We start from the raw sequence: 52,738 nt of genomic DNA on the forward strand, positions 1-52,738 counted from the left end.
CGGCGTCATCGAGCAGACCCGCCGGCACGCGGCCGTCGCCGCACTGCTGCGCGTCCCGCACGTGGTCCTCGCCGTCAACAAGATGGACCTCGTCGAGTACAAGGAGTCCGTCTTCGCCGCGATCGCCGAGGAGTTCACGGCGTACGCCTCCGAGCTGGGCGTTCCCGAGATCACCGCGATCCCGATCTCGGCGCTCGCCGGTGACAACGTGGTGGACGCCTCCGCGAACATGGACTGGTACGGCGGCCCGACGGTTCTGGAGCACCTGGAGACGGTCCCGGTCAGCCACGACCTGGGGCACTGCCACGCCCGTCTGCCCGTGCAGTACGTGATCCGCCCGCAGACCGCCGAACACCCCGACTACCGGGGGTACGCCGGTCAGATCGCCGCCGGTAGCTTCCGGGTCGGCGAGAGCGTGACCGTGCTGCCCTCCGGGCGCACCACGAAGGTCGCCGGGATCGATCTGCTGGGCAAGCCCGTCGACGTGGCGTGGACCCCGCAGTCGGTGACCCTCCTGCTGGAGGACGACATCGACGTCTCACGCGGCGACCTGGTCGTGCCGAGCAAGGACGCGCCCCCGACCACGCAGGACGTCGAGGCGACCGTCTGCCACGTGGCCGACCAGCCGCTCACCGTCGGCCACCGGGTGCTGCTCAAGCACGGCACCCGCACGGTGAAGGCGATCGTCAAGGACATCCCGTCCCGGCTGACGCTCGACGACCTGTCGCTGCACCCGCACCCGAGTCAGCTGGTCGCCAACGACATCGGCCGCGTCAAGATCCGTGCCGCCGAGCCGCTTCCGCTCGACTCGTACGCCGATTCCCGGCGCACCGGCGCGTTCATCCTGATCGACCCGGCGGACGGCACCACGCTGACCGCGGGCATGGTCGGCGAGTCGTTCGCCGCGCCGCAGCCGGTCAAGGACGAGGGCGACGACGACGGGTGGGACTTCTGACATGACGTCCACCGACTTCTACTCCACGTTCGCCAAGGAGGGCGGCCGCGTCGGCAGCGGCGCCCTCGGCAGCGGGCAGGGCGGAGTGGCGCGATGTGCGTAATGACGTACGCGCACTGCCTGCGCGCCCCGTCCCCCCACCCGACGTCCCGGATGCGACGACGAAGACCTGCCGACCTCCCGGCCACGACCTGAGATCGTGACCGCCGGGCCAACGAGAGGAACCCCTCCCGTGCCTGCCATCCGCTCGACCTTTGTACGCCGCGGCATAGCCGCCGCCGTCGCACTGCCCCTGCTCGCGCTCGCCGCCTGCAGCTACGGCTCCGAGAAGAAGACCGACTCCTCCTCGAAGGAGAACGTCGCCGCCGGGTCCTCGAAGATCGAGGGTCTGGACACCGTGAAGATCGGCTACTTCGGCAACCTCACGCATGCGACCGCGCTGGTCGGCCGCCAGGAAGGCCTCTTCCAGAAGGCGCTGGGCGGCACGAAGGCGGAGTACTCCATCTTCAACGCGGGCCCCTCCGAGATCGAGGCGCTGAACTCGGGCTCGATCGACATCGGCTGGATCGGCCCCTCGCCCGCGATCAACGGCTTCACCAAGTCCCAGGGCAAGAGCCTGCGCATCATCGGCGGTTCGGCGTCCGGTGGCGTGAAGCTCGTGGTGAACCCGAAGAAGATCACGTCCCTGAAGGACGTCAAGGGCAAGAAGATCGCGACCCCGCAGCTCGGCAACACGCAGGACGTGGCGTTCCTCAACTGGATCGCGGAGCAGGGCTGGAAGGTCGACGCACAGAGCGGCAAGGGCGACGTCTCGGTCGTCCGTACGGACAACAAGATCACCCCGGACGCCTACAAGTCCGGCTCCATCGACGGCGCCTGGGTGCCGGAGCCGACCGCGTCCAAGCTGGTCGCCGAGGGCGGCAAGGTACTGCTCGACGAGGCCTCCCTGTGGCCCGACAAGAAGTTCGTGATCACGAACATCATCGTGTCGCAGAAGTTCCTCAAGGAGCATCCGAAGGTCGTCGAGGCCGTACTGAAGGGCTCGGTCGACACCAACAAGTGGATCAACGCCAACTCCGACCAGGCGAAGGCCGCGGCCAACGCCCAGCTGAAGGTCGACTCCGGCAAGGAGCTCCCGGCGAACGTGCTCGACCCGGCCTGGAAGTCCATCCAGATCACCAATGACCCGCTGGCCTCCACCCTCAACACCGAGGCGGAGCACGCGGTCAAGGCGGGCCTGCTGGAGAAGCCCGACCTGAACGGGATCTACGACCTCACGCTCCTGAACAAGGTCCTGGGGGCCGCGGGCGAGAGCACGGTCGACGACGCCGGTCTCGGCGTCAAGTAAGGACCCACACCGATGAGTTCCCAGGAGGTGACGACCATGGCCACAACCCTCGCCAAGGCCGCCGACGGCGCCGAAGTGACGGAGCACGCCGCCCGGATCGAGCATGTCTCGAAGTCCTTCGCCGGACCGGCGGGGCCCCAGCTCGTCCTCGACGACATCACCCTCGATGTCGCGCCGGGCGAGTTCGTCACCCTCCTGGGGGCCTCGGGGTGTGGAAAGTCGACGCTGCTCAACCTGGTCGCGGGCCTCGACGCCCCGACCGCGGGCAACATCACGACCAACGGGCGTCCGGCCCTGATGTTCCAGGAGCACGCCCTCTTCCCGTGGCTGACCGCGGGCAAGAACATCGAGCTCGCGCTGCGGCTGCGCGGTGTCGCGAAGTCCGACCGCCGCGACCGGGCGGAGGAGCTGCTCGAACTCGTCCGGCTGAAGGGCGCGTACGGGAAGCGGGTGCACGAGCTGTCCGGCGGTATGCGCCAGCGCGTCGCGATGGCCCGCGCGCTCGCCCAGGACAGCCAGATCCTGCTGATGGACGAGCCGTTCGCGGCGCTGGACGCCATCACGCGGGACGTCCTGCACGACGAACTGACCCGGATCTGGCGCGAGACCCAGCTGTCCGTCCTCTTCGTCACCCACAACGTGCGTGAGGCGGTGCGGCTGGCCGAGCGGGTCGTCCTGCTGTCCTCGCGCCCCGGCCGGGTGGCCCACGAGTGGCGGGTCGACATCCCGCAGCCGCGTCGTATCGAGGACGCGGCCGTGGCGGAGCTGTCCGTCGAGATCACCGAACAACTGCGTGGGGAGATCCGCCGCCATGGCCAGCACTGAGACGAAGGCCGACGCGGCCGGCCGGCCCGTCAAGGACAACCCCGGCAACGACATGGCGGGCCTGGAAGCGGGCCTCGACGCCCTGGAGACGACCGCGCATTCGGGCCGGCCCACCTTCCGCCAGACCTTCGTCGAGAAGATCCTGCCGCCACTCGTCGCCATCGCCCTGGTGCTGGTGGTGTGGCAGGCGCTGATCTCGTTCAAGGTCGTCACCGACCCGAGCAAGCTGCCCTCCCCGTCCGACGTCTGGGGCGAGGTCAAGGACGCCTGGCTGCAGGGCACGCTGCTCGACTACATCTGGACGAGTGTCTCGCGCGGTCTGCTCGGGTTCCTCTTCGCCCTGGCGATCGGTACCCCGCTGGGTCTGCTGGTGGCCCGGGTGAAGTTCGTCCGCGCCGCGATCGGCCCCATCCTCTCCGGGCTCCAGTCGCTGCCCTCCGTGGCCTGGGTGCCGCCGGCCGTCATCTGGCTGGGCCTGAACAACTCGATGATGTTCGCGGTGATCCTGCTCGGCGCCGTCCCCTCCATCGCCAACGGCCTGGTGTCGGGCGTGGACCAGGTGCCGCCGCTGTTCCTGCGGGCGGGCCGCACGATGGGCGCGACGGGCCTGCGCGGGACCTGGCACATCGTGATGCCGGCCGCGCTGCCCGGCTATCTGGCCGGTCTGAAGCAGGGCTGGGCGTTCTCCTGGCGCTCCCTGATGGCGGCGGAGATCATCGCCTCCTCCCCCGACCTGGGCATCGGCCTCGGTCAGCTGCTGGAGAACGGCCGCACCGCCAGTTCCATGTCGATGGTCTTCCTCGCCATCTTCCTCATCCTGTTCGTCGGTATCGCCATCGACCTGCTGATCTTCAGCCCGCTGGAGCGATGGGTGCTGCGCAGCCGCGGTCTCCTGGTGAAGAGCTGAGCCCGTCATGACGAGTCGTCCGGTCCTCCTGGTCATCGCCCACGGCAGCCGCGATCCGCGGCATGCCGCGACGGTGCACGCCCTCGTACGGCGTGTGCGGGCCCGGCGTCCGGGCCTGCGCGTGGAGACCGGCTTCCTCGACTTCAACATCCCCTCGGTGCCGGCGGTGCTGGAGTCCCTGGCGGCGGAGGGCGTACGCGATGTGGTCGCCCTCCCTCTCCTGCTCACCCGCGCCTTCCACGCGAAGGCGGACATCCCGGCGGTCCTGCGGGAGGCCCCGGCGCGGCTGCGCATCCGCCAGGCGGAGGTGCTCGGTCCCTCCCCCCTGCTGACGGCGGCGCTCGAACGCCGGCTGTACGAGGCGGGGCTGACTCCCGCCGACAAGTCCTCGACGGGGGTCGTGCTGGCCTCCGCGGGGTCCACCGACCCGGAGGCGATCGCGGTGATCGCAGAAATCGCGCGGGAGTGGCGGCACACCGGTTGGTGCGCCGTGCGGCCCGCGTTCGCCTCCGCATCCCTTCCGCGTACCGAGGACGCGGTGCGTGAACTGCGCGCCCTCGGCTGCGCCCGTGTCGCCGTCGCCCCCTACGTCCTGGCCCCCGGCTTCCTCCCGGACCGCATCGCCCGCGGCGCCGCCGAGGCGGACGTACTGGCCGACGTACTGGGCCCGGCGCCGGAGGTGGCACGGGTCCTGCTGGAGCGGTACGACGAGGCACGCGTCCCGGTGCCGGTGGCGCTCGGCGCCTGAACGGTCATGCCTTGGTGGTGGCCGTCACGGTGACCGCCGGTCCCGTGCCCGCCGCCGTCACCGTCGCGATCGTGACGGTGTACGAGGTGCCCGGCCTGAGGCCGCCGATCACCCGGAACATGCCCTTCGCCGAGGGCTGGCCGACCAGCGCGTCCCGGCCCGTGACGTCGATCGGTGCGCGGCCGTCGGAGACGGTGACGCGGTAGCCGACGACCTTGGCGTCGCCGGTCGCCGTCGGCGGGGTCCAGGCCACGGTGGCCGCGGTGGACGCCGTACGCAGCTTGGGGCCGGTCGGTGCGCCCGGCAGCGCGGTCACGGCGGTCGGGGTCAGCGGGAGCGAGGCGAGCGACGGGGCACTGGCGCCGTGGGCGTTGCTCGCGGTGACGGTGACCGTGAGCGGGCCGGCTGACGCGGGCAGTCCACCGATCCGTACGACCGCCGTGCGCTTGAACTCGGCCGCGCCGACGGCCTGTTCGAGCACCTGGCGCCCGGACGCGTCGTACGCCCGCGCCGTGTAACCGGTCACCGGTGAACCGCCGTCCACGAAGCTCGGGTTGAAGGTGACGTACAGGGCGTCGACGCCCGCCGTGCTCGTACCGACGCGGGAGGGTGCCTCCGGGGTGGAGACGGCGCCGACGCGGCGGTTCAGCAGTCCGCGGTGGGCGGGTTCGAGTCCCGCGTTGCCGATGATCTCCGACGGTACGTCGGACGGGGCCGCCATGATCTTGTTGCCGGTCGTCACCAGGCCCTTGTTGTCGCCGTCGGCGGTTCCCTCCTCCCACCAGTTGTCCTTGACGAGGGTCGGGTCGTTGTTGCCGAGGGTGTCGCGGTAGTCGGTGTGACGGGAGGCGACGTTGGCGTACGAGGCGTTGTAGAGGACGTTGCCCTCGACCGTCTCGTAGGTGCAGCCGTTGTCGGTGTAGACGTTCTTGCCCAGGCCCCACTGGTCGTGGATGACGTTGCCGGTGACCTTCTCGCCGTCGGCCAGGGAGGTGCCCGTCAGCCCCTGGGTGTAGATGCCGCCGCCGTCGTCGAGCATCTGCATGTAGTCGAAGATCAGGTTGTCGCGGACCGTGTTGTCGTGGCTGGGGTTGGGGGTCGCCGGGTCGCCGATCTTGTCGGGCCAGCCGCCCCAGCCGAGCGAGACGGCGCTGTAGCCGACGTGGTCGATCTGGTTGTGGGCGATCGTGGTGCTCTGGGTCCAGCCGTTGAGGATCGCCACGCCGCCGTGGAACTCGCGTGGCAGTCCGTAGAGGTGATTGTCCGTCACCTGGACGCCGGAGGCGGGGTTTTGCCCGTCCACTCCACCGATCTCCAGTCCGTTGCCGGAGATGTCGGTGAAGACGCTGCCGCTGACCGTGGAGTCCTTCGAGCCGGTGCCCAGGTCGAGGCCGGACGCGCCGAGATGGGCGAAGACGTCGTCGCTGAACGCGATGCGCTGCCCGTGGGCGAAGGAGACGTTGCCCGGCATCTTGGTCCAGGACGCGAAGGGGCAGGTGCCGCCCTCGACGTACTGGCACAGGCCCTGGGTCGCCCAGCCCTTCTCGCCGGTGATGGTGTAGCCCGCCTGGATCTCGGAGAAGCCCTCGGGCCCCGAGGGGGTGAGCCAGGTGGCGTAGCTGAACTGCAGGCCGCGGAAGGCGAGGTCGTGGACGGGCGCGGCGGCCGTGCCCCGTCCGTCGATCAGTTTCTCGGCCTGTGCCGCCTCGACGTCGGCGCGCGCGAGGTTCTCGCCCTTGCGGGGCAGGTAGTAGACCCGGTGCGCGCCGCGGTCGAGGTACCACTCGCCGGGCTGGTCCAGGAGTTCGTAGGCGTTCTCGATGTACGTCGCCTTGCCGCTGTTGGTGAGGTGGCCGGGCCCGACCATGCTGACCGTGCGGCCGGGGATGTCCGGGAACTCGACGCGCTTGTTGGAGTTGTCCCAGCACGGCTGGACCATCGTGATCGTGGTGCCCTCGGCGGCGGCGATGCGGCAGCGCGGCTCGGTCCACTGGCCCAGGCCGTTGCGCTCGACGTTCCACAGGGACTCGCCGCTGGTGTAGACGAACTCGGCGTCGGAGGGGTGCTTCCAGTGCGCGAGGGCGTCGGAGGACGCCGTGTACCCGGTGGCGGTCTGGGTGAGGGTCACCGGCACGGCCCCGCGGGCGCGCTGGGCGCGCACCCCGTCGACGTACAACTGCCGGGTGTCGGTGAGGCCTTGGGGAGCGGGCGCGGACCACAGCCCCGCCCTCCCGGCGACCGGGCGCCAGCCCTGGACCTGCCGGCCACCGCTGATGACGGTGTTCCCGGTGCCCTGCCAGATCACCTGGTGACCGCCGGTGCCCGAGTCCCGGGCGTCGAGGGTGAGGGGTGCGGTCTGCCGGTACGTACCCGACGCGAGGTGGACCGTCAGGTCGCCCTTCATCCCCGTGACGCGTTGGCGGACGAGGTCGCGGGCGCGTTCCAGGGTGCGTACGGGGTGGCGGGCGGTGCCGTTCGCGTGGTCGCTCCCGCTCGGGGAGACGTAGAGGTCGAAGGACGCGGGCTGGGCGGAGGACACGGCACCCGGAATTCCGAGGGCCAGGACCGTGGAGATCAGGGTGACTAGGGCGGCTCTTCGGCGCATGGGCATGTTCCCCTCCCGTGGGATCAGCCGGTACCCAACGCCGAGAAAGGTAGGATCTATGATGCGTCACCGTCAATGAATGCGACAGAGAACGGCCCAGCTCCCTTCCCACGGACACCCATTCATCCGAGCAGTGTTCATATTCCAGACCACTGTTCAGTCGAAGGACAGTCCTCCCGTCCTCGTCCGCTTGAGCTCGAAGAAGTCCGGGTGGGCGGCGAGGACACGGAAGCTGTCGAAGAGCTCTGCCGCGCGCTCGCCCCGCGGAACGGCCCGCAGGACGGGGCCGAACCACACCGTTCCGTCGACATGGAGGGTGGGGGTGCCCACATAGCCGTCCGAGCCGGGCTCCCGGCCCGCCTCGTGACTGCGGCGTACCGCCTCGTCGTACGCGGAGTCGTGGGCCGCGGCGGCCAACGCGGCCGGGAGCCCCAGTTCGGCGAGGGAGTCGGCGACCACGGCGTCGAAGTCCTCGGCCCCCCGGTCGTGGATGCGGGTGCCGAAGGCGGTGTAGAGGTCGCGCAGCACCTTCTCGCCGTGCTGTTCGGCGGCGGCCACCGCGACCCGCACGGGACCGACGGACTTGTCGACCAACTCCCGGTACCAGTCGGGGAGTTCATTGCCCAGGTTGTGCAGGTGAAGGCTCATCACACGGAAGCGGAGGTCGAGCGGGCGGGCACGCTCGACCTCCAGCATCCAGCGTGAGGTGATCCAGGCGAAGGGGCAGGCCGGGTCGAAGTAGAAGTCGACGCGGGTGGGCGAGTCGTCCGTCCTCGGGTTCGTCATACCGTCGAGGCTAGCCAGTCAATGGCACAGAATCTCGATCCAATCCGAGGGTGATTCACTGGCCCAATCTCCCGACTCCTTGTGCGACGGGCCCTACCGCCGGGCCAGGCGTGGATCCCGGCCGCTGTGGGCGAGGGCGCGCTCGAAAGCGGGCGCGTCGTCGGGCACGGGTACCGGTTCGGCGAAGCCGTCGTACTGGCGGTACAGGTCGGCGTGCGTGTCGACGACGTCCAGGACGAACCGGGCCGCGCCGTCCGAGATCCGGAACTCCTGGCCGGTGGCCGTCGCGACGTCCCAGCCGTGCACCGCCATCTCCTTGACGATCATCGAGGCGATGTCGGCGGCGGGCATCTTCGCCATCCCGAGGTCGACCACGCCCTCCCACACCGCGGGGTCGTCCCAGGCGGTCACGGCACGGTCGAGCTGTTCGGCGTATGCCCGCGCCCAGCCGGGATCCGCCGTGAAGTCGCGGCCGGTCAGCTCCTCGGGGAGCTGCCTCCGCAGCGCACGGTGCTCCAGGCCGTGCGAGGTGTAGAGGACCCAGTGGTTCACCAGGGCGCGCAGGTCCCAGTCCGGGCAGTGCGTGGGACCGGGCTCCGCCAGCTGCGCCGCCGTGACACCGCCGGCCACCCGGGCGGCCTCGGCGGCGCATTCCACCATGTACGGGTGCACGTTCTTGTACGGATTGCTCATGCGCTCCACGCTAGGGACGCGGCGCGCCCTCCTCTTGAACAAACGCGACAGCCTCGTCCGCCATGCGTACGAGCTCCGCGACCGGCAGCGACCCCGCCGCCCTGCGCTCGCGCGCGAAGGTGTTCGCGAGCCGCTGGAGCAGCTCGTTGAGCGGGGTCGGCACACCGTGCAGCCGGCCGAGGAGGACGATCTCGCCGTTGAGGTAGTCGGCCTCGATGGTGCCGGTGCCACGGTCGAGGGACTGCCAGGAGGAGCCGCCGCCGCGTTCGGAGCCGTCGAAGGGCTCGAACCGGATCTTGTTGTCGCGGACCTTCTTCTGCTCCTCCTCGCCGGTGTACACGAGGTCGGCGGCGGCCAGCACCGCCTCGCCCTCCGCGCGCACCCGCGCGTAGAGCGCCAGGCCCTCCTCGCTGGTCAGGACGCCGCTGACCGCCTCGATCGCGTTGGCGAGATTGCCGAGCAGCTTGGCGTACTGCCAGCGCGCCACGTCCGGCACGACCGGTGCCTCGAAGTGGGCCTTCTCCAGGTCGGCCGCGATGCGGCGGGCCGTGTCGTCCGTGCCGTGCGGATGGCGGCCCAGGTGCAGGATTCCGGTGAGCGGGGTGCCCGCCGCCGACACCGCACCCGGCTCGACGAGGGTCGCGGGCAGCCAGACGCAGACCCCGTACACCCGACGAAAGCGGCGCAGCGCGATCCGGGGGCTCTCCACCCCGTTCTGCGCGCAGACCAGCGGCAGCCGTTCGGCGGCCGTGCCACCGCCCGCCACGGGGGCCGGGCCCCACGCCTCCAGGGCCGCCTCGCTGTCCTGCGTCTTCACCGCCAGGACCAGTACGTCGTCGGCGCGCAGCTCTCCGAGCGCCGCGGGTCCGTCGACCGTGAGCAGCCGGTACGTACGTGTCCCCTCCGAGGTCATGAGCCGCAGCCCGCGTGTGCGCAGCGCCTCGTAGTGCGCTCCCCGCGCGACCAGTGCCACCTCGTGGCCCGCCTCCGCCAGCCGACCGCCGATGGCCCCGCCGACCGCTCCCGCTCCGATGATGATGTAGCGCATGGGGACGAGCCTCGCACAGTCGTGTGTACCCTCCATGAAATGGTTTCGGAAAGCTTCGCCCTCGGCGGTCTGCCGCCGGTGCGGCGGCTCGGCTACGGCACCGCCCAGTTGACCGGTCCCGGCTACTGGGGGCCGCGCGGGGACGCCCGGGACGCGGTGGCCGTGCTGCGGCGGGCCGTGGGGCGCGGGGTCACCCTCGTCGACACCGCCGACAACTACGGTCCCTCGATCGCCGAGGAGCTGGTCGCCGAGGCCCTGTACCCGTACGCCGAGGGCCTGTTGATCGCGACCAAGGGCGGCGTCGTGCGCACCAGCGACCGTGCCTGGCACGTCGACGGGCGGCCCGAGCGGTTGCGGGCGATGTGCGAGGCGAGTCTGCGGCGGCTGCGGCTCGAGGCGATCGGCCTGTACCAGTTGCACCGGCTCGATCCGGCCGTGCCGATGGCCGAACAGCTGGGTGCGCTCGACGAGTTGCGCGCGGAGGGCAAGATCCGGCACATCGGGCTCGACTCCGTCACCGCCGAACAGCTGGCAGAGGCACTGCAGTTGACCGACATCGCCTCGGTCCAGAACCGCTTCAACCTGCTCGACCGCGACTCGGAACCGCTGCTGAAGCTGTGCGAGGCGCGCGGCATCGCCTTTCTGCCCTGGTTCCCGCTGGGCAACGGCTCCCTCACCGCCGACCAGGGGTGCGCCCGGATCGCCGCCGCGCACGGGGCGGCACCGGGGCAGATCGCCCTGGCCTGGCTGCTGCACCGCTCCCCGGTGCTGTGCCCGACCCCGGGCACGGGATCCCTCGCTCATCTGGAGGAGAACCTCGACGCGGGCGTGGTGCGGCTCACCGCCGAGGACATGGCGGCGCTGGGTTGACCCTGCCCCTGGGGCAAGGACCAGTACCTGAAGCAGACGCCGTACAGCGATCCGGGCGACGCCCTGGACCTCGGCGGACTGCCCCGTGATCCGGGACAACTCGCCCGTGTCGTCAGAGATCTGATCATCCATCGGGGCGAGGGCTCGCGCTTCGGCTACGTCATCCCCGAGGAACGGGTGCACGAGGACGCGGAGTCGCGTCACGCGACGGAGGTGCTGCGGATCCTCGCGGAGCGCCGGGACGCGCCGCTCACCGAACGGCGGGCGCCCGCGGAGCGGTTCGTGGGAACGTGCCGGGACTTCGCGCTGGTGCACTGCTCCCTCCTGCGGGCCACGGGGACGGCCGCCCGGCTCCGTTGTGGATTCGCCCGGTACTTCGACGCGTACTACGCCGACCACTGGGTCACCGAGTTCCGTCTGCCGGACGGCGGTTGGCGGCTGGCCGACCCTCAGGTCCACCACGAGTACGACATCGGCTTCGACCCGATGGATGTGCCCCGCGACCAGTTCCTGGTGGCCGGGGACGCCTGGCGGGCGTGCCGCGAGGGAGGGGCCGACCCCCGGAGGTTCGGCGTGTTCGACCTCAACGGGATCGAGGGTCTGTCGTATCACGGCCTGTGGTTCGTCCGCGCCGACGTCCTGCGCGACCTGGCCGCCCTCAACGGCGTCGAGCTACTGCCCTGGGACGCCTGGGGCCCGGAGATCCTCGACGACGACGCGCTCGACGCGGACGACCTCGCCCTGATCGACTCCGTCGCCGCGGCCGGCAGCGAGGACGAGCTGCGGCGCCTGTACCGGGACCCGAGGCTGACGGTCCCGGACGAGATCGTCTCGTACACCACCTATGGCGGCGTACGAAAGGTCACTCTGGGGCGGACCTGAACGGTGTGCCCTGGTGGAAGTACAGGCGCCAGCCGTCCTCCGTCCGCCGCCACAGCGAACTGCGGTGCACCCGGCGGCCGTTGTCCTCCTCCGTGTCGAAGGTGAGGTGGACCAGGTCCGGTGCGAGCTGGACGCCCTTCATCCGTGAGGCGGTGAGGGGCCGCGACCCGGGCGCGGCGTTGCCGGTCAGTTCGGCGAGGACGGAGGCGCGGTCCCACAGCCGCCCTGAACTGCCGAACTCGTAGAAGTCGGGGTGGAGCAGCACTCCCATCCGCTCCGGCGAGCGGCGCACCTCCGCGTCGAGCAGGCTCAGTTCGCCCACGATGGCGGCCTCCACGGCGGGGTTGTGCTCAGGCACCGGTCAGCTCCTCGAGTTTGACGACCGTGTTCCAGTTGCGGGTGGTGGCGGTGACGCCCTTGAGGAGCCGCGGCTTCGACAGGGCCTCGGCGAGCTTGGAGCGCCCCAGTCCGTCGGGGGCGTACAGGTAGAGCGCCCGGTCGCCGATGCGGAACTCCTCCGGCAGGAACACCGCCGGGTCGACCGAGGCGAAGCGTTCGGGGTCGACGGGGCCCGAGACGTAGGTGACGTGCAGCTGCTTGCCCTCCAGTTCGGCGGCCGGGAACGGGCACGCCTCCCGGACGGCCCTCAGATAGGCGTGGTCGCGGACCAGTACGCCGACGCCGAAACCGAAGTGCTTCTCTATGGCCTCGGCCAACTCGGCCGCCAGGGAGTCCTCGTCCCCGCGGTCGGTGGAGAAGACGGCGTTGCCGCTCTGGAGATACGTCTGTACGTCGCCGTGCCCGAGTTCCTCGATCAGGGTGCGGAGCTCGGCCATCGGCACCTTCTTGTTGCCGCCCACGTTGATCCCGCGCAGCAGTGCCGCGTACGTCGTCGTCATCCGCACACCATAGGACGGCCGTCGGGCCCAGGTGGATCAACACCCGCACCCCGGTCCCGATCGGCGACCGCACCCTGATCCGGATCCCCGAGAGGCCCGGATACGTGTAAGGGGCCCCTGTCCTCCCCAGTGCGGAGACGACGGGGTCCGCGGGGAGGAGCCGGGGGTCCCGGGGTTCACCGGGCAGCACGAGGAGACGTTCTTATCCGACCCCTACCTTCATAAGCAGAGGTGACGGCAGGGGGCTGTCACCGTGCACAAGGGGGCTGGCCCGTCATGGGGAACGGAGACATACGGGTGCGGGGCATCGCCGCGCGGGCAGGCGGCTGGAGCGCCCGGCACCGATGGGCCGCCGTGGGCATCTGGGTGCTGTTCGTCGTCCTGGCGATGGGGCTCGGCTCCGCGGCGGGCCGCGTCGACGTCAAGGAGAGCGATCAGCTCAAGGGCGAGACACACACCGCCGCGAAGATCATCGAGGACTCGGGGATCAAGGCCCCGGCCGGTGAGAGCGTCCTGATCCAGGGGAAGGACGCGAGCGTCAAGGCGACGGACGCCGACTTCCGCGCCGCCGTCACGGCCCTCGTCAAGGCCGTCGAGGGGACCGGCAAGGTCACGGACGTGACCTCCCCGTACGACACGAAGACGATCTCCAGGGACGGGCGCAGCGCGCTCGTGCAGTTCGACATGCGGGGCGACGCGGACACCGCGGGCGACCGCGTCGAGCCGGTGCTGAACGCCGTCAAGGGCGTCCAGAAGGACCACGCGGGGCTGCGGATCGAGGAGATCGGCGGCGCCAGCATGCAGAAGACCTTCTCCGACGCGTTCGGCGACGACTTCAAGAAGGCCGAGTACTCCGCGGTGCCGGTGGCCCTCGGTATTCTGCTGATCGCCTTCGGCGCCCTGGTGGCGGCGCTGCTCCCGGTGGCGCTCGCGCTCACCGCGATCATGGCGACGATGGGCCTGATGGGCATCGTCAGCCACCTCCAGCCGATGAGCGACACCGCCAACTCCGTGATGCTCCTGGTGGGTCTGGCCGTCGGCGTCGACTACTGCCTGTTCTATCTGCGCCGTGAGCGCGAGGAGCGCGAGGCCGGCCGGGACGCCGGTGCCGCGCTGCGGATCGCCGCCGCCACCAGTGGCCGCGCCATCGTCGTCTCCGGTGTCACGGTGTGCGTGGCGATGGCCGGCATGCTCTTCACCGGGCTCGCCGAGTTCGAGGCGATGGGACTGGCCTCGCTTATGGTCGTCGCGGTCGCCATGGTCGGCTCGGTCACCGTGCTGCCCGCGCTGCTCTCGCTGCTCGGCGAGCGGGTCGAGAAGGGCCGCCTGCCGTTCCTGCACCCGGACAAGCGGCGCGCCAGGGGCAAGCGCGTCCGGTCCGCCGAGGAGGGCAGCCGGTTCTGGAGCGCGGTACTGCGGGTCGTACTCGCCAAGCCCGCCGTCTCGCTGGTCGTCGCGGCCGGTGCGCTGCTGGCCATCGCCGCTCCCGCCCTCGGCATGAAGACGCAACAGCTGACGCTGGACAAGGAGTTCGGCAACTCACTGCCGATCGTGGGGACGTACAACCGGGTCAACGACGCCTTCCCGGGCGGCTCCGAACCGGCCGAGGTGGTCGTCAAGGCGCACGACATCAACGCCGCCGACGTGAAGTCCGCGCTCGCCGACTTCCGTACGCAGGCCATCAGTTCGGGTGCCTCGCGCGGCCCTGTCGACATCAAGGTGCACGCGGCGCAGAACGTCGCCTTCGTGTACGTGCCCCTCGTGGGCGGCTCCGACCAGGACAAGGCGGAGAAGAGCCTTCAGCTGCTGCGCGACAAGGTGCGGCCCGACACGCTCGGCAAGGTCGACGGCGTCCAGGCGCCGATCACCGGACAGGTCGCCGGATCGCACGACTTCAGCGACCAGTTGCTGGGCTCGGTGGCCCCGGTCTTCGCGTTCGTGGTCGTCTTCGCCTTCCTGCTGATGCTGCTCTCGTTCCGCTCGCTGACGATCGCGATCACCTCGATCGTGCTCAACCTCCTGTCGGTCGCGGCGGCCTACGGCATCCTGGTCGCCGTCTTCCAGCACGGCTGGGGCGCCTCGCTGGTCGGCGCGGAGGGCGTGGGCGCCATCATCACCTGGCTGCCGCTGTTCCTCTTCGTGATCCTCTTCGGGCTCTCGATGGACTACCACGTGTTCGTGGTCTCGCGGATCCGTGAGGCGCGGCTGCGGGGCCGGGACACCAAGGACGCGATCCGGCACGGGGTGGTCACGACGGCCGGTGTCGTCACCAGCGCCGCCGTCATCATGGTCGCCGTCTTCGCGATCTTCGGGACGCTCTCCATGCAGTCCATGAAGCAGATGGGTGTGGGCCTGGCGGCCGCGGTGCTCATCGACGCGACGATCATCCGCGGGGTGCTGCTGCCGGCCGTGATGGCGCTGCTCGGCGAGCGCAACTGGTATCTGCCGAAGTGGCTGAACCGGCTGCCGGACTTCACCCACGACGAGTCGCCGGAGGCCGCGTCCGGACCGCCGGCGGTCGAGGGCGAGAAGGTGGGCGTCTGATCTCCGCACGGTGAGGGCGTACGTGGCCGGGGCGCGCATGCCTCGGCCACGTCGCCGTACGTCGGGTCTACGCCTGACGCAGGCGCAGTTCCGCCTCGATGAGGTCGGCCGCGCGTCCGGTACCGCCCTCTCCCGCCGAGCGCTCCTGGATTTCCCGCAGGCGACGCGCCACCTCTGGATCCTCGACCACGGCGAGGACCGCCTCCCGCAGGGTGTCGGCCGTGGCCTCCGTCATCGGCAGGTGGCGGGCCACGCCCAGCGCCTGGAGCAGGTCGGCGTTGCCGAACTGGTCGACGGCCTGCGGTACGGCGACCATCGGGGTACCGGTGGCCAGCCCCTCCTGGCTGCCGCCCGCTCCGGCGTGTGTGATGAACGCGTCGGCCTGGCGGAGGATGGCCAGTTGGGGCACCCACGGGTGGACCTCCACGTTGCCGGGCACCTCCCCCAGCTCCGCGGGGTCGACGAAGCGGCCGATCTGCAGCACGACGTGCCAGCCTGGCAGCCCGCCGAAGGCCTCGACGCACATGCGGTAGAAGGCGGGCTGCTTGGTGAAGGTGGAGCCCAGCGACACGAGCAGCACCTTCTCGGCGTCCGCGGGCCGCCGCCAGTCCCCCTGCGCGGCGCGGTCGCCCTGGCAGGCGCCGACGAAGGTGTACCGCTTCTCGTCGACGCGCTCGGCGTTCGGCTGGAGTGCCTTGGGGATGAGGACCAGGCACCGGTCGGGGCGGCCCATGAAGTCCTCGACGCTCAGGTCCATGCCGTTCTCCGCGATCCAGCGCGCGAAGGTGTCGTAGAACGCCTTGCCGCGCGGGGTCCGCTTGAGCGGCTCGAACAGCGGCTTGCCGACCTCCTCGTCGTACCCCTCCCAGGCGACGAGGTTCGGGGAGAGCTGCACGATCGGGACGCCCCAGCGGTGGGCGAGCACCCGGGCCGGGTACGCGGTGATGTCGTAGAGCACCAGGTCCGGTTCGTCACCCTCGTAGGCCGCCGCGAGTTGCGGCTCGGCCTGCAGGGCGTCCGTCAGGAACGGCTCGATGTTGTCGATCAGCTCGGTCCCCCATGCCTCCGGGTCGTCGTCCGTGGGCAGGGTCGAGTGCCACAGCTTCGGCTCGGCCCCCGTCTCGGCGACCTTCTCGGCGAAGGCGGGCGGAATCGCGTACGTCACACGGTGACCGCGCGCCACGAGCTCGCGGATCACCTCGATGCTCGGGTTCACGTGCCCGTGGGCGGCGATGGAGAACATGGCGATGTGGGCGGGGCGGGTGGTCATGCGACGACCTTAGGCAAGACGAGACGTCTCGTCCGACTTGTTTTCGCTCGTGTTGACGGCCACCGCCGCCCCTCGGGGCCGGCCCTGCCCCCTCATCTCTGATAGCGGGCCAGTACCAGGTTCCCGTCCCCCACCAGCCGCTTTCTCAGTTCGGCGAGCCCGATCGCCCCGCTGTAGTACTCCTGGAACGCGGGGGTCGCCACCTTGTCCTTCCACTCCGGATAGCCGCGCACGGACTGGGCGGGGGCCGAGCGGAGGTGCGAGGCGAGGGCGGCGCCGGTCGCCCAGCCGTCCTTGGCGGTGTGCAGGGCGGGGTCCTTGAGCGCCTCGGTCCCCGTGGGCAGCATCCAGTCGCCGAGGGCGAGGCGGACCATGTTCTCCGGCCGGAGCAGGAAGTCGATGAACGCGGCGGCCTCCTTCTTGTGCGGGCTGTCGGCGGCGATGGACAGGGTCTGCGGGCTGACGCCCTGAGTGAGCCCGTCCGCGCCGGCCGGGGCGGGCAGCACCTCCCAGTCGAAGTCCTTCGGCGCCTGCTGCACGATCTGCTGGCGGTAGGAGAACCCGAGCGGCACCATCGCGTACTTCCCGCCGAAGAAGCCGGGCAGTGTGTCGGAGCCGCCCATGCCGAGCGTGGCGCTGGAGGCGCTGCGGTCCGTGTTCACCTCGTCGTGCACGGTCCTCGGCACCACCGCGTCGGCCGCGTCGAAGCGGACGGTCACCTTGCCGTCGGCGCCCCGGTGGAACAGCTGTCCGCCGGTGGAGAGGGAGAGGTTGAGCGTCGCCGAGACGGGTTCCCTGAGCGGCCAGGCGACGCCGTACCTGCCTCTGCCGCTCAGCCGCTTCGCGATCGCACGGAACTCGCCCCAGGTCCAGGGCCGTTCGGGCGTCGGAATGCGGACGCCGGACGCCTTCAGCCATCCGGTGTTGGCGATCAGGACGCGTGGCTCCTGGAGGAAGGGCACGCCGTAGACCCCGTCCCCGAAGGTCGCGGTGTCCCAACTGTGCTGCGGTATGTCGGACTTGAGCCGCGCGGGCAGCAGCGTGCGCAGATCGGCGAGATAGCCGCCGTAGGCGAAGTCCGCGAGGTCGTCCGAGGCGTCGTGGATGATGTCCGGCGCCTCGCCGCCCTCGAAGGAGGTGAGCAGCTGGTCGTGGACGCTGTCCCAACTGCCCTGGACGTACTCGACCTTGACGTCCGGATGGGTGGCGTTCCACTCCTTCACCAACGCCTTGTTCGCGGCGACGGACTCCTGCTGCCAGGCCAGGGACTGGAAGCGCAGGGTGATCCGGCCGCCCTGCGATCCACTGCCGCCACCGGAGCAGCCCGTGCCCAGCAGGAGCAGCAGCCCCATGACCAGTGCGACACATCCCCTCGCGCGCACCGGTTTCCCACGCATCGGCTTCGTGCGGATCAGCTTCCTGCGGATCGGTTTCCTGCGCATCAGCTCTTCACCGCCCCGGCGAGCATGCCGCCCGTGATCCGCTTCTGGATGATCGCGAAGACGACCAGGGACGGCAGGGTCGCGAGGGTCGCCGCTGCGGCGAGCGGGCCGAGGTCCGCGACCCCCTCCGCCCCGATGAAGTGGGTGAGGACGACCGGGAGGGTCTGTTTCTCCGGGGTCTTGAGCAGCACGAGCGCGAAGAAGAACTCGTTCCACGCACTGATGAACGCGAACAGCGCCGTCGCCACGATGCCGGGCGCGAGCAGCGGAGCGGTGACGGATAGGAGTGTCCGCGTCCTTCCCGCGCCGTCGACCGCCGCGGCCTCCTCCAGCTCGGCGGGCACGGCCCGTACGTACCCCACCAGCATCCACAGCGCGAACGGCAGCGCCCACACCACGTACACCATGATCAGCCCGGGCAGGGAGTCGATCAGCCGCAGGTTCTTCAGGACCAGGAACAGCGGGATGATCACGAGCACGAACGGGAACGCCTGGCTGACCACGACCCACCCCGTGGCGGCCTTCGCGAGCGGGGTGCGGTGGCGCGCCATGACGTAGGCCATGGGGGTCGCGATCAGTACGGCGACGACCGCCGCTCCGAGGGCCGCGAGCAGCGAGTTGAGCGCGGCGTGGAGCAGCGGCTGCTCGTCGAAGGCCTGGCGGAAGTTGGCGAGGGTGGGGCTCCGGGGGATCCAGGTGGGGTGCAGACTGGCCAGCTCGCGGGCCGGTTTGAACGCGGTGGAGATCAGCCAGAGGAAGGGGAAGGCCAGGAAGACGAGATAGGCGAGCAGGGCGAGGTACTGGCCCGCGCGGGCCGCTTTGCGGGTCTTCACGCGTCCTCGTCTCCCTTCAGCCGGCCTGCCAGCCGGATCGCGAGCAGCACCGAGATCACCGCGACCATCACGCAGCCCATGGCCGCCGCGTAGCCGAACTGCCCGTAGCGGAAGGCCTCTTCGTAGGCGAAGAGCATGGGGAGCCGGGTCCGGCCGCCGGGTCCGCCGTTGGTCAGCACATAGACCAGGGCGAAGGAATTGAAGTTCCAGATGAAGATGAACCCCTAGGATTTCCCATCGCCTCAGCCAGCGACAACATCAGCCACTAGGCTCTCTACCTGGCATTTTGCGCGGGAAGTTGGGCTCTGGTTCGTTCTAGTCGGGTGCTAGTCAGGACGTTCCTATCCCACTCGTTTCCCAGTTTCCCAACTAGGGCTGCACGTGGACTCGACCAGGTCAGCCTTAAGGGCGATGCCGGCAACCAGTGGCGTGCGGTAGACAGCAGACCGGAGCCGGTCCCCATGCACCCTTGAAGGCGAGGGACCGGCTCCGGCTTCTCTCTTCAACGAGTGCTCCATACACCGATTACGGCCCATGGAGTCCTCGTTCGGACGGGTACCCCGCCCTGGCCCACCGTGCGACCGGGGGGTACTTCGCGGCCGTGCGATGGACCAATCGATGCTGCGGCGTTCAGGTGTCCGCAGCACCGAATCTTTCATGGAACATTCGTTCGAGTGACACTACCGTCCCCCGTCCGGCATATGCCATAGCGCCACAGGGCGGGGGCGGCTGACTGCGGGGCCCCTCCTGCTCTACGGCGAGAGGCGGTCCGTCCGTCGCACAGAAACCAATCTTTCTCAGGTGGCGACCATTTGGGTACTGACACAAGATCACTAACGCCGAAACGTGTCACGGGTGCCAGCCCGCCGCAATCCCCGACCCGACTGGGTCATGCAACGACGTATCGCCCTCGGCCACCGCATAGCAGACCTGCGGCGACAGGCCGAGCTATCGCAGGAGCAGCTCGCAGAGCTCGCCGGCATGGAGCGCCGGAGCATCCAGCGGTACGAGAACGCGCGGAGAGATCCGCAGTATTCGGACCTGCTGCTCATCGCTCACGCTCTGAGGGTGCATGTGGTCGACCTCCTGCACGGCTGAACGGACGCGTCCTGGATCTTGACCCGCGTCGTTGAATTCGAGTCAACAGGTAAACCACCGGTAAGGGAACCCGTGTTGGATGCATATATGCGCACGGTTTGATCACACCCCGAGTGATCCCGTAACCGCTTGCCAATCCTCTGGCCAGGGCTTTCCTGACAGGTAACGATTAACGGGCGTTTACTGCCCGCGAGGCAAGGCCACCGCTCAGCCGCGCGTGCCCTTGTGCGCCTCGACGAGCCACTGCCCGGTGCCGCACGGCCCGCTCGTCCGGCATATCTCGCACGCCTGCAGATGCTTGACGAGCGCGGTCCACTCGGGGGTGGGCGGGGCGGCCTGGATCGCCCGCGGCTTCACAGGGCGCCGTCCAGGCCGGTGGCGGATACGGCGGGGCACACGTAGACGGTGCGGACGGCCGAGCCGGTGGGCGACAGCTGGTCGCCGATACGGATCGCCTCGTGATCCCGGCTGCCGCAGCGGCACGGGCTGGGCCCGGCGGGTTCTATGGCGTCCGTCGTGTCGGCGGTCTGGACCGCGGGCTGCGGCTCCGTAGGGTGGGTCATGGCGGCGCTCCAGCGGGTGTCGTCCACGCCCCCGGGCCGGTCAGACGGTCGCGGGGGTCCTGCAATTGCACGGTATACCGCAGTAAACCGCACTGTACTGCGGTCGCGCGGTGTACCGCGTCTATCTACGGTCGACCGTGTGAGTGTGGATCTTGACCGGACGCGGCCGGTATGGCGACAGGTAGCGGCGATCGTCGCCGAACGCATCGCCGACGGCACCTATCCGGCTGGGGCGAAGGTTCCCTCGGTCGTGGAACTCTCGACAGAGTTCTCGATTGCCGCGTCGACGGTGCAGAAGGTGTTCGCCCACCTCAAAACTGAGGGGCTCATCCGGACGGAGGTCGGCCTCGGGTCCTTCGTCGCCGACCAGCCTCCCGCCGAAGGCTGACATGCCGAAGCCCCGCGCGGTGGCGGGGCTTCTCTTTAGGCGGTGAGGTCGGTACGGGCCCCGCGCCCGGGGCGGGCGGCGTGCGCGGTGCGCACCTGCTCGGCGTCATACAGGGACTCTCCACTGCGACCGGCTTCCCTGCTGACCGCCTTGACTCCCCAGCGGGACAGAGTCTTGCGGGCGCTGCCGGTGGTGGAGGCTCCGATGTGCTCGGCGACGGCGGCGATTGTCCACAGGTCCGGCTCTTTCAGCGCCTGCATGACGTCGACGATGTGCTCGGCGAGGCTGCTGGCGACCTCGTAGCTGTCCTGCAGGAGCTCGGGGTCGGCAGTGGGGAACCGTTGGGCTTCGGCGGCGATGTAGTCCTGAAGGGCCGCGTACAGCAGGTCGCCGTGCTCGTAGATGATGCGGGCGGCGGCGCGGGTCGGGTCGGCTTCGGTGGCCTGCTCGACGGCGGGAGTCTCCGTCGGCTCGGGCTCGGGCTCGGTGGCGGGGGTCTCGTAGCCGTTGGTGTCGGTGGGGACGCCCCAGTATTCGACGGCGAGGGCGAGAACGGCGTCGGCCTGCTCGATGGGGAGGACGTAGTAGTCGACGCGGATCCGAGCACCGAGGGCCTCGATGGCGGCGCACTGCTCGACGTTGAGGACCGGAACGTAGCGGCACTTGTCGGTGGGGTCGGCGAGGCGGTGGGCGATCTCGATGACGCCGCGGCCGGTGCGGACGATGACGCGGCCGTGGGTGCCGTACTGGATGCGGTAGTGCTGGCGGGTGCTGTCCATGGTGTCCCCCTGAGTCGGTACTGCCCTGACATCCACAACTATGCCTCACGGTGCGGCATAGTGTAAGGGGGTTGGCCAGACCTACATATGCCGCTCCCGCCCTGCCGGTGCCGCCTGTCAGACCCCCGCCCTAGACTGATCACCATGCCTCCCACTCCCCCGCCTTCGGGCCGCGCACGGCCGTCTGCCGTGGTGAATGAGGAGATCCGCGCTCTGGTCGTGCAGGCGGGCGGCTGGCTGTACGGGGAGGCGCGGCAGCGGTACGAGGTGCTGCGGGATGAGTGGACGGTGGCGACGGCGGCGGAACGCGGGGAGATCGTTGAGGCGGCGTAGGATCCTGCGGTGACTATCGAACTACCCGACGATCTGATCGCACTGGAACGCACCGCCTGGGCCGAGATCCAGTGCGGCGAGCTGACCGTGGAAACGGCGCGCGCCGTACACGAGGGCATCGCCGCCTACGTCGCCGAACGGCAAGCGGCAGGCGATGCGGTGCGGCGGATGGACGTTGAGCTCGGGCTGAAGACGCTCGTCAGGTACACAGCGGCGGCCTGAGCGCGCGGCAGACCCCCTCCGCCGCGGCCTGACAGCAGCGAGCCCCGCACCGGGCGCTGTTCCGGGCGGGGCATCAGCAACAACCCGACTGGATCGTTGGGATGTTGACGACCATGCTACGGGTGGCCGCTGACAACGAGGCCTCTCACCGGCGGGGGATTTGCGGTGAGAGGCCGCATCAGTCTGGCAGGCCCGACGGCGCGGCGGGCGGGATCAGCGGGTCGACAGGCGGTACTCGTCGACGGGGTATGGGATTGCGTGCGTCGCGGCAGCCAGGTTCATCCGCCACTCCAACTCGGCGATGCGCCCGGTGAGACCGTCGTCCGCAGCCATTACCCACCGCTGCGGGACGCGGCCGTACAGGTAGACGGCCTGCTGGTGGCGAAGGTTGCGCAGGGCGCGGTCGGCGTTCGGGTACGGGTGGTGGGCCATCAACCCGCCTCGCCTTGGGCGCGGATCTCCTCGATCTGCGCCTCGCGAAGTCGCCGGAGCTGATCCAGCATGCTGCCCGCGTGATGGGCTGCCGTATGCGCGATGTCGGTGAGTCCGAGCCGTTCGCCTTCCCCGAACTCCCAAGCATCCCGGAGCCCGCGCATTCCGCGCGCCACGCCTTCGAGAGGTGCTGGCTGGGCTGTCACAGCTGCCCCCTATAGAGGATGTCCAGCTCGTCATCGAGGGCGACGGCGTCGGGGTTGCCCGCGAACATCATCACGTCCTGGATCTGGTGGACGGTTTCCGTGATCTGCTCCTGAATGGCGCGCAGACCCTTCAGGTGCTCGGTCAACTCGGCCATCTGTTGGCTCAGCTCGGAACGCTCCATGCGGCCAGGATCCCAGACCATCACGTCTCATCGGGCCAGCTGTGGATAACCCGCCCGTCGGCGGTGTCGGTGAGGGTGATGCGGGCGCCGGGCATGCTGCCGCGCTCGCCGATCCACCGCGTGAACTGGCGGCGGGCGGTCGCCTCCGAGTCCCACCAGCCCTGCATCGCCGGGCGGCCGTCGAGGGCTAGCAGTAGGTGATAGCGGCCGGGGTTCACGTCAGCCTGATCCCGCGGCGCCGGCCCGGCTCCCGCACGATCGCGCCCTTCGCCTGGAGTTCGCCGAGCTGGTAGTGCACGGAGGCGCGGCTGCGCATGCCGACCCGGGCGCCGATCTCCGCGACGGTCGGCGCCTCCCCGCGGTCGGCGATGGTGTCGCGGATGCAGGTGAGGATGCGCTCCTGGGTGACGGTGAGGTAGTCGACCTTGTAGTGGGCCATGGAGTGATTAGAGCGCGCGTTCGATTTCTGGGGCAAGTCGAGACGCAGAAGGCCCGCCAAGACGGGGGATGCTTGGCGGGCCTGCGGCCAGTGTGGCACGGGGCGGTCAGGCCGCGTCGGTGCCACGCTCCGCGTCGTGGGCCTGGAGGGCTTGCGAGATGGCGCCGACACTGGGGTTCTTGCCCTTGTTCGCGCCTTCGGCGATCCGGAGGTGGGGTTGGATCTGCCGGATGGTGAAGCCCTTGTCGCGCAGGGCCACAGCTTGGATGGTCAGGGCCTCCGTCATGACGGGCTTGCGTCCGCCGACCCGGCCGCGCTTGCGTGCGGCCTCGAGGCCGTCCTTCGTCTTCTTCACGATGTCCCGGCGCCGGTCCTCGGCGAGCGCGAGTGCGAGGTCGATGATGAAGGACCGCTCCTTGTGCTCGCCGGCTGCGATGCCTTCGAGCACCTTGACGGCGATGCCCCGCTCGAAGAGGTCGTTCAGGACGATGAGTCCTTCGAGGAGGTTGCGGCCGAGGCGGTCGACTTCCTGGACGCAGAGCATGTCGCCTTCGCGGACGTACTCGACGGCGGCCATGAGGGCGGGGCGGTCCTCGGCGAGGAGTTTGCCGGACACCTTCTCTTCGAAGACCTTGAGGCAGATCGGTTCGAGGGCGTCGCGCTGTCGCTGGGTGTTCTGTTTGTCGGTGCTGACTCGGACGAGGCCGACCAGGGCCATGCGTCTCCCCCTTCGTTCATCAAACGGTTCGCTGACTATCTGAACGGTAGCAGATAGATGAACGAGTTGATGAACAACCGGTCCTGCGGGGACGGGAGTTCGGCAGTGATCGCGTTCAGATTCACGTCCCGACCGATTGATGAACAGCCAATCGCGGTGAGGGCAGTCTCGCTTGACGGCATCGCTAGCCTCCGAGCATGACCAAGTACATGGGCCCGGCCGTCCTTCTCGTCAGCGACGGCCGCCAGTTCGACACCGCAGCCGCCCTCACCAAGGACTCGTCAGGGTCGTGGCGCGGAACGCTCACCTTCCATGACCAGGCGCTCGTGCCAGTGTTGCTGAACATCGATGACGGCCATGTCCTCGTTGACGGGCAGCCTGGCGAGTTCATCCGCCCCGACAGGTCGGACTGGACCGTCAACGCCAGCAGTCCTTTCGTCATCCGCATCCTGGGTAGCGGCAACGCCCCGTTCTGACACGCCAGAGCGCCCCCGCTCCCCACCGCAGCAGCAGCGAGGAGCGGGGGCGCTATCGTTGAACCTTCATGTTTCGTCACGGTTTCATCACCGCGCCTCCATGCCCCTTACAGATTCCCCACCTGCCCCGTTACGGTCATCCCTCACGAACCATCCCTGGGGGGACACATGTCGCAGAATCAGCAGCCGCCGTCCGGGCCCGCTTGGGGCCAGGTGCCGCCGCCTCCGATGCCGCCGCAGCCGACCGGCCGCCCGAAGTGGGCGCGCAAGCGGGTCGCCATCCCCGTCGCCCTGGTCATCCTGTTCATCGGCGTCGGCATCGGCTCCTCCGGCAGCGACCAGAAGACGACCGCCAGCGACAAGCCGGCGCCGCGCGTCACCGTCACCGAGACCGCCAAGGGCAACGCCAAGGCGGAGCCAGCCCCGACGGTGACCGTCACGAAGACCGCGAAGCCTGCCGCCGCGAAGGCGACGCCGAAGAAGGCGGACGACGCGGGGGCCCCTGCCGGGAAGGCCGTGTTCAAGGTGTGGGGATCCGCCCCGTCCGGCACGGACATCACCTACGGCAGCGACACCGACAACATCCAGGGCCACGGCCTGCCGATGACGAAGACGCTCACATTGAAAGACGACGCGATGTACTTCGCCGTCACCGCCCAACTCCAGGGCGGCGGCGACATCCACTGCTCGGTGACCGTCGACGGGAAGACGAAGAGCGGGCACGCGGCCGGCGGATACAACATCTGCTCCGCGCAGCTGAGCAGCGACTTCCTCGGCGGCTGGAGCTAGGCACGACAGAACGCCCCCGCTCCCCCGTCGACGGGCAGGAGGAGCGGGGGCGTTGCGCTTCGGCCGTATTCGTCCTGTCACGGATCGGCTACACCACTTACCTCACGCTCACCTTCGCTCTAGCGTGATCTGTCACATGTGAGACCTCTGGGGGGAATTGTGCGTTCACGCATCATCGCCGTCACCGTGCTGGCCGTCGCTGCGGCCGGACTTGTGGCCTGCGATCCGGCGGACACCACGTCGAAGGCGTCAGGGACGCCGACCGCCGCGACCAGCGCCCCGACCGGGAAGTCACCGAAGGCGGCCGGCGCGGCAGCCACCAGCAAGACCGTGCGGAACTTCGTCGGCATGGGCTTGCAGTCCGCCCAAGACGCGGCGCAGGCAGACGGGTTCTACAGCCTGAAGTCCCACGACTCGCTGGGCCGCGACCGGATGCAGGCGTTCGACCGGAACTGGAAGGTGTGCTCCCAGAACGTGGCCGCCGGGAAGACGGTGTCGACGGACACGACCCTCGACTTCGGCAGCGTGAAGCTCGAGGAGGAGTGCCCGTCCACGGACGAGAAGGCGCCCTCTGCGGCAGGCGGGAAGATGCCGGACTTCAGGGGGAAGTCGATGAAGGCGGCGCGGGCGGCGCTCGATTCGAGCACGTCGATCGACGTGAAGGATGCGTCGGCCCAGTCGCGGTTCGTGCTGGTTGAGAGCAACTGGCAGGTCTGCACGCAGTCGCCGTCGGCTGGCACGGCGTTGAGTGGGCAGCCGGTCGCGTTCACTGTGGTCAAGTTCGGGGAGAGCTGCCCGTAGGGACAGCGGAACGCCCCCGCCACTACCCCGGGAAGGGGCAGGGCGGGGGCGTTCTGCTGCGGTCATTCGCCGTCGACGAACGGCGGCAGGTCGGGTTCGAGGAACGGGTTGTTCGACGGTGCCGGTATCGGCTGCGGGTCGATGCGGCCCATCTGCTCGAGCGACCGAGTGTCGGCCGCAGTGTCGTCGCGGCGGGGCTCCCGCGGGACGAGGTCAGGCATTCGCACTCCAGTTCTCACACGTCGATGGAGTCGAGGTAGGGGCGGGCCCGGTCGGGGATGGACCGCGGGATGGGCGTCTTCAGTCCGGCTGTGCGGATCGTGTGGACGAGACTGCGCCGGTCGACGACGAGCCACGAGATCGCGGCGCCCTGCCCGGTGATCTGCTCCTGCTGCTCCCCCTGTCTCGTCTCCAGCCGCTTGATCTCCTTGTCCATGCGGTCGGTCACCGTCGTGAAGTCGTCGCGGCGCTCCTGCGGTTTCGTGCGCTTCGCTGACCGTGCGGCCCATGCTGCGAGGCCCCCCGTTGCCACCGTTCCGAGGATCGAGGCGATGGCGTTAACGTCAAACATAGGGAGGCTCTTCTCTCTTGGGCCTTGGAGGCTCCCCCCAGCCGGCCACAACCATGATTCCGATCGCGAGGCCGCCATACAGCGCCGACGCGATCCACCCTCTGGGAAATCCGCCCTGCCACCAGGCCACCAGGTAACTGAAGATCCACGGCGTCACGATCAGGGACAGGGCGAAGAACCCGAACCGGTCGCTGCCCTGCGGCATCCACGCGGACACGATCGCCACCAGTCCGGCCGTGATCCACAGCCAGCCCCATACCACCAACGGCACCCGGTCCAGCAGTAGGTGCAGGCCGCGCTGGTCCGGCTGTGGGGACGTGATCTGCCCGTAGCCGATCAGTCCCCACACCGTGCCGAACGACAGCAGGAAGGCCCCCCGGCGGCCCAGCGCGCGTGCGAGCCGCTGGGCCACGCGGCGCGGCACCTACACGCTCCTCGGCGGAGTGCTGGCGGGGGCTGTCGGGGAGGCCGGGGATACCTGGCCGCGGGTCAGGAAGACGAGGATGGCGACGACGAGCGCGTTCACCGAACCGACCGTTTCCGGTGCCACGTTGAAGTGGAAGGCGGCCAGCAGGGCGACGACGACGGCGACGAGGCCGGTGAACGCGGACGGCGTCACGGGCCGCGTGATGGCGGCGGTGATCGCTGCGAACACGCCGGAGATGACGGCGACGATCGCGCCCGCCTGCTCCGACGAGAGGCCGACGTTGAACGTGACCAGCAGCGACAGGGCCGCCGAGACGATGCCGAGGACGACGGCCGGTTCTCTTCCAAAGAGCTTCATGAGTTTCTCGCTTCTTTCGGGTCAGTCGGTGACGGTGAAGCCGTGGCCGTTGCCGAGCTTCGTGAGGGAGGCCTTGCCCGGGATGCCGTCAGCGGCACTGCCGCTGTAGCCGTAGCGCACCTGCAGCGCCCTGTACGCGGAAACGGTCTTCGTGCCGAAACTGCCGTCGACGTACTGGGACGCGAGGAGCTTCTCAGCGGCGAGCGCCCGCTCGACGAGCAGGACTTCCGCCTTATAGCTGGCGTGCCCCTGCGCCGCCGCCGGGTCATGCCGCGCGGCGTAGATGACGTGTGCGAGGGAGACCTTCGGCTTCGCCGGCGTGGGCGGCTTCGGAGGGGTGACCGGAGTGGCCACCTTGCCCGGGACCTTTGCGACATCGATCGCGCCAGGATCTCCATGGTCGTTGCCCGGAACATCGGCGTGCGCGAAGTAGCCGCCGTCCCCCTGCCATACCGTCCGCGACCGCGAGTGCGATCCACCCGGGTAGGCCGGGGGCGGGCCAGCAGGCCAGACGCGGGGAACACCCCACGAGTCGGCTGCGGCGAGCAGCTTCTGATATCCGGGCTTCTTCGCTGGATCCCATCCGTTGGTCCACGGCTGCGCTGCCCGGCCGAGGACTTCCCACTGGATGCAGACGCGGCCTTCGCGGTTGGTGCGCCGGGTGCCGTCATTCTTGAGGGCGCGGGCGGACTGGTTGAGAGGTCCGAACTGTCCGATGCGGTCGGTGACCGGGCAGTAGATGATCTGCGGCTCGGAAGCAACCCGGACCAGGTAGGAGCCGACGGACTCCAGGTAGGAGCCGCCTGCCGGGGATTCGGTGGTGTGCTCGACGACGCGGGGCGGGTTCTCCGGGTGGTCCATGGCGCCGCCGATGCTGCCGTCGCCGATGCGGATGGCGCCGTCGATCCAGACGGTTCCGCTGGTCGTCGTGGCTGTGAGCGTCCGCGTGGGCGCGGCGGTGGCACCTGCGGGGTCCGGAACGCGCGATGTGAACGTCTCGATGCCGGTGGGCTGGTACCAGTCGAGATTGCCGTCCTCGCGCAGGACGAAGAAGGAGCCCGGTGTCCGCGGATGCTCCTTGACGAAGCGCGGTACGTCCTCGACTCCAGCCAGGGCGCGGACGATGTCGACGTGATCCTGGTCGACCACTCCGCAGTAGGTGACGGCCTGGTCGGGGTGGACGATCGCGGCGTGATAGGTAGTCATCACAGTCCCTTCGCGGTGAGCCACGCATGGGCGGCATTGGCCATGGCGGCGTCGACCGAGGCGGGCGTGGGAGTAGGCGTCGGTGTCGGGGTGGGCGCCGGGGAGGAGAGCGGCACGAAGAACGTGGCGTCGCCCTGCTCGTCGAGGAGCCGCCCCCAGTCGTCCCAGCTGAAGGAGAAGCAGCCGTTCAGTCCCCAGTCCGGGCCCCACGAGTTGCGGGCCCAGACGAGCTTGTTGACGGCGTCGATGCCGTACACGCAGAACTCGTGACCGCCCCGAATCGACCCGGAGATCTTCACGCGGCCCTTGGAGTCGGGGTTGTCGAATCCCTCGTACCAGCCGACGCCGGTGATGCCCGGAAGCAAGGCCAGCGCCTTCAGGGCTGCGTCGAGGGACAGGGCGTGCTGGTATCCGGCGTTCAGCCCGGCCTTCTGTGCGGCCTTCGCAGCGGCGAGCCCGGTGGAGCCGGTGTCGTCGGGCGGGTAGGAGCCCCTGATGTTGTCGAGCTTCGTGGCCGCGCTGTACAGGGCGAGGCCCTGCTGATTGTCGATGTCGACGTCCAGAGTGGGGCGGGCCGCCACGGTGGTGGGGATCGCGCCGTAGAACGGGTCGGCGGAGACGCACGCCTCGGTGCCGAACCCGGTACAGGCACCCTTGTCGCCCTGGTTGAGGACGGGCGCGTTCACCGCGTGTGTGACGCTCGTGTAGGTGCCGGGGAGGAGATCCTCGGACAGGGCGTAGGCGCGGGAGCGTTCGTCGTGCTCGACGTGCCGGCCGAGCCTGCCGCCGGCGTCGCTGGGGTGCTCTTCGATGTGACGGGTGACGATCACGGCCATGCGGGTTCCCCTCACGACGGGCCTTTACCTTGGAATCGTAGCCCCAACCCCGCCATTCACCTATGAATCACAGGTAAGCTGTGGGTGGGTTCTCTGCTCAGAGGGCCTGCGGCAGGGGTGTGCATCTGTGCGGGTCGCACCCCTGCCGCGCCAAAACCCGCACCCACCCGCACACGCACCCGCACAGGAGCGCACCCATGGCCCGCCTGCAGATCCTGCAACTCCCCAAAGGCGCCGGAGATGACCGGCCGCCATTCGCCCTCGTCATCGACCAGTACGAAGGCGTCGACGTAACGCCAGGCATCGCGCAGGAGTCACGACTCATCCAGTACCAGGGCATGGCCGACCAGATCGGCGCCCGCACCGTCCTCGTCTTCCAAGAGACCGTCGACATCCCCGCCAACGGCGGGAGTAGCGCCGCCGTTTCGGCCGACTCTGGGCGCCATTGCGGGGAACACGACGGACCTTGCTTCCCCGAGCCCGGCGCCACGTGCGTAGCCCACGGCGACGAGCGGTGCCCGTACTGCCATCGCAACCCCGCCGACTGCGCGACGGGCGGCAACTGCGGGACGTGGGCCAGGACCGGGATGCACTGGGACACCTGCGCAAACCGGGTACACGGGCCGCTGGCCCCCGAGGTCTCGGATGATCACGGGATCACCCAGATCGTTTACGCGCACGAGCGAACCCGGTTGGACCTGTGCAACACCCTTCTCCTCCCCGGCGATACGACATGGCGGCAGATCATCAAGCAGGTTGCAGCGCAACAGAAGACGGTCGCCGCCTGGAGTTCGCAGTGACCGCCCCCTGCCCGCGCCCGGAGTGCGGCGGCGAAGTCCACACCGACGGCCGGAGCAACCCCATCCAATGCCCGGCCCGCCCCCACGCGGCAGGTGCGCTGACCGTGCAGGACGAGAGCGCGCCGACGCTGTACTTCGACGGCCCCGTCGAGGAGTTCACGCTCACGCCGTTCAGCGCCTCGAGCCTCACCATTCCTGGCGAGGACGGCCGCACGCCGCTCGTCACCATCCACCCGAACGGCGAGCTGGAGTACGGACCCAACTACACGCCCGACGAGGCCGCCCGCCGCTTCTGGGACGCGCTCCGCCGCCTTGCACCAGCGCGCTGCCCCAACTGCGGACACGTCGGAATGGAGACGCCGTGATCTCCAACCTCGTTCTGTCCATCCTGTTCGCCCTGGTAACCATCGCGGGTATCGCGAACAGCATTGCCGCCAGCCGCTACGCCCGCGAAGCCAAGGCCGCCGCCGAGAGGTCTGCCGCCGCCGCACGCCGCGCCGAAGCCGCCCGTTCCCGGGGTGATGCCGCGCGCGAGGTCGTGGCGAAACTCAGCGAGGAACAGCAGCAGTCGGAGCCGGGGCGCCTCACCTACGAGCAACTCCTGCCCCTCGCCGCCGCCATCCGGCGCCGCGAGACCACCGAGCACGGCATCCTCCTGCCGCCATGGCCGAGCTGCCTCACCTGCGGACAGACACCGACCGACCTCATCGTCCGCAACGACCACCCGGCGCAATTCCTCGAAGACCGGGTCGCGTTCGGCTTCCGACCCTGCGGCCACAACTTCACCGCCGACGCCGCCGACCTGTACCGCGCAACGGAGTAGCCGTGAACACTGCCATCGCCATCACCGCGATCATCGCCGCCGTCGCCCTGCTGAACAGCGGCATCACCGCCCTGCGCGACGTCGCCAAGGCGAAACACCAGGCCTGCCCGCCCGGTCTCGCCGTCGCCCACTGCACCGTCGAGCAATGCGCCACCACAGGCACACTCGCCAACCCGGGCGGCGACTGGACGCGCGACGACAAGGGCCGCCACTTCTGCCCAGCCCACCCGGCCGCCACCTCTTGCCGGATCTGCGGTCGCAACAAGGGCACCAACACGATCATCTGCGGGCCCTGCGCACGCGGCGAAGACAAGGAGAACAGCGCATGAGCGTCTACGGAGTCAGCGGAGGACAGGGTTTCATCGGCTCCTACGTGAGGCGTGAACTCCTCGCGCGCGGCCACGAGGTCGTCGTCTTCGACCGCCACCCCCACACTGAGATGGCGCCCGGAGAGACGTTCTTTCTCGGCGACATCCGCGACGAGACTTCCGTCGTCGAGCTTGCCGCGCACGTCGAGGGCATTATCCACCTCGCCGCGGTACTCGGCACGCAGGAGACGATCGGGAACCCGCGGCCGTCCGCCGACACCAACATCCGCGGCAGTCTCAACGTGTTCGAGGCGGCCAACCAGTACGGTCTCCCTGCCGTCTATGCAGGTGTAGGGAACTCCTGGATGCGGGACCACGGCACCGGCTCGTACACGATCAGCAAGTCGGCGGCCGAGGACTACGCGCGGATGTTCAACGCATACCGCGGGGGCAAGGTGGCGATCGTCCGCCCCGTCAACGCCTACGGTCCCGGGCAGTCGGTCGCCGCGCCTTACGGCACCTCGAAGGTCCGCAAGATCGCGCCTTCGTTCGCCTGCCGCGCGCTCACCGGCGCCCCCATCGAGGTCTACGGGGACGGCACCCAGATCAGCGACTGCGTGTACGTCGCCGACGTCGCCCGCGCGTTCGTGCAGGCCCTGGAGCACACGGCCGCGCACGGGCCCACCGAGCGCCCCGTGGAGGTCGGCCCGCTCACCTCGGTCACCGTCAACGACATCGCCCGCCTCGTCGCCGAGTACGCGGCGAAGGTCACCGACCGGGAGCCCGTCGGCATCACGCACCTGCCGATGCGGCCCGGCGAGGTTCCGAACGCGGTCGTCTCCTCGGACACGTCCACGCTCGCCCAGATCGGCCTCGACGCCGCCGACTTCGTGCCGCTCGACGAGGGCATCCAGCGGACCGTCGACTACTACGCCACGGCGTGGCTGCCGGACTATCTGGCGGCCTGACGTGCGCATCCACATGTGGTCGGCCGACGAGGCAGGTTCCGGCTTCTACCGCGCGATCCTGCCCGGCATGAGCCTGCAATGGCTCGGCCACGCCGTCTCCGGCGGCATGCGGCTGCCCGAGGACTGGCCCGCCCTGGACGCGGTCGTCGGCTGCCGGGTCGCCAAACCGGAGCCGTCACAGATGTGGCGGATCCTGAAAGACGAGGGGAAGAGGTTGATTCTCGACGTCGACGACGACTATTTCCACCTTGACCCCGTCAATACGGCGGCCGTCCAGACGTGGGACCGCGAGATGCGGCAGCGTCTCGCCGACAACATGGCGCTCGCCGACCTCGTAACCTGCTGCTCCGAACCGTTGTCCGCCGTCCTTCGCGACTACGCGGCCGACGTCCGGGTGATCCCGAACGGCCTGCCCGCCCAGTACCTCGGCACGCCCCGCGACTACGAGGCAGCCGACCGGCCGCTGTTCGTCGGCTGGGCGGGCACCTCGTCCACCGTCGCCGAACTCCCCGAGGCAGTGCGGGCGCTGAACCGGATCGCCCAGTACCCGCGGGCCGGCGGTGTGCAGGTCCGGGTCGTCGGGATCAGCCCCGAGCACGCCATGAGCCTCGGGCTGCGGGGCCGGCGGATCGGCGCGCTGGGTTGGGTGCAGCGGCACGAGCACTACATGCAGGCGGTGAGCGAGTTCGACGTGTGGGTGGCGCCGTACCGGGACATCCCGTTCAACCGGGCGAAGTTCGCGACGAAGTTCCTGGAGGCGTCGATCCTCGGGATCCCGTTGATCGCGTCGGACATTGAGCCGTACCGGCGGGTGATCCGGCACGGGGAGAACGGGTTCCTTGTCCGGCATGAGCACGAGTGGGGGCGCCTGCTGAAGCGGCTTGTCGACGATCCGGAGCTGCGGCAGCGGATCGGGATGACGGCTCGCGGGGAAGCCTCGGGGTCGATCCTCCAGGCGATCAACGGGCAGTGGGAGGCGGCGCTCAAGGCGCCCGCCAAAGAGAGGACAGCAGCATGATTGACGGCCGCCGCGTGATCGCCTGGACCCCCTACGGGAGGGTCAGGACGTACTCGATCCTGATCAAGTACCTGGAGCGTGACGTCCGCCGCGGCCTCGTCGACGAGGTCTGGGCATTCATGAATACCGACCCGACGGGTCAGGAAGGCGACGTCGCCTACGCTCACGAGCTCGACGAGCAGTTCGAGTGGTTCAAGCTGAAGCACCGGCCGGAGGGCGTCAGCCTCGGCCACCTACCCAAACAGAGGTATACGGGCCTCGCCTACCGGTACATGATCGACCCTGATGCGATCTACCTGAGGCTAGACGATGACGTCGTCTACCTGCACGAAGACGCGATCGAGAACCTGGTGCGCGCCCGCATTGAGATGCCCGCGCCGATCGCCGTGTTCCCGATCATCATCAACAACGCGATCTGCTCCCACTTCCTCCAGCTGTGCGGGAAGATCCCGATGGAGTGGGGCGAGGTCAAGGCGTACTGCATGGACCCCACCGGCTGGGCCAACGGGCCGTTCGCCGTCAAGCTCCACCAGATGCTCATGGATCACATCGAGGCGGGCACCGTCGAGGATCTCTACCTCTACCAGGACTTCCCGTTGCAGCCCGGCACCCAGTTCTCCGTCTCCTGCTTCGCGAGCCTGGGCAGCACGTATGCCGGACTTCCTCACGGGCCGGGCATCCTCGTCCCCGACGAGGAAGAGAGCTTCCACACCATCCACCACCCGGTGTCGACCGGTGTGCCGAACATCCTCCGCGGCAACGCCGTAGTCGCGCACTGGAGCTTCTTCCCTCAGCATCCGTTCCTCAACAACACGACCCTCCTGGACCGGTACCGGGAACTCGCAGACAAGGCGGTGGCGTAGATGGGCCAGCAGATCAGTGTGGAGGACGCGCTCGCCGCGTTCCGGGAGCAGTACGGCAAGGCCGTCGATGAGAACGTCCTCCTCCGCGCCCAGGTCGCCGGCCTGGAACGGCAGCTCGCCGCCGCCCAGGAGGAGAACGCTGGCCCTGAGTGGGGTGCTCCTGAGTCGCCGGTGGGCGGCGGCCCGGATCTGGCCGCGCAGCCGCCGTACCCGAAGGACGGCCGGGGCTAGGGCCTTTTGGCGTCTCCTAGGCGATGCGTTCGGCGTAGTAGCCGAGGCAGGTCAGGGTGTTGGAGGCGTTGGCGGTACCCCATGTGGCGGTGAGGCAGATCTGTTGGCTGGCGGTGGAGTCGCGGGTTCCTGGGGTGGTGCCGTCGAGAATGGTGGCGGGGGAGACGATGGGGGGGCCGCCGGTGACGCTCCAGCCTTCGACGGTGAGTAGCGATCCCTGGAAGCTGCCGCTGGCGCCGGTGGCGAGGCAGACGACTTCGCCGACGCACTGCCAGGCGCGGGTGCTGGCTCCGGCGGCGCCTGCGGTGCGGGTCTGGCTTTGCGCCATCTGGTAGCCGCCGGTTCCGCCGATCTTCCATTTCCAGTTCATGGTGGGTGTTGTTGCGGCTGCGGCGGAGATGGTGCCCCAGGCTTTGATGCGGTAGACGGCGCCGACGACGGCGTCGTTTGCGGGGACGGTCATGGAGGCGATCACGGTCTCGGTGACGGTGTTCGCGACGATGGTCTGTGCGCTGAGCTGGTTGCGGTACAGGGTGGTGCCGTTGACGAGTTTGAGGTCGCCGCCGATGGTGGTGTTTCCGGTGACGGCGAGGGTGCTGCTGGCGGTGACGGCGCCGTCGACGATGAGGGCGTCGTTGGTGCGCATCACGTTGGCGGCGTTGCGGAAGAGGTTGACGTCTGCGCCGATGGTGAGCTGCGCGCTGGAGGCGAGTTTCAGGTTGGAGCCAAATGTCGAGCTGCTGTTGGGGATCTCGACCCAGGAGGCGGACGCCGGGCTCGTGCCGTTGGAGAAGAACGTCGAGTAGGCGGTGTCGGACTGGGCGATCGGCTTGCCCGAGTACGGGGTCGCGGGCCGGGTGCTGGACGTCACGACTTGGAAGCCTGCGGCGGCGTCGACGCGATCCCAGTTCTGGCCGATGTCCTGGGTGTAGTTGACCAGCTCGGACCCGTCCGACTTGGACTTGTAGAGGGCCAACCTGGTGGTGGACGGATCAGGCACGAGGAGCACCCCTTCCGGCTCGGGACAGTTCCCGCGCCTCGTCGTCGGTGAGTTTGCCGCGTAGTGCCCGCCGGTTCAGGTCGACCTCGCGTGCTCTGCCAGCCACCCCGGTTGGGGTGATGCCGTGTTCGGCGCGGATCCGGTCGAGCGGGTCGGGCCCCTTACTTGGAGGGTGCACGCGGCCTCGGGTTCGTTTGGCGTGGGCGACCCGGGCGAGGTGAGCTTCCCGGGCGTGCTTGATCGTCGGCGCGTTGAACAGGTCGGTGGGCACCAGTTGCCCTTTCCGGGCCACCCCGTTGGAGGCGAGTGCGGGTGAGAGCATGCCTTGCGCGGCTGCCGCGTCCTCGATCTCTCCGCCGGGTGAGTGGACGAACTGTTCGTGCAGCACGATGTCGAGGAGGCCCTCGATGTCGGCGGGGTCGAATCCGAACTCTGCGGCCCGCTGTACCAGGCTGACCTTGGGGAAAACGTAGGCGTGCTTCGAGCCGTCGGGGCGCGTCATGACGACTGCCCAGCACTCGATGTGCGGGTTGGGAAAGTAGGTTTCGACGCTTTCGACGGTGAAGTCCACGGCTGCCTTTCAGACTCGGAATGACCAGAAGTAGACGCCGCCAGCCCCGTTCAGGGCAGGGCTGACGGTGACGGTGAAACCGGTGGTGGAGTTCTGGCTAAGGCAGTCGGAGTGGACGATGTCGTCCTCGACGGTGCACACCATTCGCGTGATCGACGCGCGTGTGGCGCCGTAGCCGACGGCTAGGGATGTCGCTCCGGAGAAGCCGACGCGGCCCATCATCAGGCCCTGCGTCGCTCCGAGGTCTGAATAGTCTTCCCATCGGCCATAGTGGCGCGTTTGGCCACCACTCATGAAGTAGATTTGGTTTGTGGCCGACGTGGAATTGTCGAAGCCCACCCAAGCGAAGTTGGCGTCACCGTAGAACTTCCCACCGCTTGGGAAATTTGCGTTCACCTGGTTGATGTCCGCGTAGACGCTGCCGCCGTCTACCCCGCCGCGGTTGAACCCGGCTAGGAGCGATGCTGTTTGCGCCCACACGTAGCCGCCTCGGCGAGTCTGGTCATCTGCGCGGATGACGGCCAGTTGCGCCGCACCGGTGCCGAGGTAGTTGCGGGAGATGACCTGTGTGCCGGTACCGTCGTCGTAGGGCGACGAGTTCATGCCGAGATTGACGTCGGTGCCTGAAGAGGTGGCGTTGATGTAGCCGTAGTCCGTGCCGGTGTTGGCGTACCAGCGGATCTCTGGCAGGTAGGTCGACGTGGGGTTGATCTCGATGCGCTTTCCGGAGGTGCCGGATTTGAGCTGGCCGATGATGGATACGGATCCGTCGGCGGCGGCGATGGCGACGGTCTGATCCCCGGCGGCGTTCCATGCGCCGATGCCGCCGGAGTTGAGCTCGACACGGGAGCCGGTGTCGCTCGTCTTGATGCGGGCACCGACAATGAAGTCGGCGTTGATCGTCCCGGCGGTGACCTTGGAGACGGTCAGGTCGGAGATGTGCGCGTCGTCGATAAGGAGCGCGGTCGCCGTCGCCGCGTCAGACGGGCCCGACTTGTTGCCCGTTTTGTCGACCGCGACGCACCGGACGTATCGTGCGCTCGTCTCCTCGACCTGCACGGTGAAAACCACCGGGATCTGCGCCTGGATCATCCCCGCGTTGGCGACCGCCTTGCCTTTCAGGGTGGTCGTGTCCGGGGTGAACGTCGGCTCATAGGAGACGTGGACTTCCAGGTGGTCCAGGTCGCTTTCCAGGTTGAAGGTGCCGCCGCTCGACTTGCCGAGCTGATGGGTGATCTGCACGGCGATCCGGCTGCCCGCCACCGACGGGGCGGCCGGAGTCGACGGCGGCAGGTTGTCCGAGGAGGCGACGAAGGTCGTGGTGCCGCTCCACGCCCCCGTGTTGCCGGACTTGTCGACGGCGCGGATCTGCAGGTCGTAGCCGATGCCCGGCGACAGGTCCGTCAACTGCGTGGTGGTGTCGCCCCATGCCGCGTACACGGTCAGCCACTTGCCGGTGGGCGCGGCGAACGGCTGCCGCCACAACTGGAGATCCGCCCACCGGACGACAGACAGCTGCGACCAGGTCGCCGGATAGATCATGTCCGTGTCGACGGCGTACCGGATCTCGTAGTGGTCGCCGTCCAAGACGGTGGACCCGTCGACGTTCAACGGCGCGTTCCAGGAGACGATCGTCCGCGCCCGGGTGAAACCACGCCCATCGAGATAGGCGGCACCGGAGAACGGGGTCACAAACGCAGGCACGCCGGGAACGCTGGTGTCGGCGTTCGGCCTGGATCCGACCGGTTCCGTCGACGAATTGGTGAGCTGCCGGGAGAAGTCCCCGACCGTCACCGTGTTGGTGCCGTCCGTCTCCCACTCGACGTACTGGGTGAGGTCCGTCCACACCCCTGCCGCAGACCGGTAGGCGACCGTGTACCCCTTGGTGACAGCCCACGACGTTTCGGTGACCTGCAACTTGATCGGATTGATCCGCAACCCACGGAACGTGATCTCGGTCGACGTGTCCACGAGCCCGGAGTCCGGGTCGTACACCCACACCCGGTCACCCACCACAAACGAGCCGTGGACGTCGTAGTCCGTCGTGGACAAGGTGAGCGCGTTCCGGGTGGAGATGAACTGCGACAACGCCAGCTGGGCACGGACGCTGGCGTTCGCGGTCGCCGTATCCGACTCCGACACCAGGCGGGTCAGCTTGAGCGCGTTGCCGTGGATGTCCTTGTACGGGGTGGCTGGGGTGATGTCCGCGCTGCCCGTGGCGATGCTGGAACCGTCGCCCTCGGCGAGGAGCACGACGCGGGTCGAGTAGTCCTCGACGTCCCGGGTGACATCCATCGAGCCGGGCAGAGCCCGCAGCGCCATGTCCTCGCCCGAGCCCACCGCCATGATCACGCACGTTGGGTTGGTGACGAACAGGTTACTGTCGGGTCCCGCATCCAGCGTTCCGTTGCCGTTGACCCGCCACGACACCGGGATGCTGGTGGTCGACATGGTGTCGCACACGTAGCCGATAGCCGTGCGCGGCGACTCGAAGAGATGCTTACCCGTGTACTGGCCGGCGACGCTGTAGATCGTGCCCGCCGTGACCGCGCCGGCGCCGCTCGCCGGTAGCAGCATGTTGATCGTGGCCGCGAAGGTGGCACTCGCCGGGGTGACAGCGTTCTCGTAGACCGACCCCTTGCCGTCCTCGTCGCCCAACCAGAACGCCATGCCGACGCCGCCGACAGAGAGGTCGTCTTGGGGGGCGTTGGTGCGACCGTCGTCGCCGATCGTCCGCCTGCGGAGGACGCCGACGTAGCGGGCGGTGGTCAGCAGGTTGTCGCCGTACTGCAGCGGGTCCAGCCGCCCGGGAACGATCGCGACGTGCCCAAAATAGTCGAGGGCGTCGAGGACGTCCCGGGGCGTCCCAGGCTGGAGTTTGATCTCCCACGAGCCGAGCGCTTTGAGAACCTCTTGGACGGCCATCCGTCTACCTCCTCACGCCGTAGACGGCTTCCGGCATGGAAGCGACGTACTGATTCCGCAGGTCAGTGGCGGCATCCCCGGAGGCGACCGGCAGGCGTAGGCGAACCTCGTCCACGACGATCACATCGGTGACGGGAGGGAAGTTCGCCACCGTCGGCGCGATCGTCGCGGTCACAGCGTTGGCGGGCGCGGTGACGGTGCCGTCGTAAAAGGTGTACGTGTTCGCGGTGAGCGCGTTCGTGAGGGTGCTCGTCGACAGGTAGGCGGAGGCGACGTCGAACCAGTTGATGTTCAGGTCGACGTTGCGGGCGGTGGCGCAGCGGATCCACGCGGTTGCCCGGTAGATGGTGCCCGCGGTGACGGCCATGGGGACAGACTCGATGCTCGGGAACTGGGCCACCCCGTTCGGAGTGAACTGGGCAGCCCCCGTGCCGACTTTGACCGGGGTGGTGACGCGGACTGCGGCGCCGCCGTTGGCGTTCCAGCCGGTCAGGTTGGTGTCGAAGTCCGGGTTGCCGTTGAGGGTGACGCCGCCATTGCCGGTGGCGGAGGCGCCGAGCCAGAAGTCCAGGTTGGTCGTCGTCGCCTTCTGGACGCCGCCGTTGGCATTGGCGGTGAAAGTACGTGCGCTGCCGCAGGCGAACCGGTTGCCGTCGGCGTCGTCGTTGGTCGCGGTGAGGTAGCCCTGCGCCGAAGTGTCCGCGAAGGCTTCCGCGGTGTTCAGGCGGACCTTCAGCTGGTCGGCTTGGGTGCCGCGCTGCATGTAGCCCTCGACGATCCGGGACCCGCGGCGCAGCGTCAGGTCGAGCGTGAGACGACCGGGGCTGAGGCTCTTCGTCAGGCGGAGAATCGCCATCTCGGGGTCGTTGCGCAGGAGCGTGGCGCCGTCCCACGCCGTGACGAGGTTGGTGGAGGTGTAGAACACGCCCCACTGCTTCGACCGGTAGGCGCCGCCCGTGTAGGACTGGACGTCGAGGGTGCCGCCTCCGACAGCCGACCAGGTCACGTTGATCAGGCCGTTAGTCAGGGACCAGCCGGTTGCGGCAAGGGGGACGTCGACGCCGTACACTTCCTGCCCGCCCGTCGTAGTGACGCGCACCCGACCGGCCAGGTAGGCGGTCGGAAGGCAGCCCCAGCGCGGGGAGGTGTTGGCGGGCACGGTGCGGTAGACGGTAATGGTGCCGTCGGCGCCGGTGCGGGTCATCACGGTCGGGTTGGTGGCGCCGGTGTAGTAGCCGTAGTGGCCGATCGGCGGTGCATGCCAGCGCTCCCCGGCAAGGGCGAAGTCGTTGAGGCGGACCGCGCCGGTGAGCCGCGATTGGAGGTCGGTTTCGGCGTCGGAACCGACCCGGTCCAGGCCGACCTTCCAGTCCGCGGTGACCTGCTCGTTCAGGTATTCGGTGTAGGTGCTGCTCGCCGACGTGACCGTGTAGTAGCCGTTGCGCTCCGGCTTGTCGGTGAACGTCACCGGGATGACCTGGCCCATGGTCAGGGAGTTGATGCCGTCATGCCGGGCGATGACCTGCGCGCGGGTGAGAGGCGGATACGACTCCTGCCCCTCCAAGGCAAGGGAGCGACTGTCACCCCCCGCCTCGGTGGCGGCGAACGTCTCCCTCAGGGGGATGCGGCCGAGTTGGATGTCGCCCCAGTTGAACAGGCCCATCAGGCACGGCTCCTGTCATAGCTGCGGATGGACTTGACCATGGCCGGAGCGATGGTGTCCGTGAACCGCCGCAGTTCACTCGGCGATGGAATCGTCGTGGTCTGCACCGTGAGTTGGATGTGGTAGTTGTCGCCCGCCGCGCCCTTGGTGCCGTTGACGAGTGCCTCGAACATGGCGGTCTGGCGCGGGTCGAGGATCCGCTCCGGGCGGCCCGTGTTGTTGATGGCCATCGTCGCGCCCTTGGCGAGCAGTCCGCCGGAGTCGAACTTCGCGGCCGGCCCGAATCCCCAGCGGGACGTGAACAGGCCGTCGTTGTAGCCGCGGGCGCCCTTGCCCATGTGGACGCCTGCGCCGCCGGACGACTCGACGTTCATCCCGGCCAAGGTTCCGGCGGTGTGGCCGACGCCCGCGTTCGTGATGCCGATCATGAAGGGGCTGTTCAGGTTGCGGACCCAGCCGGACGGGCCGCTGCTGCCTGAGAACGCTCCCGTCGCCCATCGACGGTGCGGGCGCTCCCCGCGGATCACGGACTCGATGGCGCTCATCAGACCGCTGCAGTCCCAGCTGGGGTTCCCGTTTCCGGCCCACTGATAGGGCAGCCCGTTCTGGGTCTTCACCCAGGCCAACGCCCGCTGCACGGCCGGGCCGCCGACCGCCTTCTTGTCCTCGGTGCCGAACCAGCCGAGCATTCCGTCGACGCCCTTGTTGACGAGGCCGCGCATCAGGTTGCCGATCCCTGAGCCGGGGATCTGGTTGATGAGCGGCCGGACGAGCGCGGAGAGAGCCTTCTGGGCGGCTGCCTTCAGCCCACCAAGGACGAGGTCTTTGGTCCACGATGCGGCGGAGCTGATTGCCCCGCCGATCGAGCTAGTGACCTTCCCGATGATGCCGCCGCCCGCGAAACCTTGGCTGGCCTGCTGGCGTTTGCGTTCCTGCTGGCTGGTCGGGTTGCCGCCGGTCTTGGTGGGGTGGTCTTTGCCGAGCATGGCGTCGATGCCGCGGTGCCCGCCGAGGGCTGCTACCTGCTGGTTGGAGAGGATGCGTTCGCCGGGGGTGAGCATGGCGGGCACGGTGTCCTTGTTGCCCGCCCCGGGGACGACGCCGCCCTTGTTGAAGCCGAGGCTGATCGACGGAAGCGTGATCTTCGAGCTGATCTTTCCGGCGATCGAGTTCCACATTTTGCGGATGCCGTTGTTGTAGACCGTCCCGACAACGAACTTGACCGGTGAGGCGATCTTCGATTTCACGCCGTCCCAGATGGTTCCCAGGCTGTCGCGGAGGGTCGAGAACGCGGTCTTCATCCCGGACTTGAAGGTGTTGATCTTCCCGTTGATCGTGGAAAAGATCGACGACAGTTTGTCCCGGGCCCCGTTCCAGAGGTTGTTCCATGTGTTCGTGATGCCGTTCTTCAGGTCGGTGACGCCGTTCTTCACGGTCGTCCACGCCCCGGAGATCGCCGACTTGAGGCCGGTCCAGAAGCTGTCCCACTTCGTGCGGGCCTTATCCCAGAGGCTGTTCCACGTCGTCACGACCCAGTTCTTCAGATCCGTAAAGATCTTCTTGGTGCCGGTCCACAGCGACGTGAACCAGCCGATGATCGCCCGCACCAGATCCGGGATGATGCTGTGCCCGACCAGCGTGTCGTACAGCCACTGGAAGCCCTTGACGATCTCCTTCAGGACCCATGCCGCGCCATCGGCCAGATTCTTCAGCCAGCCGATCACCGTCGTGATCACCGGAATCAGGATGTTGATCGCACCCGCCAGAACACCCGACAGCAACTGAGCCAGGCCGACGATCAGCGGCATCATCGGCATGACCGCCTGCGTCGCCAGGCCCACAAGCGCCGTGATCAGCTGGCCGAGTGACGGGATCAGAGGCGTCAGCGCCGTCAGCAACTGCGGAAAGATCGGCGCCAACTGGCTCAGGAACTGCCCCAGCATCTGAACCGCTGGCAGCAGCGCGGCGAAGATCGGCACGAGGGCCTGGGCAAGCGTGGCGACGAACGGGACCAGTGCGTCGAGCAGCGTTTTGATGAACGGGGCGATCGCCTGGATGACTTTCGCCAGCAGGTCGCCAATCGGCTGGAGGAGCGGCATGACCGCCCGCACGAGGCCAACGAGTACACCGCCGACGTCCTTCACCACGGGCAGCAGCGCCTCGATGATCGGCATCAGGGCCTTGCCCAGCGCCCCGGCGAGGTCGGCGAGGACCGGGCCGAACTTCTCGGCGAGCTCCGTCACCACGGGCGCGAGCGCGGCGAGCAGCGGCAGCGCCGCCTGGATGACCGAGCCGAGGGTTCCCGCCACCAACTTCGCGATTGCGTTAACCGCGGTGAAGATGCTCGTAAGGGCCTTCTGGACCTCGGGCATTGCTGTGATCCGGCGCAGTTCCGAGAACACCGACCCGAGGGTGCCCAGCGCGTCGCCGCCGCCCGCCGCCGCGGCCTTGAAGATGTTGCCGAGCGTGGCGAACGCGTCCGCGAGGAGCTTCCCGAACTGCTTGGCAATGCCGACAGCAGTGTTGATGGCGTCCGCCATCCGGCCGCTCTTGAAGGCGTCGCCGAGCTTCTGGCTGATGCTGTCGGCGACCCCGCCCGCCGCAGTGGTCAGCCGCTTGAACGCCGGAGAGGCTGCGACGGAGATCTGCGTGAGGCCGGTGATGAACTGCCCGGGGATCCGCGTCAGCGGCTTCAGCCCGTCGTTCAGGCCGGCGAACATCTGCTTCAGCATGCCGGTCTTGCCGAGCTCGGTGACTGCGCCTGCGGCGTTCTTCGCGACCCCGTTGAGGATGGTGGCGGTGCCTGTCAGGCCGGTCGTGAGGGACGGCAGGATGGCCGTCGACATGGTCGTGAACGTCTGCCCGAGCCCGGCGAACAGGGCGTTCTGTACGTCGAGTTTCAGTCCGCGCCAGGCTTCGCGCTGAGCGAGGACCGCGTTGACGAAGGCCTGCGCGTTCGGTGCCAGCTTCGCCATGGCGTCGGCAACCTTGTTCGTTGCCGTCGCGCCGGACGTCTGGGCGTCAGCCAGGGCGCGGGCTGCGTCGGCGACTGCGGCCTGCGCGTCGGCGATCTGCCGGGCCCCGTCGACAGCCGCCTTGCGGGCAGCTTCGCGAGCATCGGATAGATCCCGCTCAGCCTTGGCGATCTTCTGGACGCCGTCGACCTGCTGCCGCGCCGCCTCAATCTCGGCATCCTTCAACGACTGGGTCTTGTCCTTGACCGTCTGGTTCGCGTCGGCGATGTTCTGCTTGGCCTTCGTGACCTTGTCGCTACCCTCGACGCCCGCCTTGTTCGCGGCATCAGCCTGGCCCTGCAACCGCTTCGTCTCAGTCTGCTGCTCCTGGAGGGCCTGCACCGCCTGGTCGTACTGCAACTGCGCCTTGGCGAGCTCCTCGGCAGTAGCGGCAGCACCCTTGGCTTTGACCGCGGCCAAGTTCTGTTCGGCGTCCTGGAGGTTGAGAACGTCCTGGCGTTGGCTGAGCTGGGCGTCCGCAAGCCGGTTGTTGAGGTCTTCCAGCTCCATGGCCGCGTCTTTACGGGCCTGCGTGAGGTCCAACTGTGCCTGCCTGGCGGCGCGCTGCGCGGCAGTCAGGTCCCGCTCCGCGCTGGCGACAGACTCGGCCGCCCGCCGGTTCGCGTCGGCGACATCCGACACGGTGTTCTTCAGGTTGAGCTGGGCGTCCTGGATCTGCCGAGCCGCCTGCACACGGGCCGCAGCGGCAGCCACTTCGGCATCCTTCACACCCTGCTGCGCCTTAGCGAGGGACCGCTGCGCGTTCTCAACCTGCCGGATGCTCTTGGTTGCCGCGCCCCCGCTGGAGACCGCCGGCGCGAACGCCGCCTTGAAAGCGTCACCAATCCCCGACGTGCCGATCTTGATGGCGGCGAACGCGGCACCGAGTGACAGGACAGCGGGGGCGGCCACGGCCGCAGCGGGCCCCATCTGGGTGATCGCCTGCCCCAGGGACGCCAGGGTGGGCAGTGCGCCGATAGCGATGCTGGTGAGGCTGGTCAGGCTGGAGACGAGCCCGCCAAGGCCTCCCCCTCCGCCCCCGAGGCTGGACAGTGCGGACCGGTCGACGTCGACGCGCACGTTGGCGTGGCGGTCGCGAGTCAGGGCGTCGAGGCGGGCTCGTGCGGCGGCGTCATTGAGGTTGACGCCAACGGTCATGTCCCGTCGGCGGGTCAGGTTCGCGAGGGAGTCAGCTGCGACGCGGGTGTCGACGTCGACACCGATACGGACCTGCCGCCGCTGGATCAGGTTCCGGATCTCAGCCGCGGCGACTCGGGTGTCGACGCTTGCGCGGATGTTGACGACGCGCTCAGCGGTGAGCCGGTCCAGTTGGGCCTGGACGCGGCGGAGCGCCGTGTCGTTCATCTTCGGCGTGACGGCGACGTCGAGGTCCCGCAGGCGGAGGCGGGACAGCGCCGTTTCGTCGACCTTGATCCTGGCGGTGATGATGCGTTCACGGGCGAGGCGGTCCAACTTCGCGAGGGCGGCCCGATCGTCGAGGTCGATGCCGACCTTGATCCGCTGATCCTTGGACTTCAGCCGATCCATGGCGCGGTCGTAGGCGGATTCGTCGGCCGTAACCTCGACGTATCCCTCGGCGATCCTGAAGCTACCCGCCACCTGCGCTTCCTCCGCTCACGATTCCGGGGAACATGACCCGGAACGCCGTCAGCGAGACCTCGCGGTTCTCGCCGCCGCCCTGCCGTGGTGGCGGGGCTTCGTGTGTGCGGGTTGTGGTGCTGTCGTTGGGCTGCGGGTTGCGCTGCTCTTCCACTCGGGCCGCCATCACGCCTTCGTAGGCGGTCAGCCGGTGCGCCAGCGCGAAATACCGGCGGGCGCTGATCTCGTCTTGCTCAAGGTCGAGACCGTAGATTGCGAGGAAGTCGGCGTCGATGTCGTCCTGGTGGTCGAGGACCCACAGGAGTTCTCCAGCGCGTTCGACGATGGCCTGCGCGAAGTCGGGCTCGCGAATGCGGTCGAAGGCCCGAATCCACGAGGCGGCGTCTACCGCTTCGCTTTTCCCCCCTGCTTCCTGCCCAGGGCGAGGTCGAGAACCTTATTGATGATCCATTCCATCTGGTCCTCATCCAGCGCCTTGGACTCCTCCAGCGCCAGGTAGGCATCCTCGCCCAGCACGCGGATGAGGAGCGGTGCGGTCGCCACCTCCTGGCCGTGCTGGCGGGCCTCGCGCAGGTACTGCAGAGCAACGCCGGGCGCGATCTTCTTGGGGATCGTGTACTCGTCGTCGCCGATGTAGAAGAGGGGGACGCGCTCCTCTTCGGTCTCGTCGTTGGCGGCGATCCGGATCGGCTCGAACTCCTCCTCGACGGCCGAGACGGGCTTGGCTGCGGCCCGCTTGCGGGCTGCGGTGCTCTGACGTGTGGTGGGTGCCATGGGTGGTGCTCCTCGATGCATGCAGGGGTGGGCGTCGGCTAGGTGGTCTGATCCACGATGTGGATGGGGCTGATCGACGCGGACACGTAGTGGCCGGAGAACTTGACGCCGAAGAGGGTCTGCTTGTCCTTCGTGTAGCCGACCTCGACGGCGTCGGTGGACAGCACCTTGCGGACGATGACGCGCCGGTTGAAGGCCCCGCCGGGGGCCCAGCCGTCGAACAGGAGCGCCTTGTACGTGGGCTGGGTGGCGCTCGACGCGAACGACGGCTCGAAGGACGCGTATCCGGCGGCGGATGCCGACGTGCCACCGTTCAGGGCGAGGCTGAGGTTCGACAGCGTGACCTCGGCCATCGACGTCTCGACGGTAAAGTCGCGCTTCGTCAGGCGGCTGCCGACGCGGTCGACGACCTGATCGACCTCCAGCTCCGTGTACGACTGGTCGATGGTCAGCTTGACGCCGCCCTGGGTGCCGCCAACGTCCGCCCACGACGAGGCCGCCGGGGTCGTGTTGACGGCAGCATCGGCCGGCTCGGTGGCGCCGAAGGCCCCGCTGTAGAGCGTGGCCGGCCCCTGTACGAGGTTGGTTGCGGTGACCGCCAAGGGTCAGCCCTCCTTGGTTGCGGCCGGCGAGGCGGCCTTCTTGGTGATGGCCGGCGCGGTTGCTGCGGCCTGCTCGGTGTGGTTGACGAGGATGAGGCCGTCCCGCTTGAGGTCGGCGTATTCGGCGTCATCGACGTCGATCGCCTGGTCGGGGCGCATGGTCGTCGTGATGGTGTGGGTCACCGGAACTGCTCCTTGGTCAGCGGCCAGGTCACCGCGGCGAGCTGGGGGTGGTAGCGGATCGGCAGGGTCTGCTCGGGCGGAATGTCGCGGGGGCAGGGGATGACGCGGACGTCGCCGGTGAACAGGAACTCCATCTCACCGGGGTTGTCGTGGACGAGGATGCGGCCATGCCACGTGAAGAGGTCCCGGCTCACGGTGCCCTGGAGGGCGTAGCGGTTCATGACGGCACCTCCACCCACGAGATCGCCAGCCCGGGAATGGAGTAGCGGGCGTAGGAGGACGGGTCGTCGGGGATCCGCCGCGGGTCTCCCGTGACGTAGGCGGACCGGACCTGCGCAGCCGGGTAGCCACCGGGCAGAGTGACGGTCTGGGCGATCGCCCTGTGGTCCTGGCAGGCCGCCACGATCGCCTCTGCGAGCATCGCAGCCTTGTTCCACGGCGGCTTCTGCGACTGCGGGTTCACAGCCCAGCAGTCCACGCCGATCACTGGTTCCCGTAGCGGCACGTAGGCGTTGGGGGTGCCGCCAGCGGTGACGAGAGTGCAGAACCCAGACGCCGCCCAGCTGGAGTTGTCCTTCGGCAGGGTGGTGGCGACGCAGTCTCCGACCACGGTCTTGAGCCAGGCTTCGGCGACGAGTTCGGGGGTGGCGCGCAGGCGGAGGCTCACGGCGTCCTCCGCTGATACAGGGCGGGCCGCAGGTAGGGAAACGGCGGGGTGCCGGGATGGTTGACCTTCGCGACAGGATGGTCGGCGCCGGGCCAGTGCAAGGCTTTCTTGTTCCGCGGCAGGATAACGTGCGGTGCGGTGCCCATTTCGACGTCTGTCGCGTAGTTGCAGTCCAGCGAGCCAACCCGCAAAACCTTGTCGTGGACTTCGGCGCGGAGGCTGTCGCGGAGCCGTCCGGTGCGCTTGTGGACGAGGTGCTGGGCGTCGCCGAGGATGGCGCGGCCGATGGTCTCGTCGAGCCACCGGTTGATGGCGGCGTCGACGTGCGTGCGCGCGGAAGGGTCGATCCGCACACCGGATCGCGCCATGGCCGCCTCCTCTCCGAAGGTGGTCTCGTACTCGGCCTACCGGTCTCCCCGGCGTGGTGGCCTATGCGGTTGACCTGGCTTTTTCGGTGAGTACCGAAGAAGCCAGTTAGGTGGTGCGCCGCAGGTCGAGCCGCAGGTCTGCGGCTACGGCTGCGGAGTTCATGGAGGACACGGCTTCGACGATGTACGTCGCCCCGGTGCGCTCGTCGCGGAGGCGGTCCTGGTCGGTGACGTCGGTGCCTGCGGTGACGCGGCCGACGGCATAGCGGACGATCCGCGGGGTGGGGTCGTCGCGGGTCGTAACCCGCCGGGTCTGCTCGATCAGTGACGCGGGGATGCCGGTGTGCACCGGAGTGTCGGTGTCGACTTCGTCGCCGTAGCCATCGGTCGACGTGCCGCGGAGCACGGCGATCGTGGTCGTGGCGCGGGCGATCACCTGCCACCATCCATGGGACGCCAGCGCGGATCCTCGTCGTCCATGACCGCCGAGTTGAAGTTCAACGTCCGCGGGATCAGCCCGTGGAACGGGGTCGCCGGGCGGATGCGCAGCGGGCGGGTGCGGCGCCACGACAGGCGGTCGATGCAGCGCTTCGCCAGCGGCGACAGGATTCCCGCGTTGGCGTGGAGGAACGTCGCCGACACCTGATCCTGCGAAATGCTGGACGTGTCCATACTGGTCGCCCAGTCCGGATGCTGGATCAGCCACGCCGTCTGATAGGCCACGGCCAGCTTGAGGAGCCGCAGATTCTTCGGGGCCAGGTTGCCCGCGATGGAGGCGTCCTCGCTGGTATCGGCGAACATCTCGACGACCGCCTGCGCCTGCCCCACCTGCGCGTCAGACGCTGTCACGCCCGTATAGGTGGTGACGTCGCCTGTCGTGGCCCACGGCATCAGATCACCTGCCGGACGAGAAGCTCGTACACCCACCGGCCGTCGACCGTGGCGGCGAGACGCGCGTCACCGCGCGGGATGAATCCGGCGTCGACCGCGGCCTGGATGGTGGCCTGCCGGAAGCGGGTGTGGTCCTCCTCGTGCGGGCCACCGGTCTCGGCGGGGAAGTCCAGCCGGAACACGTCCGGAGCCGCAGGTGCGGCAGGCGGAGTCGAGACCGCGGCGACCGGCTCATCGTCCACGACCGGAGCGGGCGTCTCCTCGGGGGCGTCCTGCTGTTGCGGGGCGTCGGCGAAGTCATCCTCGGCTGATCCTTCGGCAGCCCCGTCCGTGTCGGTGAGGCGATGCACGAGCTCGGCCTTGACCCGGCCCGAGGGCAGGCCGCGGCGCCGGCACTCCTCTTGGAGGTCCCGCGTCGACATCTGTTCGTAGTCCATGGCCGTGGCCTCCTCTCGTTCGCCGGTGCCGTCGGGGTGGCACCCACCAATCCCCGACGGCGGTCCCGGAGGGCGGTTAGTCGGTAATGCGCTCGAGGATGCTGAAGGCCTGCTCGTTGCCGACGCCGAAGCCCTTGCGGGTGCGGAACTTGACGGCGGTGTCGTCGGTGGAGTCCTGGGCACGGGCCTGGTCGACGAGGCTCTCGGGGGCGGAGCGGTCGCCGCGCTTGAGGAACTGCCGGTTGCCGAAGATCAGCAGGTCGTTGCCTGCGGGGCTGCCGGAGACGGAGCCGGAGACCTTGCAGCCTCGGGACCAGGCGATGGGCACGTCGAACAGGGTGTCGGGGGTTCCGGCGGTGCCCTGGAGGAAGATGGGGCGGCCCTGGCCGTCGGTGCAGAGGCGGAGTGCGTCGCGCCAGCCGGGGGCGGCGATGACGAGCTGGTCGGCGAGGCTCCAGAACTTGCTGGTTTCCACCTTCTTGAAGGTGGACGACAGTTTCTCGTACAGGCTGTTGCCGCCGCCGGAGGCCGGGAAGGAGACGTTGTCGTCGTCCCAGTTGGCGTAGTTCGCGTCCGCCGTGTAGCTCGTGGCGGAGTTGGTGGTGCGCAGCGCCTTGTACACGGAGGTGAAGGGGGCGGTCGTGCCGTTCTCGGTCGCCGAGACGCCGAGGCACGCGTTGTCGAAGGAGTCGGCGTAGGAGATCGCCCAGTCCATGCCCTTGACCTGAAGGGTGTCGACGATGCTGTCGGCGTCGGCGAGGTCGTCCTCGTCGACGACGAACTGTGCGAGGAAGCGGCGGGCGGTCAGCGTGATGTAGTCGTTCGCCGACGCGTCCGCGGTGTACGTGGTGCCGACGGACACGGTCAGGCCGCCGGAGCGCAGGATGCGCTTGGTGGCGGTCGTCATGTTGTGGCCGCGCCCGTACCGCTCGACAGCGGATTCCATCAGGACGCGGGTCAGAACTTCGGAGTCCCACTCGATCGGGATCCAGTTGTCGATGATGTCCGTCGAGGCGGCACCGACGATGTGGTAGATCGGGTACAGCTTGCCCGGCTGCTCGCCTGCGGCGATGCGGGCCTTGCGGAAGCCGATAATCGAGCCCGGCTCGGGGCTGACGGAAATGGGCACGCGCGTCGGGCGCATAGCAACCTCAGGGAGAACAGGGGCTCACGGCCCGCCGGTTGGGTGGAGTGCCCTACCTGGGCGGACCTGTGAGCGTCCCGCTCGTTTCCCTGCCCGAACCCTGTGGGGTTCGTCGTGCGCACCCCCGTGGGGGTGTTGGTTCAGCTGCGGAGGGCCCTTGCCGCGAGCTGTTCGGCCCATCCCTTGGGCTCCGGCTTCGGCGCGGGCTTGTCCGCTGCGTCAACCTTAGCCGCGGGTGCGCCATTCTGGCCAGAAGATCCGCCAGAGTTGGACGTTCCGGCAGAACCACGGGTGCGCTTGAACAGTTCCGGGAAGTCGGCCTTCACCTGCTCGATCTGCTCGGTGAGGCCGGTGATCTCGCCGTCCTCGTCGATGTCGACCTCGTCGAGGTCCACGAGCTTCATCAGGGAACCCAGGCGGGTTCCGTTCCATCCGGCCTCAGACAGGGCCGAGTTGACCCCGGTCACGAGGCTCTTCGTCTTCCGCATGCCGCGCAGCTCGGCTTCGGCGGCGGCCTTCTCGACCTGCCGCTTCACCTCCGCGGCGCTCGGCCCCTGCGGCTGATCGTCCTTGCGGGCGACCGGCTCGTCGTCCGGCTCCGGATCGGGGTTGATCTTGTTGCCGGTCTTCAGGTCGATACCGTGCTGCCGCAGGTACTTGCGGCGCGTCGCAGCCTCGGCGTCGGCCTTCCGCTTCCCCTCGACCAGCCTCTCGTAGTCCTCGCGGGATGGAGGCGTCCAGTCGTCGACCGGCTCCGGCTCAGGTTCGTCGTCAGGAGCGTCATCCGGCTCGACGACCGGGTCGCCTTCCGCGCCTCCCGCGATGAGGTGGATGGGGCGGCCATCCTTGCGGTAGCCGAGGATCGTCCACGGCGGGGCGCTGATCGGGATGATGGGTGCCATCAGTTCCTCCAGGGTTGTGCTCACGTGTGGCCTGCCGCCGTTCGTGCCTGACGGCGAAGCCGGTCTGGAATACCGCGCTGGGCGGCAAGAGTGCGGGCCGCACGAATGCGCGCGGCACGGGACTCGCTGGGACGGCCGCGGCCGGAGGCGATACTCCGCCACGCCTGCGCCCGCAGCAGATCAGGCAGGCTGGCCGTTCCAGGGCGGGCCCACTCGTCACGCCACGCCACCAGCCTGCAGCGGCAGTTCGGATGCTTCGGCGGGCCCTCAATGGCCGCCGCGCTCCTGGTGCGGGAGTGGGGGTCCATGGACAGGCCGCCGGGGAACAAGCCGTCCCGGTCGGCGATCCGCCCGGCGTAGGCGAGGCACACCACGCAGGCGTCCCGCTCCGTCACCCACAGGCGGCGCGCCCCGAGTTCGGCAATGGCCTGCGCGGCACCGTCGTTGATGGCCCGGTGGATGCACCAGGCGACCGCGGACCGCACCAGGGACACGGCACGCCGTGCCGAGGCCAGGCCGGCGGTCACGCCCGACCAGCCCTGCCGGGCGACTGACTGCGGCGACAGCAGAATGTCGGTGAGGCGCAGCTGCTCCCGCACTGTCGCCGCGATGGCTCGCGCCGCGTCGAGCGCGTCGCGCGGCACCACCCCGGCAACCCGGCCCCCGCGCCCGCGCCCGGCGCGGTGGGCGAAGGTGAACGTGTGCCGGATGCCCATCTCCACGGCCTGCTCCAGGGCCTGCTCCACAGCCTGCGCGGCGCGCCGTCCGAGCCCTGCGCTCGCCTGGTCCACGTCCCGCCGTACCCGCGTCAGATAGAGGGCCAGGGCCGTGCCGCCACCCACTGCTGCCAGAGTCCCGAACGACGTCACCCATCCGGCGGCAGCGGCGGCGATTACCGCGGCGAGTGCCGCATCGGCGCCTCCGTCCGCTTCCTTGGCGGTCTGCTGCTCGAGGTTGGCAGCTTCGGCGGCCTGCTCCTGCTGGACCAGGTCGGCGAGCTGCGTGGGGGTGGCAAGTGTGGTCATGCGGCGGCCCCGTCGTCCTGGCCGAGGTTCTCTGTCGCGCCGAGGATCGCGTCGAGAAGGCTGCCGACCTGCTCTTGGGTGATGACGCCGAGGGCGATGCCTGCGCCGAGTTTCTGGATGGCGTCGCCGAGGCCAGACCGCGGGCCGGCGAGGAGCTCGACGCGGCGCTGCAACTCCGCGTCATCGTTGAGGTTGGACAGCCACGCCTTGACGATCTCGGGCGCGTATCCGGCTTCGATGAGGGCGTGTTCACGCGGCACACCGGCGGCGATCTTCGCTGCGACGACGGTCCAGCCTTCGGCGGTGGCGACCTGGTCGGCGGGCTGCCAGCGCACCGTCACTGTGACGTCGTCGTAGCCGAGGAGTCGCAGCGCGAACTCGAACGCGTCCGCCCATGTCGCCCCAAAGCTGCGCTGCCGGGCCTGGACTTTCGCCGTCAACGGCGCCTTGGCTTCCTGCCGGG

At 68.9% G+C, this 52,738-nt stretch carries 66 protein-coding genes and 1 pseudogene (1 of these 67 cut by a window edge); 23 read left to right on the forward strand and 44 right to left on the reverse strand.

From position 1 onward, the window contains the following. From ACZ7M2_RS39570 to ACZ7M2_RS39590, 5 genes are all read left to right on the forward strand, one after another. Positions 1-955, forward strand: a 955-nt coding sequence (locus ACZ7M2_RS39570; protein WP_471599410.1) for an elongation factor 1-alpha C-terminal domain-related protein, incomplete at its 5' end; no start/stop codon positions are given. 232 nt (positions 956-1,187) lie between these two features. Beyond that, positions 1,188-2,303, forward strand: a complete 1,116-nt coding sequence (locus tag ACZ7M2_RS39575) for an aliphatic sulfonate ABC transporter substrate-binding protein (RefSeq protein ID WP_471599411.1) — start codon at positions 1,188-1,190, stop codon at positions 2,301-2,303. Positions 2,304-2,339: 36 nt separating this feature from the next. After that, complete coding sequence (locus tag ACZ7M2_RS39580) at positions 2,340-3,128, forward strand: ABC transporter ATP-binding protein (RefSeq protein WP_403701259.1); 789 nt, start codon at positions 2,340-2,342, stop codon at positions 3,126-3,128. Next, positions 3,115-4,035 carry an ABC transporter permease gene (locus ACZ7M2_RS39585; protein ID WP_471599412.1) on the forward strand — a complete coding sequence of 307 codons (921 nt, stop codon included), beginning with the start codon at positions 3,115-3,117 and terminating at the stop codon, positions 4,033-4,035. The genes ACZ7M2_RS39580 and ACZ7M2_RS39585 overlap by 14 nt, the downstream gene beginning before the upstream one ends. A gap of 7 nt (positions 4,036-4,042) precedes the next feature. Then, on the forward strand, positions 4,043-4,783 hold the full coding sequence (locus tag ACZ7M2_RS39590) for a sirohydrochlorin chelatase (RefSeq protein WP_470059442.1): 741 nt from the start codon (positions 4,043-4,045) through the stop codon (positions 4,781-4,783). A gap of 4 nt (positions 4,784-4,787) precedes the next feature. Here the strand turns inward: ACZ7M2_RS39590 and ACZ7M2_RS39595 are convergent, their stop codons facing one another. From ACZ7M2_RS39595 to ACZ7M2_RS39610, 4 genes are all read right to left on the reverse strand, one after another. Further along, positions 4,788-7,388 carry a fibronectin type III domain-containing protein gene (locus ACZ7M2_RS39595; RefSeq protein WP_471599413.1) on the reverse strand — a complete coding sequence of 867 codons (2,601 nt, stop codon included), beginning with the start codon at positions 7,386-7,388 and terminating at the stop codon, positions 4,788-4,790. Positions 7,389-7,544: 156 nt separating this feature from the next. Continuing rightward, positions 7,545-8,174 carry a mycothiol-dependent nitroreductase Rv2466c family protein gene (locus ACZ7M2_RS39600; protein WP_352048142.1) on the reverse strand — a complete coding sequence of 210 codons (630 nt, stop codon included), beginning with the start codon at positions 8,172-8,174 and terminating at the stop codon, positions 7,545-7,547. 93 nt (positions 8,175-8,267) lie between these two features. Beyond that, positions 8,268-8,867 (reverse strand): TIGR03086 family metal-binding protein, encoded by a 600-nt coding sequence (locus ACZ7M2_RS39605; RefSeq protein ID WP_471599414.1) that lies wholly within the window; start codon positions 8,865-8,867, stop codon positions 8,268-8,270. Positions 8,868-8,877: 10 nt separating this feature from the next. Beyond that, entirely contained in the window at positions 8,878-9,915 is a 1,038-nt protein-coding gene (locus ACZ7M2_RS39610) for a ketopantoate reductase family protein (protein ID WP_471599415.1), read from the reverse strand. A gap of 39 nt (positions 9,916-9,954) precedes the next feature. On the opposite strand from ACZ7M2_RS39610, the gene ACZ7M2_RS39615 reads away from it, so the two are divergent. Together ACZ7M2_RS39615 and ACZ7M2_RS39620 are read left to right on the forward strand one after the other, a co-directional pair. Continuing rightward, a complete protein-coding gene (locus ACZ7M2_RS39615; protein ID WP_471599416.1) occupies positions 9,955-10,785 on the forward strand; it encodes an aldo/keto reductase in 831 nt (276 codons plus the stop codon). Between the two features lie 177 nt (positions 10,786-10,962). Then, the gene (locus ACZ7M2_RS39620) at positions 10,963-11,667 is read left to right on the forward strand and encodes a transglutaminase-like domain-containing protein (RefSeq protein WP_471599417.1); all 705 of its coding nucleotides are present in this window, start codon (positions 10,963-10,965) and stop codon (positions 11,665-11,667) included. On the opposite strand, the gene ACZ7M2_RS39625 is transcribed toward ACZ7M2_RS39620, so the two are convergent. Both ACZ7M2_RS39625 and ACZ7M2_RS39630 read right to left on the reverse strand, forming a co-directional pair. Then, a complete protein-coding gene (locus ACZ7M2_RS39625) occupies positions 11,648-12,025 on the reverse strand; it encodes a nuclear transport factor 2 family protein (protein ID WP_471599418.1) in 378 nt (125 codons plus the stop codon). The two genes, ACZ7M2_RS39620 and ACZ7M2_RS39625, sit on opposite strands and share 20 nt — an antisense overlap. After that, positions 12,018-12,566, reverse strand: a complete 549-nt coding sequence (locus ACZ7M2_RS39630) for a DUF1697 domain-containing protein (RefSeq protein WP_471599419.1) — start codon at positions 12,564-12,566, stop codon at positions 12,018-12,020. The genes ACZ7M2_RS39625 and ACZ7M2_RS39630 overlap by 8 nt, the downstream gene beginning before the upstream one ends. Positions 12,567-12,842: 276 nt before the next feature. Between ACZ7M2_RS39630 and ACZ7M2_RS39635 the strand changes: the two genes are divergently transcribed. Beyond that, positions 12,843-15,110: an MMPL family transporter gene (locus ACZ7M2_RS39635; RefSeq protein ID WP_352048135.1), complete on the forward strand. Its 2,268-nt coding sequence runs from the start codon at positions 12,843-12,845 to the stop codon at positions 15,108-15,110. 67 nt (positions 15,111-15,177) lie between these two features. Here the strand turns inward: ACZ7M2_RS39635 and mgt are convergent, their stop codons facing one another. The 4 genes and pseudogenes from mgt to ACZ7M2_RS39655 form a co-directional block, all read right to left on the reverse strand. Beyond that, positions 15,178-16,380: a macrolide-inactivating glycosyltransferase gene (gene mgt / locus ACZ7M2_RS39640; protein WP_471599420.1), complete on the reverse strand. Its 1,203-nt coding sequence runs from the start codon at positions 16,378-16,380 to the stop codon at positions 15,178-15,180. 92 nt (positions 16,381-16,472) lie between these two features. Beyond that, complete coding sequence (locus ACZ7M2_RS39645; protein ID WP_471599639.1) at positions 16,473-17,777, reverse strand: ABC transporter substrate-binding protein; 1,305 nt, start codon at positions 17,775-17,777, stop codon at positions 16,473-16,475. 44 nt (positions 17,778-17,821) lie between these two features. Further along, positions 17,822-18,655, reverse strand: a complete 834-nt coding sequence (locus ACZ7M2_RS39650; RefSeq protein ID WP_471599421.1) for a carbohydrate ABC transporter permease — start codon at positions 18,653-18,655, stop codon at positions 17,822-17,824. Continuing rightward, positions 18,652-18,870: pseudogene (locus ACZ7M2_RS39655) on the reverse strand (sugar ABC transporter permease); the annotation flags it as partial. The pseudogene ACZ7M2_RS39655 and the gene ACZ7M2_RS39650, both read right to left, overlap by 4 nt. 676 nt (positions 18,871-19,546) lie before the next feature. On the opposite strand from ACZ7M2_RS39655, the gene ACZ7M2_RS39660 reads away from it, so the two are divergent. Next, positions 19,547-19,753 (forward strand): helix-turn-helix domain-containing protein, encoded by a 207-nt coding sequence (locus tag ACZ7M2_RS39660; protein ID WP_471599422.1) that lies wholly within the window; start codon positions 19,547-19,549, stop codon positions 19,751-19,753. Positions 19,754-19,960: 207 nt separating this feature from the next. Here the strand turns inward: ACZ7M2_RS39660 and ACZ7M2_RS39665 are convergent, their stop codons facing one another. Further along, a complete protein-coding gene (locus ACZ7M2_RS39665) occupies positions 19,961-20,110 on the reverse strand; it encodes a hypothetical protein (RefSeq protein WP_471599423.1) in 150 nt (49 codons plus the stop codon). Then, positions 20,107-20,316, reverse strand: a complete 210-nt coding sequence (locus ACZ7M2_RS39670) for a hypothetical protein (RefSeq protein WP_471599424.1) — start codon at positions 20,314-20,316, stop codon at positions 20,107-20,109. The genes ACZ7M2_RS39665 and ACZ7M2_RS39670 overlap by 4 nt, the downstream gene beginning before the upstream one ends. A gap of 145 nt (positions 20,317-20,461) precedes the next feature. Here ACZ7M2_RS39670 and ACZ7M2_RS39675 point away from each other — a divergent pair, with 145 nt between their 5' ends. Continuing rightward, positions 20,462-20,704 carry a GntR family transcriptional regulator gene (locus ACZ7M2_RS39675; protein ID WP_471599425.1) on the forward strand — a complete coding sequence of 81 codons (243 nt, stop codon included), beginning with the start codon at positions 20,462-20,464 and terminating at the stop codon, positions 20,702-20,704. A gap of 35 nt (positions 20,705-20,739) precedes the next feature. On the opposite strand, the gene ACZ7M2_RS39680 is transcribed toward ACZ7M2_RS39675, so the two are convergent. Beyond that, positions 20,740-21,483: a hypothetical protein gene (locus tag ACZ7M2_RS39680; protein ID WP_471599426.1), complete on the reverse strand. Its 744-nt coding sequence runs from the start codon at positions 21,481-21,483 to the stop codon at positions 20,740-20,742. A 144-nt stretch (positions 21,484-21,627) separates the two neighbouring features. Here ACZ7M2_RS39680 and ACZ7M2_RS39685 point away from each other — a divergent pair, with 144 nt between their 5' ends. Then, the gene (locus ACZ7M2_RS39685; RefSeq protein ID WP_471599427.1) at positions 21,628-21,816 is read left to right on the forward strand and encodes a hypothetical protein; all 189 of its coding nucleotides are present in this window, start codon (positions 21,628-21,630) and stop codon (positions 21,814-21,816) included. A gap of 9 nt (positions 21,817-21,825) precedes the next feature. Further along, positions 21,826-22,038 (forward strand): hypothetical protein, encoded by a 213-nt coding sequence (locus ACZ7M2_RS39690; RefSeq protein ID WP_471599428.1) that lies wholly within the window; start codon positions 21,826-21,828, stop codon positions 22,036-22,038. Positions 22,039-22,251: 213 nt separating this feature from the next. Here ACZ7M2_RS39690 and ACZ7M2_RS39695 read toward each other — a convergent pair whose 3' ends face one another. From ACZ7M2_RS39695 to ACZ7M2_RS39720, 6 genes are all read right to left on the reverse strand, one after another. Next, the gene (locus tag ACZ7M2_RS39695) at positions 22,252-22,470 is read right to left on the reverse strand and encodes a hypothetical protein (protein WP_471599429.1); all 219 of its coding nucleotides are present in this window, start codon (positions 22,468-22,470) and stop codon (positions 22,252-22,254) included. Beyond that, the gene (locus tag ACZ7M2_RS39700) at positions 22,470-22,676 is read right to left on the reverse strand and encodes a hypothetical protein (RefSeq protein ID WP_471599430.1); all 207 of its coding nucleotides are present in this window, start codon (positions 22,674-22,676) and stop codon (positions 22,470-22,472) included. The genes ACZ7M2_RS39695 and ACZ7M2_RS39700 overlap by 1 nt, the downstream gene beginning before the upstream one ends. Continuing rightward, a complete protein-coding gene (locus ACZ7M2_RS39705) occupies positions 22,673-22,858 on the reverse strand; it encodes a hypothetical protein (RefSeq protein WP_471599431.1) in 186 nt (61 codons plus the stop codon). Before ACZ7M2_RS39705 ends, ACZ7M2_RS39700 begins: the two co-directional genes overlap by 4 nt. A gap of 20 nt (positions 22,859-22,878) precedes the next feature. Beyond that, on the reverse strand, positions 22,879-23,076 hold the full coding sequence (locus ACZ7M2_RS39710; protein WP_471599432.1) for a hypothetical protein: 198 nt from the start codon (positions 23,074-23,076) through the stop codon (positions 22,879-22,881). Next, positions 23,073-23,297 (reverse strand): LexA family protein, encoded by a 225-nt coding sequence (locus tag ACZ7M2_RS39715; protein WP_471599433.1) that lies wholly within the window; start codon positions 23,295-23,297, stop codon positions 23,073-23,075. The genes ACZ7M2_RS39710 and ACZ7M2_RS39715 overlap by 4 nt, the downstream gene beginning before the upstream one ends. A 106-nt stretch (positions 23,298-23,403) precedes the next feature. After that, positions 23,404-24,015: a recombinase family protein gene (locus ACZ7M2_RS39720; protein WP_471599434.1), complete on the reverse strand. Its 612-nt coding sequence runs from the start codon at positions 24,013-24,015 to the stop codon at positions 23,404-23,406. A gap of 197 nt (positions 24,016-24,212) precedes the next feature. On the opposite strand from ACZ7M2_RS39720, the gene ACZ7M2_RS39725 reads away from it, so the two are divergent. The 3 genes from ACZ7M2_RS39725 (at position 24,213) to ACZ7M2_RS39735 (ending at position 26,081) form a co-directional block, all read left to right on the forward strand. Then, positions 24,213-24,491: a hypothetical protein gene (locus tag ACZ7M2_RS39725; protein ID WP_471599435.1), complete on the forward strand. Its 279-nt coding sequence runs from the start codon at positions 24,213-24,215 to the stop codon at positions 24,489-24,491. 168 nt (positions 24,492-24,659) lie between these two features. Continuing rightward, positions 24,660-25,280: a hypothetical protein gene (locus ACZ7M2_RS39730; protein WP_471599436.1), complete on the forward strand. Its 621-nt coding sequence runs from the start codon at positions 24,660-24,662 to the stop codon at positions 25,278-25,280. Positions 25,281-25,466: 186 nt separating this feature from the next. Next, positions 25,467-26,081 (forward strand): hypothetical protein, encoded by a 615-nt coding sequence (locus tag ACZ7M2_RS39735; RefSeq protein ID WP_471599437.1) that lies wholly within the window; start codon positions 25,467-25,469, stop codon positions 26,079-26,081. A gap of 62 nt (positions 26,082-26,143) precedes the next feature. Here the strand turns inward: ACZ7M2_RS39735 and ACZ7M2_RS39740 are convergent, their stop codons facing one another. From ACZ7M2_RS39740 to ACZ7M2_RS39765, 6 genes are read right to left on the reverse strand one after another with little or no spacing between them, the layout of a single operon-like run. Further along, on the reverse strand, positions 26,144-26,302 hold the full coding sequence (locus ACZ7M2_RS39740; RefSeq protein WP_471599438.1) for a hypothetical protein: 159 nt from the start codon (positions 26,300-26,302) through the stop codon (positions 26,144-26,146). Between the two features lie 14 nt (positions 26,303-26,316). Next, the gene (locus ACZ7M2_RS39745; RefSeq protein WP_471599439.1) at positions 26,317-26,652 is read right to left on the reverse strand and encodes a hypothetical protein; all 336 of its coding nucleotides are present in this window, start codon (positions 26,650-26,652) and stop codon (positions 26,317-26,319) included. Next, the gene (locus ACZ7M2_RS39750; protein ID WP_471599440.1) at positions 26,645-27,076 is read right to left on the reverse strand and encodes a hypothetical protein; all 432 of its coding nucleotides are present in this window, start codon (positions 27,074-27,076) and stop codon (positions 26,645-26,647) included. The genes ACZ7M2_RS39745 and ACZ7M2_RS39750 overlap by 8 nt, the downstream gene beginning before the upstream one ends. Beyond that, positions 27,077-27,436, reverse strand: coding sequence for a hypothetical protein (locus ACZ7M2_RS39755; RefSeq protein ID WP_471599441.1), 360 nt, complete (start codon positions 27,434-27,436; stop codon positions 27,077-27,079). 21 nt (positions 27,437-27,457) lie between these two features. Beyond that, the gene (locus ACZ7M2_RS39760) at positions 27,458-28,642 is read right to left on the reverse strand and encodes a peptidoglycan-binding domain-containing protein (RefSeq protein WP_471599442.1); all 1,185 of its coding nucleotides are present in this window, start codon (positions 28,640-28,642) and stop codon (positions 27,458-27,460) included. Further along, positions 28,642-29,478, reverse strand: coding sequence for a hypothetical protein (locus ACZ7M2_RS39765; RefSeq protein WP_471599443.1), 837 nt, complete (start codon positions 29,476-29,478; stop codon positions 28,642-28,644). The genes ACZ7M2_RS39760 and ACZ7M2_RS39765 overlap by 1 nt, the downstream gene beginning before the upstream one ends. A gap of 197 nt (positions 29,479-29,675) precedes the next feature. Here ACZ7M2_RS39765 and ACZ7M2_RS39770 point away from each other — a divergent pair, with 197 nt between their 5' ends. Genes ACZ7M2_RS39770 through ACZ7M2_RS39805 form a run of 8 tightly spaced genes read left to right on the forward strand, consistent with a single transcriptional unit; the run spans position 29,676 to position 34,489 of the window. After that, positions 29,676-30,278, forward strand: coding sequence for a hypothetical protein (locus ACZ7M2_RS39770; RefSeq protein ID WP_471599444.1), 603 nt, complete (start codon positions 29,676-29,678; stop codon positions 30,276-30,278). After that, positions 30,275-30,643 (forward strand): hypothetical protein, encoded by a 369-nt coding sequence (locus ACZ7M2_RS39775; protein ID WP_471599445.1) that lies wholly within the window; start codon positions 30,275-30,277, stop codon positions 30,641-30,643. Before ACZ7M2_RS39770 ends, ACZ7M2_RS39775 begins: the two co-directional genes overlap by 4 nt. Then, positions 30,640-31,101 carry a hypothetical protein gene (locus ACZ7M2_RS39780; RefSeq protein WP_471599446.1) on the forward strand — a complete coding sequence of 154 codons (462 nt, stop codon included), beginning with the start codon at positions 30,640-30,642 and terminating at the stop codon, positions 31,099-31,101. Before ACZ7M2_RS39775 ends, ACZ7M2_RS39780 begins: the two co-directional genes overlap by 4 nt. Positions 31,102-31,103: 2 nt before the next feature. Beyond that, on the forward strand, positions 31,104-31,430 hold the full coding sequence (locus ACZ7M2_RS39785; protein WP_471599447.1) for a hypothetical protein: 327 nt from the start codon (positions 31,104-31,106) through the stop codon (positions 31,428-31,430). After that, positions 31,427-32,377: an NAD-dependent epimerase/dehydratase family protein gene (locus ACZ7M2_RS39790; RefSeq protein ID WP_471599448.1), complete on the forward strand. Its 951-nt coding sequence runs from the start codon at positions 31,427-31,429 to the stop codon at positions 32,375-32,377. The genes ACZ7M2_RS39785 and ACZ7M2_RS39790 overlap by 4 nt, the downstream gene beginning before the upstream one ends. A gap of 1 nt (position 32,378) precedes the next feature. Then, positions 32,379-33,395, forward strand: a complete 1,017-nt coding sequence (locus ACZ7M2_RS39795; protein WP_471599449.1) for a glycosyltransferase family 4 protein — start codon at positions 32,379-32,381, stop codon at positions 33,393-33,395. Continuing rightward, positions 33,392-34,258 carry a hypothetical protein gene (locus ACZ7M2_RS39800; RefSeq protein WP_471599450.1) on the forward strand — a complete coding sequence of 289 codons (867 nt, stop codon included), beginning with the start codon at positions 33,392-33,394 and terminating at the stop codon, positions 34,256-34,258. The genes ACZ7M2_RS39795 and ACZ7M2_RS39800 overlap by 4 nt, the downstream gene beginning before the upstream one ends. After that, positions 34,259-34,489, forward strand: coding sequence for a hypothetical protein (locus ACZ7M2_RS39805; protein ID WP_471599451.1), 231 nt, complete (start codon positions 34,259-34,261; stop codon positions 34,487-34,489). A gap of 16 nt (positions 34,490-34,505) precedes the next feature. Here ACZ7M2_RS39805 and ACZ7M2_RS39810 read toward each other — a convergent pair whose 3' ends face one another. From ACZ7M2_RS39810 to ACZ7M2_RS39900, 19 genes are all read right to left on the reverse strand, one after another. Continuing rightward, a complete protein-coding gene (locus tag ACZ7M2_RS39810) occupies positions 34,506-35,489 on the reverse strand; it encodes a hypothetical protein (protein ID WP_471599452.1) in 984 nt (327 codons plus the stop codon). Next, a complete protein-coding gene (locus tag ACZ7M2_RS39815) occupies positions 35,482-36,060 on the reverse strand; it encodes a hypothetical protein (protein WP_471599453.1) in 579 nt (192 codons plus the stop codon). Before ACZ7M2_RS39815 ends, ACZ7M2_RS39810 begins: the two co-directional genes overlap by 8 nt. A gap of 9 nt (positions 36,061-36,069) precedes the next feature. Continuing rightward, complete coding sequence (locus ACZ7M2_RS39820; protein WP_471599454.1) at positions 36,070-38,985, reverse strand: phage tail protein; 2,916 nt, start codon at positions 38,983-38,985, stop codon at positions 36,070-36,072. Between the two features lie 4 nt (positions 38,986-38,989). After that, entirely contained in the window at positions 38,990-40,648 is a 1,659-nt protein-coding gene (locus ACZ7M2_RS39825) for a hypothetical protein (protein WP_471599455.1), read from the reverse strand. Next, positions 40,648-45,282, reverse strand: coding sequence for a hypothetical protein (locus ACZ7M2_RS39830; protein WP_471599456.1), 4,635 nt, complete (start codon positions 45,280-45,282; stop codon positions 40,648-40,650). Before ACZ7M2_RS39830 ends, ACZ7M2_RS39825 begins: the two co-directional genes overlap by 1 nt. Then, entirely contained in the window at positions 45,272-45,448 is a 177-nt protein-coding gene (locus ACZ7M2_RS39835) for a hypothetical protein (RefSeq protein ID WP_471599457.1), read from the reverse strand. The genes ACZ7M2_RS39830 and ACZ7M2_RS39835 overlap by 11 nt, the downstream gene beginning before the upstream one ends. A gap of 218 nt (positions 45,449-45,666) precedes the next feature. Then, on the reverse strand, positions 45,667-46,056 hold the full coding sequence (locus ACZ7M2_RS39840) for a hypothetical protein (RefSeq protein ID WP_471599458.1): 390 nt from the start codon (positions 46,054-46,056) through the stop codon (positions 45,667-45,669). 38 nt (positions 46,057-46,094) lie between these two features. Continuing rightward, complete coding sequence (locus tag ACZ7M2_RS39845) at positions 46,095-46,658, reverse strand: phage tail tube protein (RefSeq protein ID WP_471599459.1); 564 nt, start codon at positions 46,656-46,658, stop codon at positions 46,095-46,097. A gap of 3 nt (positions 46,659-46,661) precedes the next feature. Then, positions 46,662-46,841 carry a hypothetical protein gene (locus ACZ7M2_RS39850; RefSeq protein WP_471599460.1) on the reverse strand — a complete coding sequence of 60 codons (180 nt, stop codon included), beginning with the start codon at positions 46,839-46,841 and terminating at the stop codon, positions 46,662-46,664. Then, positions 46,838-47,062 (reverse strand): hypothetical protein, encoded by a 225-nt coding sequence (locus tag ACZ7M2_RS39855; RefSeq protein WP_471599461.1) that lies wholly within the window; start codon positions 47,060-47,062, stop codon positions 46,838-46,840. The genes ACZ7M2_RS39850 and ACZ7M2_RS39855 overlap by 4 nt, the downstream gene beginning before the upstream one ends. Beyond that, entirely contained in the window at positions 47,059-47,508 is a 450-nt protein-coding gene (locus tag ACZ7M2_RS39860) for a hypothetical protein (RefSeq protein ID WP_471599462.1), read from the reverse strand. The genes ACZ7M2_RS39855 and ACZ7M2_RS39860 overlap by 4 nt, the downstream gene beginning before the upstream one ends. After that, positions 47,505-47,876: a hypothetical protein gene (locus ACZ7M2_RS39865; RefSeq protein ID WP_471599463.1), complete on the reverse strand. Its 372-nt coding sequence runs from the start codon at positions 47,874-47,876 to the stop codon at positions 47,505-47,507. The genes ACZ7M2_RS39860 and ACZ7M2_RS39865 overlap by 4 nt, the downstream gene beginning before the upstream one ends. Before the next feature lie 106 nt (positions 47,877-47,982). Continuing rightward, positions 47,983-48,312 (reverse strand): hypothetical protein, encoded by a 330-nt coding sequence (locus ACZ7M2_RS39870; protein ID WP_471599464.1) that lies wholly within the window; start codon positions 48,310-48,312, stop codon positions 47,983-47,985. After that, complete coding sequence (locus tag ACZ7M2_RS39875; protein ID WP_471599465.1) at positions 48,309-48,767, reverse strand: hypothetical protein; 459 nt, start codon at positions 48,765-48,767, stop codon at positions 48,309-48,311. The genes ACZ7M2_RS39870 and ACZ7M2_RS39875 overlap by 4 nt, the downstream gene beginning before the upstream one ends. Then, on the reverse strand, positions 48,767-49,204 hold the full coding sequence (locus ACZ7M2_RS39880) for an SAP domain-containing protein (protein ID WP_471599466.1): 438 nt from the start codon (positions 49,202-49,204) through the stop codon (positions 48,767-48,769). The genes ACZ7M2_RS39875 and ACZ7M2_RS39880 overlap by 1 nt, the downstream gene beginning before the upstream one ends. A gap of 76 nt (positions 49,205-49,280) precedes the next feature. Continuing rightward, entirely contained in the window at positions 49,281-50,333 is a 1,053-nt protein-coding gene (locus ACZ7M2_RS39885) for a phage major capsid family protein (protein WP_471599467.1), read from the reverse strand. A gap of 155 nt (positions 50,334-50,488) precedes the next feature. Further along, positions 50,489-51,250, reverse strand: a complete 762-nt coding sequence (locus ACZ7M2_RS39890) for a phage scaffolding protein (RefSeq protein ID WP_471599468.1) — start codon at positions 51,248-51,250, stop codon at positions 50,489-50,491. 20 nt (positions 51,251-51,270) lie between these two features. Then, positions 51,271-52,275 (reverse strand): hypothetical protein, encoded by a 1,005-nt coding sequence (locus ACZ7M2_RS39895; RefSeq protein WP_471599469.1) that lies wholly within the window; start codon positions 52,273-52,275, stop codon positions 51,271-51,273. Further along, on the reverse strand, positions 52,272-52,738 hold the 3' end of the coding sequence (locus ACZ7M2_RS39900) for a phage portal protein (RefSeq protein WP_471599470.1). Its footprint extends 1,084 nt past the window's final position; the window shows 467 of its 1,551 coding nt (coding positions 1,085-1,551); its start codon lies beyond the right edge, outside the window; the stop codon is at positions 52,272-52,274. The genes ACZ7M2_RS39895 and ACZ7M2_RS39900 overlap by 4 nt, the downstream gene beginning before the upstream one ends.

Source organism: Streptomyces sp. NPDC111507 (genome assembly GCF_055638955.1).

Excerpts from the sequence above, each read along its gene's own strand:
- ACZ7M2_RS39580 (WP_403701259.1), top strand. The coding sequence starts at position 2,340 with ATGGCCACAACCCTCGCCAAGGCCGCCGACGGCGCCGAAGTGACGGAG.
- ACZ7M2_RS39585 (WP_471599412.1), top strand. The coding sequence starts at position 3,115 with ATGGCCAGCACTGAGACGAAGGCCGACGCGGCCGGCCGGCCCGTCAAG.
- ACZ7M2_RS39590 (WP_470059442.1), top strand. The coding sequence starts at position 4,043 with ATGACGAGTCGTCCGGTCCTCCTGGTCATCGCCCACGGCAGCCGCGAT.
- ACZ7M2_RS39595 (WP_471599413.1), bottom strand. The coding sequence starts at position 7,388 with ATGCGCCGAAGAGCCGCCCTAGTCACCCTGATCTCCACGGTCCTGGCC.
- ACZ7M2_RS39600 (WP_352048142.1), bottom strand. The coding sequence starts at position 8,174 with ATGACGAACCCGAGGACGGACGACTCGCCCACCCGCGTCGACTTCTAC.
- ACZ7M2_RS39605 (WP_471599414.1), bottom strand. The coding sequence starts at position 8,867 with ATGAGCAATCCGTACAAGAACGTGCACCCGTACATGGTGGAATGCGCC.
- ACZ7M2_RS39610 (WP_471599415.1), bottom strand. The coding sequence starts at position 9,915 with ATGCGCTACATCATCATCGGAGCGGGAGCGGTCGGCGGGGCCATCGGC.
- ACZ7M2_RS39615 (WP_471599416.1), top strand. The coding sequence starts at position 9,955 with ATGGTTTCGGAAAGCTTCGCCCTCGGCGGTCTGCCGCCGGTGCGGCGG.
- ACZ7M2_RS39630 (WP_471599419.1), bottom strand. The coding sequence starts at position 12,566 with ATGACGACGACGTACGCGGCACTGCTGCGCGGGATCAACGTGGGCGGC.
- ACZ7M2_RS39635 (WP_352048135.1), top strand. The coding sequence starts at position 12,843 with ATGGGGAACGGAGACATACGGGTGCGGGGCATCGCCGCGCGGGCAGGC.
- mgt (WP_471599420.1), bottom strand. The coding sequence starts at position 16,380 with ATGACCACCCGCCCCGCCCACATCGCCATGTTCTCCATCGCCGCCCAC.
- ACZ7M2_RS39645 (WP_471599639.1), bottom strand. The coding sequence starts at position 17,777 with ATGCGTGGGAAACCGGTGCGCGCGAGGGGATGTGTCGCACTGGTCATG.
- ACZ7M2_RS39660 (WP_471599422.1), top strand. The coding sequence starts at position 19,547 with ATGCAACGACGTATCGCCCTCGGCCACCGCATAGCAGACCTGCGGCGA.
- ACZ7M2_RS39670 (WP_471599424.1), bottom strand. The coding sequence starts at position 20,316 with ATGACCCACCCTACGGAGCCGCAGCCCGCGGTCCAGACCGCCGACACG.
- ACZ7M2_RS39680 (WP_471599426.1), bottom strand. The coding sequence starts at position 21,483 with ATGGACAGCACCCGCCAGCACTACCGCATCCAGTACGGCACCCACGGC.
- ACZ7M2_RS39685 (WP_471599427.1), top strand. The coding sequence starts at position 21,628 with ATGCCTCCCACTCCCCCGCCTTCGGGCCGCGCACGGCCGTCTGCCGTG.
- ACZ7M2_RS39695 (WP_471599429.1), bottom strand. The coding sequence starts at position 22,470 with ATGGCCCACCACCCGTACCCGAACGCCGACCGCGCCCTGCGCAACCTT.
- ACZ7M2_RS39705 (WP_471599431.1), bottom strand. The coding sequence starts at position 22,858 with ATGGAGCGTTCCGAGCTGAGCCAACAGATGGCCGAGTTGACCGAGCAC.
- ACZ7M2_RS39715 (WP_471599433.1), bottom strand. The coding sequence starts at position 23,297 with ATGGCCCACTACAAGGTCGACTACCTCACCGTCACCCAGGAGCGCATC.
- ACZ7M2_RS39720 (WP_471599434.1), bottom strand. The coding sequence starts at position 24,015 with ATGGCCCTGGTCGGCCTCGTCCGAGTCAGCACCGACAAACAGAACACC.
- ACZ7M2_RS39725 (WP_471599435.1), top strand. The coding sequence starts at position 24,213 with ATGACCAAGTACATGGGCCCGGCCGTCCTTCTCGTCAGCGACGGCCGC.
- ACZ7M2_RS39730 (WP_471599436.1), top strand. The coding sequence starts at position 24,660 with ATGTCGCAGAATCAGCAGCCGCCGTCCGGGCCCGCTTGGGGCCAGGTG.
- ACZ7M2_RS39740 (WP_471599438.1), bottom strand. The coding sequence starts at position 26,302 with ATGCCTGACCTCGTCCCGCGGGAGCCCCGCCGCGACGACACTGCGGCC.
- ACZ7M2_RS39745 (WP_471599439.1), bottom strand. The coding sequence starts at position 26,652 with ATGTTTGACGTTAACGCCATCGCCTCGATCCTCGGAACGGTGGCAACG.
- ACZ7M2_RS39755 (WP_471599441.1), bottom strand. The coding sequence starts at position 27,436 with ATGAAGCTCTTTGGAAGAGAACCGGCCGTCGTCCTCGGCATCGTCTCG.
- ACZ7M2_RS39760 (WP_471599442.1), bottom strand. The coding sequence starts at position 28,642 with ATGACTACCTATCACGCCGCGATCGTCCACCCCGACCAGGCCGTCACC.
- ACZ7M2_RS39765 (WP_471599443.1), bottom strand. The coding sequence starts at position 29,478 with ATGGCCGTGATCGTCACCCGTCACATCGAAGAGCACCCCAGCGACGCC.
- ACZ7M2_RS39770 (WP_471599444.1), top strand. The coding sequence starts at position 29,676 with ATGGCCCGCCTGCAGATCCTGCAACTCCCCAAAGGCGCCGGAGATGAC.
- ACZ7M2_RS39790 (WP_471599448.1), top strand. The coding sequence starts at position 31,427 with ATGAGCGTCTACGGAGTCAGCGGAGGACAGGGTTTCATCGGCTCCTAC.
- ACZ7M2_RS39800 (WP_471599450.1), top strand. The coding sequence starts at position 33,392 with ATGATTGACGGCCGCCGCGTGATCGCCTGGACCCCCTACGGGAGGGTC.
- ACZ7M2_RS39805 (WP_471599451.1), top strand. The coding sequence starts at position 34,259 with ATGGGCCAGCAGATCAGTGTGGAGGACGCGCTCGCCGCGTTCCGGGAG.
- ACZ7M2_RS39820 (WP_471599454.1), bottom strand. The coding sequence starts at position 38,985 with ATGGCCGTCCAAGAGGTTCTCAAAGCGCTCGGCTCGTGGGAGATCAAA.
- ACZ7M2_RS39825 (WP_471599455.1), bottom strand. The coding sequence starts at position 40,648 with ATGGGCCTGTTCAACTGGGGCGACATCCAACTCGGCCGCATCCCCCTG.
- ACZ7M2_RS39835 (WP_471599457.1), bottom strand. The coding sequence starts at position 45,448 with ATGGCGGCCCGAGTGGAAGAGCAGCGCAACCCGCAGCCCAACGACAGC.
- ACZ7M2_RS39840 (WP_471599458.1), bottom strand. The coding sequence starts at position 46,056 with ATGGCACCCACCACACGTCAGAGCACCGCAGCCCGCAAGCGGGCCGCA.
- ACZ7M2_RS39855 (WP_471599461.1), bottom strand. The coding sequence starts at position 47,062 with ATGAACCGCTACGCCCTCCAGGGCACCGTGAGCCGGGACCTCTTCACG.
- ACZ7M2_RS39865 (WP_471599463.1), bottom strand. The coding sequence starts at position 47,876 with ATGGCGCGATCCGGTGTGCGGATCGACCCTTCCGCGCGCACGCACGTC.
- ACZ7M2_RS39875 (WP_471599465.1), bottom strand. The coding sequence starts at position 48,767 with ATGCCGTGGGCCACGACAGGCGACGTCACCACCTATACGGGCGTGACA.
- ACZ7M2_RS39880 (WP_471599466.1), bottom strand. The coding sequence starts at position 49,204 with ATGGACTACGAACAGATGTCGACGCGGGACCTCCAAGAGGAGTGCCGG.
- ACZ7M2_RS39890 (WP_471599468.1), bottom strand. The coding sequence starts at position 51,250 with ATGGCACCCATCATCCCGATCAGCGCCCCGCCGTGGACGATCCTCGGC.
- ACZ7M2_RS39895 (WP_471599469.1), bottom strand. The coding sequence starts at position 52,275 with ATGACCACACTTGCCACCCCCACGCAGCTCGCCGACCTGGTCCAGCAG.